51 protein-coding genes and 1 pseudogene (1 of these 52 running past the window's edge) are annotated in these 57,401 nt (G+C 71.2%); 10 read left to right on the forward strand and 42 right to left on the reverse strand.

The window, feature by feature from the left end; all coding sequences use genetic code 11:
• Window positions 1–7: 7 nt before the first annotated feature.
• Complete coding sequence (locus tag DEJ06_RS09360) at window positions 8–1,063, reverse strand: aminotransferase class V-fold PLP-dependent enzyme (protein WP_111039121.1); 1,056 nt, start codon at window positions 1,061–1,063, stop codon at window positions 8–10.
• Window positions 1,064–1,133: 70 nt separating this feature from the next.
• On the opposite strand from DEJ06_RS09360, the gene DEJ06_RS09365 reads away from it, so the two are divergent.
• Window positions 1,134–2,081: a LysR family transcriptional regulator gene (locus tag DEJ06_RS09365; protein ID WP_258372480.1), complete on the forward strand. Its 948-nt coding sequence runs from the start codon at window positions 1,134–1,136 to the stop codon at window positions 2,079–2,081.
• A 65-nt stretch (window positions 2,082–2,146) separates the two neighbouring features.
• Here DEJ06_RS09365 and DEJ06_RS09375 read toward each other — a convergent pair whose 3' ends face one another.
• The 15 genes from DEJ06_RS09375 to hrcA form a co-directional block, all read right to left on the reverse strand.
• A complete protein-coding gene (locus DEJ06_RS09375) occupies window positions 2,147–2,944 on the reverse strand; it encodes an isoprenyl transferase (protein WP_071251399.1) in 798 nt (265 codons plus the stop codon).
• Window positions 2,941–3,795 carry a DNA repair protein RecO gene (gene recO / locus DEJ06_RS09380; RefSeq protein WP_027465318.1) on the reverse strand — a complete coding sequence of 285 codons (855 nt, stop codon included), beginning with the start codon at window positions 3,793–3,795 and terminating at the stop codon, window positions 2,941–2,943. Before recO ends, DEJ06_RS09375 begins: the two co-directional genes overlap by 4 nt.
• Before the next feature lie 209 nt (window positions 3,796–4,004).
• Entirely contained in the window at window positions 4,005–5,780 is a 1,776-nt protein-coding gene (leuA, locus tag DEJ06_RS09385) for a 2-isopropylmalate synthase (RefSeq protein ID WP_071405366.1), read from the reverse strand.
• 431 nt (window positions 5,781–6,211) lie between these two features.
• Entirely contained in the window at window positions 6,212–7,612 is a 1,401-nt protein-coding gene (locus tag DEJ06_RS09390; protein WP_111039123.1) for an ABC transporter permease, read from the reverse strand.
• Window positions 7,609–8,361, reverse strand: a complete 753-nt coding sequence (locus tag DEJ06_RS09395) for an ABC transporter ATP-binding protein (RefSeq protein ID WP_111023148.1) — start codon at window positions 8,359–8,361, stop codon at window positions 7,609–7,611. The genes DEJ06_RS09390 and DEJ06_RS09395 overlap by 4 nt, the downstream gene beginning before the upstream one ends.
• Before the next feature lie 112 nt (window positions 8,362–8,473).
• The gene (locus tag DEJ06_RS09400) at window positions 8,474–9,163 is read right to left on the reverse strand and encodes a response regulator transcription factor (protein ID WP_035808237.1); all 690 of its coding nucleotides are present in this window, start codon (window positions 9,161–9,163) and stop codon (window positions 8,474–8,476) included.
• Complete coding sequence (locus tag DEJ06_RS09405) at window positions 9,160–10,398, reverse strand: sensor histidine kinase (RefSeq protein WP_146245822.1); 1,239 nt, start codon at window positions 10,396–10,398, stop codon at window positions 9,160–9,162. The genes DEJ06_RS09400 and DEJ06_RS09405 overlap by 4 nt, the downstream gene beginning before the upstream one ends.
• Before the next feature lie 73 nt (window positions 10,399–10,471).
• Window positions 10,472–11,410 (reverse strand): GTPase Era, encoded by a 939-nt coding sequence (era, locus tag DEJ06_RS09410; protein ID WP_111039125.1) that lies wholly within the window; start codon window positions 11,408–11,410, stop codon window positions 10,472–10,474.
• On the reverse strand, window positions 11,407–12,729 hold the full coding sequence (locus DEJ06_RS09415) for a hemolysin family protein (RefSeq protein WP_110864648.1): 1,323 nt from the start codon (window positions 12,727–12,729) through the stop codon (window positions 11,407–11,409). Before DEJ06_RS09415 ends, era begins: the two co-directional genes overlap by 4 nt.
• A gap of 3 nt (window positions 12,730–12,732) precedes the next feature.
• Window positions 12,733–13,194, reverse strand: coding sequence for an rRNA maturation RNase YbeY (gene ybeY, locus DEJ06_RS09420; RefSeq protein ID WP_017886675.1), 462 nt, complete (start codon window positions 13,192–13,194; stop codon window positions 12,733–12,735).
• Window positions 13,191–14,333, reverse strand: a complete 1,143-nt coding sequence (locus tag DEJ06_RS09425) for a PhoH family protein (RefSeq protein ID WP_111039126.1) — start codon at window positions 14,331–14,333, stop codon at window positions 13,191–13,193. The genes ybeY and DEJ06_RS09425 overlap by 4 nt, the downstream gene beginning before the upstream one ends.
• Window positions 14,323–14,676 carry a histidine triad nucleotide-binding protein gene (locus DEJ06_RS09430; RefSeq protein WP_027465310.1) on the reverse strand — a complete coding sequence of 118 codons (354 nt, stop codon included), beginning with the start codon at window positions 14,674–14,676 and terminating at the stop codon, window positions 14,323–14,325. Before DEJ06_RS09430 ends, DEJ06_RS09425 begins: the two co-directional genes overlap by 11 nt.
• A 38-nt stretch (window positions 14,677–14,714) precedes the next feature.
• Window positions 14,715–15,452 carry a 16S rRNA (uracil(1498)-N(3))-methyltransferase gene (locus DEJ06_RS09435; protein ID WP_111039127.1) on the reverse strand — a complete coding sequence of 246 codons (738 nt, stop codon included), beginning with the start codon at window positions 15,450–15,452 and terminating at the stop codon, window positions 14,715–14,717.
• Window positions 15,452–16,564, reverse strand: coding sequence for a molecular chaperone DnaJ (gene dnaJ, locus DEJ06_RS09440; protein WP_017886671.1), 1,113 nt, complete (start codon window positions 16,562–16,564; stop codon window positions 15,452–15,454). The genes DEJ06_RS09435 and dnaJ overlap by 1 nt, the downstream gene beginning before the upstream one ends.
• Before the next feature lie 33 nt (window positions 16,565–16,597).
• Window positions 16,598–17,617 carry a heat-inducible transcriptional repressor HrcA gene (gene hrcA, locus DEJ06_RS09445; protein WP_027465308.1) on the reverse strand — a complete coding sequence of 340 codons (1,020 nt, stop codon included), beginning with the start codon at window positions 17,615–17,617 and terminating at the stop codon, window positions 16,598–16,600.
• 110 nt (window positions 17,618–17,727) lie between these two features.
• Here hrcA and DEJ06_RS09450 point away from each other — a divergent pair, with 110 nt between their 5' ends.
• The gene (locus tag DEJ06_RS09450; RefSeq protein WP_309146906.1) at window positions 17,728–18,201 is read left to right on the forward strand and encodes a DUF4870 domain-containing protein; all 474 of its coding nucleotides are present in this window, start codon (window positions 17,728–17,730) and stop codon (window positions 18,199–18,201) included.
• Between the two features lie 42 nt (window positions 18,202–18,243).
• Here DEJ06_RS09450 and hemW read toward each other — a convergent pair whose 3' ends face one another.
• Window positions 18,244–19,497 (reverse strand): radical SAM family heme chaperone HemW, encoded by a 1,254-nt coding sequence (gene hemW / locus DEJ06_RS09455; RefSeq protein WP_111039167.1) that lies wholly within the window; start codon window positions 19,495–19,497, stop codon window positions 18,244–18,246.
• A gap of 29 nt (window positions 19,498–19,526) precedes the next feature.
• On the opposite strand from hemW, the gene DEJ06_RS09460 reads away from it, so the two are divergent.
• Complete coding sequence (locus DEJ06_RS09460) at window positions 19,527–20,219, forward strand: HAD family hydrolase (RefSeq protein ID WP_181436827.1); 693 nt, start codon at window positions 19,527–19,529, stop codon at window positions 20,217–20,219.
• Between the two features lie 99 nt (window positions 20,220–20,318).
• Here DEJ06_RS09460 and DEJ06_RS09470 read toward each other — a convergent pair whose 3' ends face one another.
• Window positions 20,319–20,966, reverse strand: coding sequence for a DUF1990 family protein (locus DEJ06_RS09470; protein ID WP_035808235.1), 648 nt, complete (start codon window positions 20,964–20,966; stop codon window positions 20,319–20,321).
• Between the two features lie 131 nt (window positions 20,967–21,097).
• On the opposite strand from DEJ06_RS09470, the gene DEJ06_RS09475 reads away from it, so the two are divergent.
• On the forward strand, window positions 21,098–21,595 hold the full coding sequence (locus DEJ06_RS09475; protein ID WP_111039129.1) for a hypothetical protein: 498 nt from the start codon (window positions 21,098–21,100) through the stop codon (window positions 21,593–21,595).
• 88 nt (window positions 21,596–21,683) lie between these two features.
• Here the strand turns inward: DEJ06_RS09475 and lepA are convergent, their stop codons facing one another.
• Together lepA and DEJ06_RS09485 are read right to left on the reverse strand one after the other, a co-directional pair.
• Window positions 21,684–23,531, reverse strand: coding sequence for a translation elongation factor 4 (lepA, locus tag DEJ06_RS09480; RefSeq protein WP_017886664.1), 1,848 nt, complete (start codon window positions 23,529–23,531; stop codon window positions 21,684–21,686).
• A 313-nt stretch (window positions 23,532–23,844) separates the two neighbouring features.
• A complete protein-coding gene (locus DEJ06_RS09485) occupies window positions 23,845–25,011 on the reverse strand; it encodes a pyridoxal phosphate-dependent aminotransferase (protein ID WP_111039169.1) in 1,167 nt (388 codons plus the stop codon).
• A 222-nt stretch (window positions 25,012–25,233) separates the two neighbouring features.
• Between DEJ06_RS09485 and rpsT the strand changes: the two genes are divergently transcribed.
• Together rpsT and DEJ06_RS18710 are read left to right on the forward strand one after the other, a co-directional pair.
• Complete coding sequence (gene rpsT, locus DEJ06_RS09490) at window positions 25,234–25,494, forward strand: 30S ribosomal protein S20 (RefSeq protein WP_017886662.1); 261 nt, start codon at window positions 25,234–25,236, stop codon at window positions 25,492–25,494.
• A gap of 133 nt (window positions 25,495–25,627) precedes the next feature.
• Window positions 25,628–25,759 carry a pentapeptide repeat-containing protein gene (locus tag DEJ06_RS18710; RefSeq protein ID WP_181436828.1) on the forward strand — a complete coding sequence of 44 codons (132 nt, stop codon included), beginning with the start codon at window positions 25,628–25,630 and terminating at the stop codon, window positions 25,757–25,759.
• Here the strand turns inward: DEJ06_RS18710 and holA are convergent.
• The 13 genes and pseudogenes from holA to DEJ06_RS09560 all read right to left on the reverse strand — a co-directional run bounded on the left by holA (window position 25,719) and on the right by DEJ06_RS09560 (window position 42,912).
• On the reverse strand, window positions 25,719–26,738 hold the full coding sequence (gene holA, locus DEJ06_RS18580) for a DNA polymerase III subunit delta (protein ID WP_027465301.1): 1,020 nt from the start codon (window positions 26,736–26,738) through the stop codon (window positions 25,719–25,721). The genes DEJ06_RS18710 and holA overlap by 41 nt on opposite strands.
• A gap of 625 nt (window positions 26,739–27,363) precedes the next feature.
• Window positions 27,364–28,596, reverse strand: a pseudogene (locus tag DEJ06_RS18585) (ComEC/Rec2 family competence protein); the annotation flags it as partial.
• Window positions 28,597–29,154: 558 nt separating this feature from the next.
• Window positions 29,155–29,910 (reverse strand): ComEA family DNA-binding protein, encoded by a 756-nt coding sequence (locus tag DEJ06_RS09510; RefSeq protein ID WP_111039132.1) that lies wholly within the window; start codon window positions 29,908–29,910, stop codon window positions 29,155–29,157.
• Between the two features lie 107 nt (window positions 29,911–30,017).
• Window positions 30,018–32,579, reverse strand: a complete 2,562-nt coding sequence (gene leuS, locus DEJ06_RS09515) for a leucine--tRNA ligase (protein ID WP_111023137.1) — start codon at window positions 32,577–32,579, stop codon at window positions 30,018–30,020.
• Between the two features lie 50 nt (window positions 32,580–32,629).
• Window positions 32,630–34,318, reverse strand: coding sequence for a thiol reductant ABC exporter subunit CydC (gene cydC, locus DEJ06_RS09520; RefSeq protein ID WP_111039133.1), 1,689 nt, complete (start codon window positions 34,316–34,318; stop codon window positions 32,630–32,632).
• The gene (cydD, locus tag DEJ06_RS09525) at window positions 34,315–36,033 is read right to left on the reverse strand and encodes a thiol reductant ABC exporter subunit CydD (protein WP_111039134.1); all 1,719 of its coding nucleotides are present in this window, start codon (window positions 36,031–36,033) and stop codon (window positions 34,315–34,317) included. Before cydD ends, cydC begins: the two co-directional genes overlap by 4 nt.
• A gap of 10 nt (window positions 36,034–36,043) precedes the next feature.
• Window positions 36,044–37,048 carry a cytochrome d ubiquinol oxidase subunit II gene (cydB, locus tag DEJ06_RS09530; RefSeq protein WP_110864636.1) on the reverse strand — a complete coding sequence of 335 codons (1,005 nt, stop codon included), beginning with the start codon at window positions 37,046–37,048 and terminating at the stop codon, window positions 36,044–36,046.
• A 16-nt stretch (window positions 37,049–37,064) separates the two neighbouring features.
• On the reverse strand, window positions 37,065–38,477 hold the full coding sequence (locus tag DEJ06_RS09535; RefSeq protein WP_071405716.1) for a cytochrome ubiquinol oxidase subunit I: 1,413 nt from the start codon (window positions 38,475–38,477) through the stop codon (window positions 37,065–37,067).
• 273 nt (window positions 38,478–38,750) lie between these two features.
• A complete protein-coding gene (locus DEJ06_RS09540; RefSeq protein ID WP_110864635.1) occupies window positions 38,751–39,674 on the reverse strand; it encodes an ABC transporter substrate-binding protein in 924 nt (307 codons plus the stop codon).
• Window positions 39,671–40,399 (reverse strand): ABC transporter permease, encoded by a 729-nt coding sequence (locus DEJ06_RS09545; RefSeq protein ID WP_071405717.1) that lies wholly within the window; start codon window positions 40,397–40,399, stop codon window positions 39,671–39,673. The genes DEJ06_RS09540 and DEJ06_RS09545 overlap by 4 nt, the downstream gene beginning before the upstream one ends.
• On the reverse strand, window positions 40,396–41,112 hold the full coding sequence (locus DEJ06_RS09550) for an ABC transporter permease (protein WP_110864634.1): 717 nt from the start codon (window positions 41,110–41,112) through the stop codon (window positions 40,396–40,398). Before DEJ06_RS09550 ends, DEJ06_RS09545 begins: the two co-directional genes overlap by 4 nt.
• Window positions 41,109–42,035: an ABC transporter ATP-binding protein gene (locus DEJ06_RS09555; protein WP_027465271.1), complete on the reverse strand. Its 927-nt coding sequence runs from the start codon at window positions 42,033–42,035 to the stop codon at window positions 41,109–41,111. Before DEJ06_RS09555 ends, DEJ06_RS09550 begins: the two co-directional genes overlap by 4 nt.
• A 229-nt stretch (window positions 42,036–42,264) precedes the next feature.
• Window positions 42,265–42,912: a TetR/AcrR family transcriptional regulator gene (locus tag DEJ06_RS09560; RefSeq protein ID WP_111039135.1), complete on the reverse strand. Its 648-nt coding sequence runs from the start codon at window positions 42,910–42,912 to the stop codon at window positions 42,265–42,267.
• A gap of 153 nt (window positions 42,913–43,065) precedes the next feature.
• Between DEJ06_RS09560 and DEJ06_RS09565 the strand changes: the two genes are divergently transcribed.
• A complete protein-coding gene (locus tag DEJ06_RS09565) occupies window positions 43,066–44,130 on the forward strand; it encodes an App1 family protein (RefSeq protein ID WP_110864632.1) in 1,065 nt (354 codons plus the stop codon).
• A gap of 78 nt (window positions 44,131–44,208) precedes the next feature.
• Complete coding sequence (locus tag DEJ06_RS09570; protein WP_111039136.1) at window positions 44,209–46,140, forward strand: glycoside hydrolase family 15 protein; 1,932 nt, start codon at window positions 44,209–44,211, stop codon at window positions 46,138–46,140.
• 114 nt (window positions 46,141–46,254) lie between these two features.
• On the opposite strand, the gene DEJ06_RS09575 is transcribed toward DEJ06_RS09570, so the two are convergent.
• The 6 genes from DEJ06_RS09575 to DEJ06_RS09600 all read right to left on the reverse strand — a co-directional run bounded on the left by DEJ06_RS09575 (window position 46,255) and on the right by DEJ06_RS09600 (window position 53,030).
• Entirely contained in the window at window positions 46,255–47,628 is a 1,374-nt protein-coding gene (locus tag DEJ06_RS09575) for a glucose-6-phosphate dehydrogenase (protein WP_111039137.1), read from the reverse strand.
• A 159-nt stretch (window positions 47,629–47,787) separates the two neighbouring features.
• Window positions 47,788–48,204, reverse strand: coding sequence for a cytochrome c oxidase subunit 4 (locus DEJ06_RS09580; protein ID WP_071245740.1), 417 nt, complete (start codon window positions 48,202–48,204; stop codon window positions 47,788–47,790).
• A 4-nt stretch (window positions 48,205–48,208) separates the two neighbouring features.
• Window positions 48,209–49,945, reverse strand: a complete 1,737-nt coding sequence (ctaD, locus tag DEJ06_RS09585; protein WP_027465266.1) for a cytochrome c oxidase subunit I — start codon at window positions 49,943–49,945, stop codon at window positions 48,209–48,211.
• An 11-nt stretch (window positions 49,946–49,956) separates the two neighbouring features.
• The gene (gene coxB, locus DEJ06_RS09590; RefSeq protein ID WP_111030351.1) at window positions 49,957–50,859 is read right to left on the reverse strand and encodes a cytochrome c oxidase subunit II; all 903 of its coding nucleotides are present in this window, start codon (window positions 50,857–50,859) and stop codon (window positions 49,957–49,959) included.
• Window positions 50,860–51,151: 292 nt separating this feature from the next.
• Window positions 51,152–51,520: an iron-sulfur cluster assembly accessory protein gene (locus DEJ06_RS09595; RefSeq protein ID WP_035808216.1), complete on the reverse strand. Its 369-nt coding sequence runs from the start codon at window positions 51,518–51,520 to the stop codon at window positions 51,152–51,154.
• A gap of 58 nt (window positions 51,521–51,578) precedes the next feature.
• Window positions 51,579–53,030: a dipeptidase gene (locus DEJ06_RS09600; protein ID WP_071405429.1), complete on the reverse strand. Its 1,452-nt coding sequence runs from the start codon at window positions 53,028–53,030 to the stop codon at window positions 51,579–51,581.
• 52 nt (window positions 53,031–53,082) lie between these two features.
• Here DEJ06_RS09600 and DEJ06_RS09605 point away from each other — a divergent pair, with 52 nt between their 5' ends.
• Window positions 53,083–53,658: a DUF3043 domain-containing protein gene (locus tag DEJ06_RS09605; RefSeq protein ID WP_111023129.1), complete on the forward strand. Its 576-nt coding sequence runs from the start codon at window positions 53,083–53,085 to the stop codon at window positions 53,656–53,658.
• A 233-nt stretch (window positions 53,659–53,891) separates the two neighbouring features.
• Here the strand turns inward: DEJ06_RS09605 and DEJ06_RS09610 are convergent, their stop codons facing one another.
• Genes DEJ06_RS09610 through hisD form a run of 3 tightly spaced genes read right to left on the reverse strand, consistent with a single transcriptional unit; the run spans window position 53,892 to window position 56,786 of the window.
• The gene (locus DEJ06_RS09610; protein WP_111039138.1) at window positions 53,892–54,968 is read right to left on the reverse strand and encodes a quinone-dependent dihydroorotate dehydrogenase; all 1,077 of its coding nucleotides are present in this window, start codon (window positions 54,966–54,968) and stop codon (window positions 53,892–53,894) included.
• Window positions 54,965–55,465, reverse strand: coding sequence for a transcriptional regulator NrdR (nrdR, locus tag DEJ06_RS09615; RefSeq protein WP_027465260.1), 501 nt, complete (start codon window positions 55,463–55,465; stop codon window positions 54,965–54,967). Before nrdR ends, DEJ06_RS09610 begins: the two co-directional genes overlap by 4 nt.
• A 13-nt stretch (window positions 55,466–55,478) precedes the next feature.
• A complete protein-coding gene (gene hisD, locus DEJ06_RS09620; RefSeq protein WP_111023126.1) occupies window positions 55,479–56,786 on the reverse strand; it encodes a histidinol dehydrogenase in 1,308 nt (435 codons plus the stop codon).
• Between the two features lie 53 nt (window positions 56,787–56,839).
• On the opposite strand from hisD, the gene DEJ06_RS09625 reads away from it, so the two are divergent.
• Window positions 56,840–57,401 carry the beginning of a hypothetical protein gene (locus DEJ06_RS09625; protein ID WP_111039139.1) on the forward strand. It continues 797 nt past the right edge of the window, so 562 of the gene's 1,359 nt are visible here — the first part of the coding sequence; the start codon lies at window positions 56,840–56,842; its stop codon lies off the right edge, out of view.

Consider the following 57,401-nt stretch of genomic DNA (forward strand, 5'->3'; position numbering starts at 1 on the left):
TCCCCGCTCACCTCGCCGACGTGGCCGGCCCCACCCCGCCCAGTGCGGCCACGACGTCGGTCACGTCGGACTCGTCGTTCCACAGGTGGAACGCGATGCGCAGTCGCCCGGCACGCCCCGAGGCGGTGAGCCCCGCGGCGGTGAGGGCCCGGAGGGCCGACCCGTCGGCGTCCGCGAACGTCACGATCGCCTGCCCGTCACCCTGCCGAGGCGACCCGAGGGCGTCGCACAGCCGATCCGCGAGACCGGTGGCGTGCCTCCAGACCGCCTGCTGGTCGAGCGCGACCGCGTGCTCGAGCGCGGCCACGGCACCGGGCCACGCCTGCCAGGCCGGCGAGACGTCGAAGCGCCGCGCGTCGTCGGCCAGGTGCATGGCGGGGCCGTAGCAGGAGGACCACACGTCCGCTCCCGCGTACCAGCCGGCCTGCACCGGGCGGAGCCGGCCGAGGGCGGTGTCGGAGAGCGTCATGAACGCGACGCCGCGCGGAGCGCAGAGCCACTTGTAGGTGTGCGTGAGCGTCACGTCGAACGGGGCGGCGTCGACGGGCAGGACGCCGGCGGCCTGCGTGAGGTCGCAGAGGGTCAGGGCTCCGACACGTCGGGCGGCGGCCACGACCGGGTCGGGGTCGGTGACCACGCCGGTGGCGGACTGCACCGCGGACCACGCGACGAGGGCGGTGTCGGGCCCGACCGAGGCGGCGAGCCGGTCCAGCGGGACGCTCCGGACCCGGACGCCGCGGTGTGCCTGGGCGAGGAACGGGAAGACGACCGAGCTGAAGTCGCCGTCGGGGACGACCACCTCGGCGCCGTCCGGCAGCGCGTCGGCGACGACCGCGGCCATCACCGAGGTCTGCGAGCCCGTCGCGACGCGCTCCGCCGGGACGCCGACCAGCGCGGCGAAGAGCGCACGTCCCTGCTCGACCAGCGCGCCGTACCGGGCGGGCGACGTCTCGGCCCGCGACCACGCGTCGAGGTCGGCGCGCTGGGCGGCGAGGGTGCCGCGGGTCGGCAGGCCCGCGGTGCACGCCGCCAGGTAGCCGCGGCCGGCGGGGAAGGAGTCCATGCGGACAGCGTCCCGGTTCCCGACCCATCACACCAGGGCCGATCCGTTGTGCCACCGATAACATCGGATGATGGACGAGATCGATCCCCAGTTGCTCCTGGTCCTGCGTGCCGTGGCCGACGGCGGGTCGATCACCCGCGCTGCCGCCGCACTCGGGTCGAGCCAGCCGGCCGTCAGCCAGCTGCTGGCCCGGGCCGAGCAGCGTCTCGGGCACGCGCTGGTGCTGCGCGGCGGACGCGGGGCCACGCTCACCCACGCCGGCCAGGTGCTCGCCGACCACGCCCTGCACGTGCAGGCCGCCCTGACCGCGGCGCGCGAGGACCTCGACGCCGTCGGCGGACTCAGCCGTGGCCGGGTGCGACTCGCCGGGTTCCCGAGCGCGTCCTCCGCCCTGGTGCCCGCCGTGCTCGCCCGGCTCGCCGCGACGGCGCCCGGCGTGACGACCTCGTACGTCGAGGTCGAGCCGCCCGAGGCACTCGACCTGCTGCGCGGTGGCGAGGTCGACGTCGCCCTCACCTTCACCTACGTCGGCGACGAGGTCGGGACCACCCCGGACCCGGGCCTCGTCACCCGGGCGCTCGGTCGCGACCCGCTCGCGCTGGTGACGCCGGTCGAGCCAGGAGGCTCTGAGCGACTCCGCACCGCCGGCTCCACCGTCGTGGACCTCGCGTCCCACCACGACGCCCGGTGGATCGGGGGCTGCCCGCGGTGCCGTGGGCACCTGCTCGCCTCGTGCGCGAGCGCGGGGTTCACGCCGGACATCGTGCTCGAGACGGACAACGCCGCCGCGGTGGTGGGACTCGTCGCCGCCGGGCTCGGGGTGGCGCTGCTCCCCCGGCTGGCTCTCGCGACGACGGTCATCCCCGCCGGTGTCGCGATCGACCCCGTGGACGACGAGCTGGCCCGGCGTGTCGAGGTCGTCGTCGCCCGCGGCGCCGAGCGGGTGCCGAGCGTCCGTGCGGCGCTCGACGCGGTGCGCTCCGCGGCCCACCTGCTCGAGGGCCCGCTGCCGGGCTGACGGGCCGGGCTCGGGGGCTTGGGCTCGGGCTCGGGCTTGGGCTTGGGCTTGGGCTTGGGCTCGGGCTAGGCCGTCGGGGTGTCGACCGCGCCGCCGTAGCGTCGGTCGCGGCTGGCGTACTCCTCGATCGCACCCCACAGGTCCGTGCGACGGAAGTCCGGCCAGAGCCGGTCGAGGAACACCATCTCGGCGTAGGCGGACTGCCACAGCAGGAAGTTGCTCGTGCGCTGCTCCCCCGAACTCCGGAGGAACAGGTCGACGTCGGGCATCTCGGGCACGTACAGCCGCTTCGCCAGGGCCTTCTCGGTGACCTGGCTCGGCTTCAGGCGACCGGCTGCGACGTCCTCGGCCATGCCCCGCACGGCGTCGACGATCTCGTTCCGGCCGCCGTAGTTCACGCACATCGTCAGCGTCAGGACGTCGTTGCCCGCGGTCATCCGCTCGGCGGTCTCGAGCTCGTCGATGACGCTCCGCCACAGCCGCGGACGCCGGCCTGCCCACCGCACCTTGACGCCCCACTGGTGCAGCTGGTCACGGCGACGGCGGATGACGTCGCGGTTGAAGCCCATCAGGAACCGGACCTCTTCCGGGGAGCGCTTCCAGTTCTCGGTCGAGAACGCGTACGCCGACACGTGCCCGACGCCGATCTGGATCGCCCCGGCGACGACGTCGAGCAGTGAGGCCTCGCCCGCCTTGTGCCCCTCGATCCGGGTCAGCCCGCGGCCGTTCGCCCACCGGCCGTTGCCGTCCATGACGATGGCCACGTGCTCCGGCACGAACCGGGCCGGGATCGCCGGGGGCGTCTCGCCGGTCCAGTCGATCGGGCGGAACGGTTCGACGTCGTCGGGGCGGCGGGGGCTCATGCGGTGGGGGCTCCTTCGACAGCGGGATCAGGGTCGGGCTCGGGCACGGCGGGTGCCGGGGTCGAGGCCACCGCACGTGCTGTCGCCTCGGGTCCGCCGTGGGTCTGCGGCACCGGCATCGGGTGCTCGGAGCGGTCGACGTGCGGCAGGGACCGGAGCGATCGTTCCAGGTGCCACTGGGCGTAGGCCGCGACCACGCCGGAGGCCCGCGAACGTGTCCGCTCGTCGGTGGCGTCGACCGTCGCCCAGTCGCCGGCGAGCAGGGAGCCGAGCACCCCGAGCGTCGCCGGGTCGAGCCGCGGGGTCCCCGGGGGTGCCGCACGGTCGGCGACGACACCACCGAGCTGCACCACGAACGCCGAGTGCGGGCCGGGCTCCCCCGTCACCGCACAGTCGCTGAACGAGGGGGCCCACCCCGCGATGCTCATCGCGCGGAGCAGGTACGAGTCGAGGGTCGCGCTGGACTGGTGCTCCCCGCGCGACAACGAGCGCAGCGCCCCGACGAGCAACAGGTACTGCTGCAGCCCGGCGTCGGCCTCGCTCAGTCGGTCGGCGGTCTCGACCATGGCGCTGGCCGCGGTGTACGCGCCGTAGTCGGCGACGATCTGGGCTCCGTACGCGCCGAGGGACTCCGCCTGGGTGACGATGTCGAGCGACCGGCCCTCGTAGAACTGGGCGTCCACGACCATGAACGGCTCGAGCCGGCTGCCGAACTTCGACGCCGTTCGTCGCACGCCCTTGGCCACGGCACGGATCTTGCCGTGCTGCCGCGAGAGCATCGTGACGATGCGGTCGGCTTCACCGAGCTTGTGGGTGCGCAACACGACGCACTCGTCCCGGTACAGCGGCATGCCCCCAGTATCCCCCGCCCCGCCGACAGCCGCGTGCGGTGCGGGCGGGGCCCGGGCGTACCGAGTGGAATCGGGCGTACCTGGTCGGAAGAAACGACCAGGTACGCCCGATTCGACCTGCCATCGCGCGTGACGGGGGAAAGACCGGGCACAGACAGGAGGCGCAGTGCGGGACGGACCCGCACCGCGCCTCCAGGCCTGGTTGCGTCTCAGGCGGAGACGAGCTCCGGCGCGTCGGCACCGGCCGCGGCGCCCGCGCGCACCGCGCGGTTCACCGCGGACACGATCGCCTTGAGCGACGCCGTCGAGATGTCGGCGTCGATGCCGACGCCCCACAGACGCACGCCGTCGACGTCGAGCTCGACGTAGGACGCGGCCTTCGCGTCACCGGAGGCGCTCATCGTGTGCTCCGAGTAGTCGTACAGCGTGACCTGGACGCCCTGCTCGGCGAGCACCTTCAGGAACGCGTCGATGGGACCGGTGCCGACGGCCTCGGCCGTGACCGCACCCTCGTCGACCCGGAGCGCCACGGACAGCGAGGTCGTTCCCTCGAAGTCGCTCGACGTCGCCGTCTTGGTGAGCTCGTACCGGCCCCACTTCTCGTCGTCGATCGACGCCGGCAGGTACTCGTCCTGGAACACGTCCCAGATGCGCTGCGACGAGAACTCGCCGCCCTCGGTGTCGGTGTGCCGCTGCACGACGCCGGAGAACTCGATCTGCAGCTTGCGGGGCAGGTCGAGGGCGTGGTCGGTCTTGAGCAGGTAGGCCACACCGCCCTTGCCGGACTGCGAGTTGACACGGATGACGGCCTCGTACGAGCGGCCGATGTCCTTCGGGTCGACGGGCAGGTACGGCACCGCCCACTCGATCTCGTCGATGTCCTTGCCCGCGGCGGCGGCCTTGGCCTTCATCGCCTCGAAGCCCTTGTTGATGGCGTCCTGGTGCGAGCCGCTGAACGCCGTGTACACGAGGTCGCCCGCCCACGGCTGGCGCTCGGGCACCGGCAGCTGGTTGCAGTACTCGACGGTGCGCTTCACCTGGTCGATGTCGGCGAACGAGATCTCCGGGTCGATCCCCTGGGTGAACAGGTTCATGCCGAGGGCGACCAGGTCCACGTTGCCGGTGCGCTCACCGTTGCCGAACAGGCAGCCCTCGATGCGGTCGGCGCCGGCCATGTAGCCGAGCTCGGCGGCCGCGACCGCGGTGCCGCGGTCGTTGTGCGGGTGGAGCGACAGGATGACGTCCTCGCGGTGGGCGAGGCGGCGGGACATCCACTCGATCGAATCGGCGTAGACGTTCGGCGTGGCCATCTCGACGGTGGCGGGCAGGTTGATGATGACCTTGCGCTCGGGCGTCGGCTCGAAGACCTCGAGGACGGCGTTGCAGATCTCCAGTGCGACCTCGAGTTCGGTGCCCGTGTAGGACTCCGGCGAGTACTCGTAGTAGATCGTCGTGTCGTGCTGCAGCGTCGCCTCGGCGGCCTTGCAGAGCTTCGCGCCGGTGACCGCGATGTCCACCACGCCCTGCACGTCGGTGCGGAAGACGACCTCGCGCTGCACGATGCTCGTCGAGTTGTACAGGTGGACGATGGCCTGCTTCGCGCCGTCGATCGCCTCGTAGGTGCGCTGGATGAGGTGCTCGCGCGCCTGGGTCAGCACCTGGATGGTGACGTCGTCGGGGATCGCGCCCTCGTCGATCAGCGACCGGACGAAGTCGAAGTCGGTCTGCGAGGCGCTCGGGAACCCGACCTCGATCTCCTTGTAGCCCATCCGGACGAGGAGGTCGAACATCGCCCGCTTGCGCTCGGCGTCCATCGGGTCGATGAGGGCCTGGTTGCCGTCACGCAGGTCGACCGCACACCAGCGCGGTGCCTTGTCGATGCGCTTCGTGGGCCAGGTGCGGTCCGGCAGGTCGACGCTGATCTGCTCGTGGAACGGGACGTACTTGTGGATCGGCATCCCGGAGGGCTGCTGGGTGTTCTGCATCGTTCTTCGCTTTCGTCGCGTGTTCGTGAGCTGTTGTGGTGCGGCCACGACGGACTCCGCGACGAGGTGGGCCGGAGTGTCAGGCCTCGTCGCGGCAGCGAAGGAGGAGGAGTGCCGAGTACATCGGGACCCACGGTAGCACCGGAGCAGCGGGCGGGCGCAAGCGTGTGACGTGGGACTGCCCGGCGCCGTCGAACGGGGCGCCGAGTGGGGTGCCGAGTGGTCGCGACATGCCGCGGGCCGGTCGCCCAGTGGTCACGTTGTGTCGCCCGGCCCGCGTCTGGACGACGGTTCGTGACACCTCGGCGGACGGGAGCGGCGTGGCCGGGCCGGGCAGGGCACGTCGGCGCGACCCCACGACGGACGGGAGGCCCGGTGCCAGCTGGCACCGGGCCTCCCGTGTCGTCGAGTGGTGCGACCAGGGCGACGGGTCAGTCGACCGCGAGGGCCTCGGTCGGCGGGACGCGCATCGCGCGCCGTACCGGGGCGATGGTGGCGACGACCGCCAGGACCAGTGCGCCGATCACGACGATGCCGATGGTCAGCGGCGGCAGCACCGGCGCCACGGGCGTCCCGAGCGAGCCGAGCAGGGTCTGCCCGCCGACCCAGCCGTACAGCGTGCCGAGTGCGAGCCCCGCGACGACGGCCGCGACGACCATCTGCACGGCCTCGGTCACGATCATCCGTCGGACCTGCGCACCGGTCAGGCCGAGCACCCGCAGCAGCCCGAGTTCGCGTCGACGCTGGAGCACCCCGAGCGCCAGGGCGTTGACGACCCCGACGGCGGCGATCACGGCGGAGAAGCCGACGATCACGCTGACGACGGCGTTGATCTGCACGAAGAGGTCGCGCTGCGCCTCGATCATCTCGGGGGTGGCGCTCCCCGCGCTCATGGCGCGCATCTCGGTCTCGAGCACGTGCTGCATGATGCCGAGCGCGACCGCGAAGGTGACGAGCAGGGTGACGCCGATGACGAGCCCGATGGTCGCCCGCGAGGACCGTCCCGGCGCCCGCATCGCGTTCCGTCCGGCGAGCAGGACGACGGGGTCGTGCGAGCCGATGCGGCCGATGAGCTGCAGCACGGGCGGCATCACGGTCGTCGCCCCCACGGCGACCCCCGCGAAGGACACGAACCCGCCGAGCGCCGCCGGCAGGACCGCGACCGGGGACAGCGAGCTCACCGCGAGCCCGAGCAGCATGAGCACCGCGCCGCCGGCCATGAGCACGATCGACCAGACCTTGCGGGCCGTGCCGGACCGGACGTCGTCGTGGCTCGGCTCGACGGACGACGACAGCGCTTCGAGCGGGGTGACGGTGAGCACGCGGCGCGACCCGGCAGCGAAGGCCCCCCAGGTGGCGAGGACGACGGCCACGACCGGCAGGACGAGCTCCCACGGCACGTACGTGTACTCGGCGTCGGGCAGGACCCCGTTGCCCCGCAGGACGATGACGAACAGGGCCGAGAGCGCGGTCCCCACGACGGCGCCGACGACGCCGCCGAGCACGCCGACCACCAGGCCGGTGCGGGTGATCCGCGCCCGCAGGGTCGCACCGGTCGCGCCGACCAGCCGCTGCAGGGCGATGATCCGGGTCTGCCCGGCGATCAGGGTGGCGCAGGTGTTCGCGGTGACGATCGCGCCGACGTAGAGCGCGATGCCGAGGAACAGCCACCCGACCACCGACAGGATCGCCTTGATCGGGCCGAGGTCGGCGACCCCGGCGGCTCGGAGCGCCTCGGTCACGATCCCCGGCGCGATGACGAGGGCTGAACCGAACGTGGTGCCGAGGGCGGCGACCAGGACGGTGGGGGCGAAGGAGCGGACGCCGTTCACGCTGCTGCCTCCATCCCGAGCATCGTCGTGGAGATCGCGCCGGCGTCCATCGCGGGGCGGTCGGCGACGATCCGGCCGTCGGCCAGGAACAGGATCCGGTCGGCGTTCGCGGCCGCCACCGGGTCGTGCGTGACCATGACGACGCTCTGGCCCCACTCCTGGACGGCACCGCGGAGGATCGCGAGCACGTCGCGCCCCGTGCGGGAGTCGAGCGCGCCGGTCGGTTCGTCGGCGACGACCACCGCCGGCCGCGAAGCGAGCGCCCGTGCGATGGCGACGCGCTGCTGCTGCCCGCCGGAGAGCTGGTGCGGACGGTGGGTCAGCCGGTTGCCGAGCCCGAGCATCTCGACCAGCCGGTCGATCCAGGCGGTCTCCTCACGCGAGGGCTTGTGCCCACCGAGCAGGAACGGCAGCCGGATGTTCTCGCTGACGTCCAGCGTCGGGACGAGGTTGAACGACTGGAACACGAAGCCCAGCCGACGACGACGCAGCTCGGTGAGGTCCTTGTCGCCCAGGGCCGTGATGTCGACGCCGTCGATCTGGATCCGACCGGTGGACACGGCGTCGAGGCCGGCCGCGACGTGCATGAGCGTCGACTTGCCGGACCCGGACGGGCCCATCACCGCGGTGAACTCCCCCGCGCCGATGTCGACGCTGACGTCGTCGAGCGCGGTCACACGTCGGGCGTCGTCGCCGTAGTGCTTGGACACGTGGTCGAGGCGGATGATCGGGGCGTGGCTCGTGGTCATGCATCCACGATGACGGTCAGCGGTCCTGTCCCGCGTCGCCCGGTCGGCTCCTGTGGATCGTCCGCTCGGCTCGGTTGCCTGTGGAGGGGTCATCCCCGCGGATGACCCGGCCTCAGTCGGCCTTGGTGACGAGCCCGTGTTCGTGGGCGAAGACGACGAGCCGCACCCGGTCGCGGAGTTCGAGCTTCGTCAGGACCCGCGAGATGTGCGTCTTCACGGTCGCCTCACTGACGTACTCGTGCTGGGCGATCTCGCTGTTGCTGAACCCCCGGGCGGCCAGGTCGAAGATCTCGCGCTCACGCGGGGTGAGGTCGGCGAAGGCCGCGGGGACGGCGGCGGCGCGGCCGACCGAGTCGTCGTACCGGCGCAGGAGCTCCCGCGTGGCCGACGCGGCGAACACCGCGGTGCCGGCGTGCACGGTCCGGACCGCCGCGAGCAGGAACTCGGGGTCGGCGTCCTTGAGCACGAAGCCGCTCGCACCGGCGCGGATGGCCTTGGCAGCGGCCTCGTCGAAGTCGAACGTGGTCAGCACGAGGACCTTCGCGCCGTCGGTGCCGGACTGCTCGACGATGTGACCGGTCGCCGTGATGCCGTCCATCACGGGCATCCGGACGTCCATGAGCACCACGTCGGGACGGGTCCGCCGGACGAGTTCGACCCCCTCGGCACCGTCGCCCGCCTCGCCCACGAACCGCAGGTCGGGCTGCGAGTCGATGAGCATCCGGATGCCGGTGCGGAACAGCGCCTGGTCGTCGACGAGGGCGACGCGGATCGAGTGCTCGTCGGTCGGGATCGTGGTCATCGGGTGCTGCGCTCCTGCTCGGTCGGGGTGATCCGGCCGCGGGGCATCTGCCCGCTGGCCGGGACGGTCGGCATCCGGACGGCGACCGCGAAGTCGTCCCCTCGGGCCCCGGCGGTCATGGTGCCGCCGGTCATCACGGCGCGCTCGCGCATGCCGACCAGACCGTGGCCCGTGCCGGGGCCGCGGACGCCGTCGTCGGCACGGCGGTTCACGACGGCGATCTCGACGGTGTCCGGCCGGTAGGTCAGGGCGGCACGCACCGGGCTGCCGGGCTCTCCGTGCTTGTACGCGTTCGTCAGGCTCTCCTGGACGATCCGGTAGACCGCGAGTTGCGTGGTGGTGGGCAGCCCGGCGGGGTCGCCCTCGCGTTCCACGCGCACGTCGAGCCCGAGCTGCCGCATCTCGTCGACGAGCCGGTCGATGTCGTCGATCTCGGGCGTCGGCGCCGTCCCCTGCTCGTGCCGGAGCGCGCCGAGGAGTTCCCGCACGTCGCCGAGGGCTCGGCGGGCCGTGGCCGAGATGGTGCTCAGGGCCTGGTCGGCGACGGCGGGGTCGGCCTTCAGGGCGTACCGGGCACCGTCGGACTGCGCGATGACCACCGCGAGCGAGTGCGCGACGATGTCGTGCATGTCGCGGGCGATCCGCACGCGCTCCTGCTCGACCGCGACGGCCCGGTCGGCCCGCGCGGCGTCACGTTCGGCGAGCAGCTGGGCCTCGCGACTCATGCTCGCCGAACGACGGGTCCGGACCACGAGTCCGGCGAGCCACGGCAGCAGCAGCAGGAGCAGGACGACGGCGAAGAACGAGAGCGTGACCTGCAGGGACTCCTGCAGCGGCGTGGAGGCGGTCTCGTAGGTGAGCCGGTTCTGGTAGTCGTCGAAGCCCATGTACGCGGCCGCGGCCACGGACCCGACGATCGCCGACACGAGCCCGGCCAGCCGAACACGGCGGCTGCCGTACGCACTCGTCGTGTACATGACGCCGGCGATGAACGCGTTCGACACGTCCGGTACCTGCAGGGTGACCATCTCGAAGACCGCGAACACCCACGCCACGGCCAGGGCGAGCCCGGGTGACAGGCGCCGGAGTGCCAGGGCGGCGGTCATCCCGACGACGGTGACCACGGACGACGGCCCGTCGATCCCGCGCCCGCTGGCGACCAGCACGAGGCCGCCGAGCAGCACGGCGATCAGCAGGTCGGTGATGACCTGCGCGCGCAGCATGGGACGGAACACCCGTCCACGGTACGGCGGGCCGCTCGTCCCCGCGTCCCTCGCCCGGATGACCCGGGGTGCGAACGGCGGACGGTCAGAAGCCGAGGCGTCCGAGCTGCTTCGGGTCACGCTGCCACTCCTTGGCCACCTTCACGCGGATGTTCAGGTAGACGTGCCGGCCCCCGAGCAGCGACTCGATCTCGACGCGGGCCCGCGAACCGACGTCCTTCAGGCGCTCGCCCTTGTGTCCGATGACGATCGCCTTCTGGCTGTCCCGCTCGACGAACAGGTTCGCGAAGATGCGCAGGGGGCCGTCGGGGTCCTCGTCGGCGTCGGGCTCGACGATGTCCTCGATGACCACGGCGAGCGAGTGCGGCAGCTCGTCGCGGACGCCCTCGAGCGCGGCCTCGCGGATGAGCTCGCCGATGCGCTCCTCGTCGGTCTCCTCGGTCACCGCGCTCGAGTCGTACAGCTGCGGCGACTCGGGCAGCAGGCTCGTGACGACGCCGAGCAGGTCTTCGAGCTGCATGCCCCGGGTGCCCGAGGTCGGCACCACGGCGTCCCAGTCGCGGAGCTTCGAGACGGCCAGCAGCTGCTCGCCGACGCGGTCCTTGGAGGCGCTGTCGATCTTGGTGACGATCGCGATCTTCTTGGCGCGCGGGTACTGGTCGAGCGTGTCGTTGATGAACCGGTCACCGGGACCGACGGGCTCGTTCGCCGGCACGCAGAACCCGATCACGTCGACGTCGCCGAGGGTGGACTGCACGAGGTCGTTGAGCCGTTCGCCGAGCAGGGTGCGCGGACGGTGCACGCCCGGGGTGTCGACGATGATCACCTGGCCGTCGGGCCGGTGCACGATCCCGCGGATGGCGCGCCGGGTGGTCTGCGGCTTCGACGAGGTGATGGCGACCTTCTCACCCACCAGGGCGTTGGTCAGCGTCGACTTGCCGACGTTCGGACGGCCGACGAACGAGACGAAGCCCGCGCGGTAGGGCTTCTCCGAGCCGGCCTGGGTGGTGTCGGTGTCGGTCATGCGTGCGTGGTTCCCGTCGTGGTGGGTTCGGCGTCGTCGAAGGCGTCCTCGACGTCGGCCAGGGCGTGGGTGCGCTCGGCGAGCACGGTGATGAGGTGGCGGCGCTTGCCCTCGACCCGGTCGGCGGTCAGGACGACCCCGGACACGGTGACGGTGTCGCCGGAGACGGCCAGGTGTCCGAGCTCCTTGGTGAGCAGGCCACCGGCGGTGTCGACGTCGTCGTCGTCGAGCTCGATGCCGAACAGGTCGCCGAGCTCGTCGATCGGCAGTCGGGCGGAGATCCGCCAGATGCCCGGTTCGACCTCGGTCCGGTCGACGACGGCGCGGTCGTACTCGTCGGAGATGTCCCCGACGAGCTCTTCGATGAGGTCCTCCATGGTCACGAGCCCGGCGACTCCGCCGTACTCGTCGACCACCAGCACCAGGTGGTTCTTGGCGACCTGCATGTGCCGCAGGGTGTCGTCGGCGTGCTTCGACTCCGGCACGAACTCGGCGGGCCGCAGCAGCCGGCTGACCCGCTCGCTGCGGGACGCTGGTCGTTCGTACAGCGACCGTGCGACGTCGCGCAGGTAGAGCACGCCCCGCACGTCGTCGCTGTCCTTGCCGGTCACCGGCATCCGGGACACCCCGGCGGCCAGGAACTGCTCCATGGCCGCGGCGAGCGTCTCGGCTCCGTCGACGGTGAGCATGTCCGTGCGGGGCACCATGACCTCGCGCACCAGGGTGTCGCTGAACTCGAACACCGAGTGGATGAGCTCGCGGTCCTCGTCCTCGAGCACGTTGCTCTCGGTGGCCTCGTCGACGAGCGAGAGCAGCTGCTCCTCGCTCGACACGGTGGAGGCGCTCCGGCCGCGGCCGGGGGTGACCCGGTCGCCGATCCGGACGAGCAGCCCGGCCAGCGGACCGAGCACGATGCGGACCCCACGGACGATGCCGCCGGTCGCACCGATCAACCGCTCGGCGTGGGCGCGTCCGACGCTGCGCGGGCTCGACCCGACCAGCACGAACGACACCGCGGTCATGATCGCGGCCGAGAGCACGAGTGCGAGCCACCAGCTGTCGAAGGCGCGCACGAGGGCGATCGTCACGAGCACCGCGGCCGCGGTCTCGGCGAGGACGCGGAAGAAGTTCAGCGCGTTGACGTGCGCCCCGACGTCGTCCGCGATCGCCTCGATGGCGCGGCGGCGCTTGTTGCCCCTGGCGATCTCCTCGAGGTCGGCACGGGAGACCACCGAGAGCGCGGCGTCGCTCGCGGCGAGGAGTCCGCCGAGCACGACGAGCCCCAGCGCCACCGCGAGGAGTCCGGCGACGACGACCACCGGCTACCGCCCTCGGTGCTGGGCGGCGAAGGCGGTCAGGATCTCGCCCTGGATGCCGAACATCTCGGCCTTCTCGTCGGGCTCGGCGTGGTCGAAGCCGAGCAGGTGCAGGATGCCGTGGCAGGTGAGCAGCAGCATCTCGTCGGTGCTCGAGTGCCCGGCGGTCTTCGCCTGCTCCTCGGCCACCTGCGGGCAGAGCACGATGTCGCCCAGCAGCCCGGCCGGCGTGGGGTCGTCCTCGGTGCCGGGACGCAGTTCGTCCATCGGGAAGCTCAGGACGTCCGTCGGACCGGGCTCGTCCATCCACCGCACGTGCAGCTGCTCCATCGCGCCCTCGTCGACCAGCACGATCGCGAGCTCCGCATCGGCGTGGACGTGCATCGCGTCCAGGGCGAAGGCGGCGAGCCGCTGGATCGCGGCCTCGTCCACCTCGACGCCGGACTCGTTGTTGAGCTCGATGCTCACCGGGTGCCTCCTCGGGCGTCGTTCTGGGGGTACGGGGGTCGTGCGCGGTCCTGCGGCGGGCGCCCACGGCGTTCGGCGCGGTTGGCGCCGTCGGGGTTGCCGACCGGGGCGGTGCCACGGCCACCGGGGCGCTGCCCGGCCTGCTCGGCGAGGCGCTCCTCGTCGTAGACCGTGTAGGCGTCGACGATCCGGCCGACGAGGGTGTGGCGGACCACGTCCTCGCTGCCGAGACGGGCGAAGTGGATGTCCTCGACCTCGTCGAGGATGCGGGTCACGAGCCGGAGACCGGAGACGTTGCCCGGCAGGTCGACCTGGGTGATGTCGCCCGTGATGACCATCTTCGAACCGAACCCGAGGCGGGTCAGGAACATCTTCATCTGCTCGGGCGTGGTGTTCTGCGCCTCGTCGAGCACCACGAAGGAGTCGTTGAGCGTCCGGCCGCGCATGTACGCCAACGGGGCGACCTCGACGGTGCCGGCCGCCAGGAGCTTCGGGACCAGCTCCGGGTCCATCATCTCGTTCAGGGCGTCGTACAGCGGGCGCAGGTACGGGTCGATCTTGTCGGTCAGCGTGCCCGGCAGGAAGCCGAGCCGCTCGCCGGCCTCGACCGCGGGACGGGTGAGGATGATCCGGGTGACCTCGCGCCGCTGCAGCGCCTGCACGGCCTTGGCCATCGCCAGGTACGTCTTGCCGGTACCGGCCGGACCGATGCCGAACGTGATGGTGTGCTCGTCGATGGCGTCGACGTAGGCACGCTGCCCGTCCGTCTTCGGCCGCACGGACTTGCCGCGGCTCGACACGATCGGGGTGCCGAAGGTGTCGGACGGCTTGCGGTCGTCGTCGAGGATCCGTGCCGACATCGGGATGTCGGCCGGGCCGATCTCCTGCCCACGCCTGACCATGCCGACGAGCTCGTCGACGAGCGCCTTCGCGCGGGCGACGTCGCGCTCGGGCCCGGTCAGCGTGACCTCGTTGCCACGGACGACGACCCGGACGCCCGGGTACTGGCGCTCGACCGTCTTGAGCAGACGGTCCTGGGGGCCGAGCAGCTGCACCATGGCGATGCCGTCGACCTGGAGCGAGACCGAGACGGGTTCGTCGTCGGCGGCGGTGGGCTGTACTGGTTCGTTAACCGGCAAGGGTGCCTTCCTGCAGTTCACCTGCGAGTACGTGCGCGTGCACGTGGAACACGGTCTGACCGGCGGCTTCGCCGGTGTTGAAGACGAGTCGGAACTGGCCGTCGGCGCGCTCGTCGGCGATGCGCTGCGCGGTGGCGACGACGTGGGCCAGCAGGTCGGGGTCGCCCGCTGCGAGTTCGCCGACGTTCGCGTACTGCTCGGTCTTGGGGACGACGAGCACGTGGACGGGAGCCTTCGGGGCGATGTCCTCGATCGCGATCACACGGTCGTCCTCGGCGACGATGGTCGCCGGGATCTCGCGCGCGATGATCTTGGAGAAGACGCTGGGCGTGCTGCTGCTCATGGCTCCATCGTAGGACGCGCCCGACGGCGTGGTCCGGCTCACCAGCGGCCCAGTCGCGCCTGCAGGACAGCGAGTGCCGCCGGTCCGGCGGTGGACGTGCGGAGCACGCTGTCACCGAGTCGGACCCGCACGGCACCCGCGGCCTCGAGCCGGTCGAGCTCGGCGCCGTCGATGCCGCCTTCGGGGCCGACCACGAGTGCGATGTCCTCGGCGTCCGTCGGGGGTGCCCAGGTGGCGAGTCGCACGGTCGCGGTCGGGTCGAGCAGGACGAGGGCGGTCCCCTCCCCGAGCGCGGACACGAGCTGTCCGGTCGTCACCAGCGGCGCGACGACGGGCACGCGCGGACGGATCGCCTGCTTCGCGGCCTCGTGCGCGATCGCTGCCCACCGGGCACGGCCCTTCTCGACCTTCGCGCCGTCCCACCGGGACACGCTGCGCGCGGCCGACCACGGCACGACCCGGTCGACGCCGATCTCGGTCGCCGCCTGCACCGCCATCTCGTCGCGGCCGCCCTTCGCCAGGGCCTGCACGAGGGTCAGCGACGGGCGCGGTGCATCCTGGTGCTCGACGGTCTCGACCGCGAGCTCCAGCGTGTCCTTGCCGAGCGTGGTGACGGGACCGGACACCACGGTGCCCCGACCGTCGGCGATCCGCAGGACCTCGCCGACCCGGACGCGCGCGACGGAGACCGCGTGCCGGCCCTCGGCGCCGTCGAGCGACACCGGGTCACCGACGGCGACGCCGTCCAGCGAGTCGACGAGGTACAGCGACGCCATCAGTGGTTGAAGAACCGGTCGCGGAGCTTGCCGAACATGCCCTGCTGGAACCGGGCGAGCTGCGGGGCGGTGGTCTTGTGCGACTTCGCGAGCTGCTCGACCAGCTGTCGTTCCTTGTGGGACAGCTTGGTCGGGGTGACGACCTGCACGCCGACCCGCAGGTCACCGCGGCCGTTCCCGCGCAGCTTCGTGATGCCGCGGTCCTTGATGACGAGGACGTCGGCGCTCTGCACGCCGGGACGGATCTCGAGCTCGACCGGACCGTCGAGGCCGTCGATCGTGGTGGTCGTGCCGAGGACGGCGTCGGTCATGCCGACCTCGAGCGTCGCCAGCAGGTCGTCGCCGTCACGGCTGAAGACGTCGTCGTGGCGTACACGGATCTCGAGGTACAGGTCGCCGGACGGACCGCCCGCCGGACCGACCTCGCCCTGGCCGGGCATCTGGAGGCGCAGGCCGGAGTCGACGCCCGCGGGGACGTCCACCGGCACGGTGCGACGTGCGCGGACGCGGCCCTGACCCTGGCAGGTCGGGCAGGGGCTCGGGATGACGGTGCCGTAGCCGCGGCACGTGCCGCACGGGGCGCTCGTCACCACGTTGCCCAGGAGCGAACGGACCTGGCGCTGGATGTGCCCGGAGCCGCCGCAGATGTCGCACGTGCGCGGGCTGGTGCCCGGTGCGCAGCAGGAACCGTGGCAGGTCTCGCACAGCACCGCCGTGTCGACCTCGACGTCCTTGTGGGTGCCGAAGACGACCTCGTCGAGGTCGACCTCGATGCGGAGCAGGGCGTCCTGACCGCGCTCGGCACGGCTGCGCGGGCCCGAGCCACGGCCGCCGCCACCGCCGCCGCCGAAGAAGGCGTCGAAGATGTCGCTGAAGCCGCCGGCGCCACCGCCGAAGGGGCTGTCGGCCTGCGGGCCGGCGTCGTACCGGCGTCGCTGCTCGGGGTCGCTCAGCACGTCGTACGCGTGCGTCACGTCCTTGAAGCGCTCGGCGGCGTCGGGTGCCGGGTTCACGTCCGGGTGGAGCTCACGCGCCAGGCGGCGGTAGGCCTTCTTGATGTCGGCATCGGAGGCGTCTCGCTGGACGCCGAGGACGTCGTAGTGGTCTGCCACGTATCCCTCAGTCGGTTGGGTTCGGTCGGTTGGTCAGTGTTCGCCCAGGAGCTTGGACAGGTAGCGGGCGACGGCGCGGACGGCGGCCATGTTCGTGCCGTAGTCCATGCGGGTCGGTCCGAGGACGCCCAGTCGGGCCACCTCGCCACCGGCCAGGTAGCCGCCGGCGACGATGCTCGTGGCGTCGAGTCCGTACTCGGCGTTCTCGACGCCGATGCTGGCCGCCACCGCGATGTCGTCCACCTGCATCTCCCCGAACAAGCGGAGCAGGGTGACTTGTTCCTCGATCGCTTCGAGCACCGGGAAGAGGCCGCCGGAGAAGTCCTGCTCGCTCTTCGCCAGGTTGGCCGCACCGGCCATCAGCAGGCGGTCCTGCCGGTTCGCCGCGACCTGCTCGATGAGCGTGGCGACGACGACCCCGCCGAGCGTCTGGGCGTCGGGGCGGAGCTGCTGCGGCACGGCTCGGAGCGCGGTCGGGACGTCCTGCAGCAGGAGCCCCACCGTCGCGCCGTTCACCACGGTGCGGAGTTCGCCCAACGAGTCCTCGTCGAGCGGGACGTCGGTCTCGACCACGCGCTGTTCGACGCGGGCGGTGTCGGTGATGAGCACCACCATCAACCGGGCGTCACCGAGCCGGACGAGCTCGACGTGCTGCACCCGGGCGCGCACCATCGAGGGGTACTGCACCAGGGCGACCTGGTTGGTGAGCTGGCTGAGCAGCCGGACGGTGCGCCCGAGGACCTCGTCGAGGTCGTTCGGGGCGCCGAGGAAGGTCTCGATGGCGTGCCGCTGCGCGCTGGAGAGCGGACGGGCACCCGCCAGGTGGTCCACGAAGACGCGGTACCCCTTGTCGGTCGGCACGCGCCCGGACGAGGTGTGCGGTGCGGCGATCAGCTGCTCGTCCTCGAGCAGGGCCATGTCGTTGCGGATCGTGGCGGCACTGACCCCGAAGGCGTGTCGCTCGACGATGGTCTTCGACCCGACGGGTTCACGCGACGCCACGTAGTCGCGCACGATGGCCTTGAGGACCTCGAGGCTGCGTTCACTGACCACGAGCGCCTCCTTTCCCGATCGACCTGGCACTCGGACGTGTCGACTGCTGATCCTACGCCCGACCGCTGACGGCCCGGGACTTCCGGGCGGTCGGCCGATACGCTTCCGCCATGACCTACGGACAGCAGCCCGACGGCCCCGGACCCGAGCAGCCCGGCGGCCCGTACGGCCACGGCCCCGGTGGCCCCCAGCAGCCCGGCGGGACCCAGTACCCTGGCGGGCCGCAGTACCCCGCCGGCTACACCCCGCCCCAGCCGATGAGCCCGGAGGACCAGCGCCTGTGGGCCACGCTGACGCACATCGGTGGCATCTTCTTCACCGTCGTCGCGCCGCTCGTCGCCTACCTGGTCCTCCGCGATCGAGGCGGCTTCATCCGGGAGCACACCCGGGTCGCCCTGAACTTCCACATCACGATGGCGATCGCGTACTTCGTCGGTTCGCTCACCTCGGTGTTCGGCGTCGGGTTCCTGATCATCCTCGCCGCTGCGATCGTGTCGCTGATCTTCAGCATCATGGCGGCGGTCGCCGCGAACCAGGGCCAGTTCTACCGCTACCCGCTCTCGATCGAGTTCATCAAGCAGTAGCGGCAGCGGCACGCAGTGCGCACCAAGCAGTGCGCACTCCCCTCAGTCGAGCAGCTCCCGCACCACCGCGTCGGCGAGCAGGCGACCCTGCAGGGTCAGGTCGATCCGTCCCCGCACCGCGGCCGACCCGTCCACGAGTCCGCGTGCGATGAGGCCGGCGACCCGGCCACGGGCCTCCTGGCGGATCTCGCTCGTCGCGAGCTCCCCGCGGACCCGCGCCGCCAGCAGCAGTCGCTCGACGTACCGCGTCTCGTCGTCGATGGTCTCGCGGCCGGCGGCCGGCGACTCCCCCGACAGCACCCGGTTCGCGTACGCGGCCGGGTGCTTGACGTTCCACCAGCGCGTGCCGGCGACGGCGGAGTGGGCTCCGGGTCCGACGCCCCACCAGTCGTGGCCCTTCCAGTAGGACAGGTTGTGGCGACTCGCGTGCGCGTCGCCGCGCGCCCAGTTCGACACCTCGTACCAGGAGTAGCCCGCGTCGCCGAGCACCTCGTCGGCGAGCTCGTACATGTCGGCGGCCAGGTCGTCGTCGGGGGCGGGGAGCTCACCGCGGGCGACCATGCGGCCCATCGCGGTGCCGTCCTCGACGATGAGCGAGTACGCCGACACGTGGTCGGGCTCGCAGGCGATCGCGGCGTCGAGCGAGGTCCGCCAGTCGGCGAGAGACTCCCCCGGCGTCGAGTAGATGAGGTCGAGCGAGACGTCGAGTCCCTGCTGCTTCGCGAGGTCGACGACGACGGGGACCCGGAGCGGGTCGTGCGTGCGGTCGAGCGTGGCGAGCACGTGCGGCACGGCGGACTGCATGCCGTAGCTGATCCGGTTGAAGCCGCCGGCCCGCAGGGTCTCGAGCGACGCCGCGTCGACCGAGTCCGGGTTCGCCTCGGTGGTGACCTCGGCCCCGGGCAGGATGCCCCAGGTGTCGTCGATCGCACGGAGGATCATCGCCAGGTCGGACGCCGGCAGCATGGTCGGGGTGCCGCCGCCGAAGAAGACGGTCGACACCGGCCGCCGCGGCACACCAGAACGATCGAGCACGGTCGCGGCCCACTCGATCTCGCGCACGGCGTGGCCGGCGTAGTCGTCGCGACGGACGCCGCGGAGCTCCGACGCCGTGTAGGTGTTGAAGTCGCAGTAGCCGCAGCGCACGCGGCAGAACGGCACGTGCACGTACACGCCGAAGGGCACGTCACCGGCGGTGGGAGCAGCCCCCGGCCCGGCAGCGGAGCCCGCTGCCGCCCACGGGGTGATCAGGCCGTCTGCTGGTGCTGGATCGGCGATCGGGAGAGCACTCGGCATGGAGTCCATTGTCCGTCATGATGGGAGCCATGGAGCACCATCCCGTCCCCACCACGGTCCTGTGGGACATCGACGGCACCCTCGTGATGAACGCGTCGTCCCCGGGCAACCTCTACCACCTCGCCCTCGAGCGGGCGGTTGGCCGCGACCTCACCCTGCGGGTCGGGCACCAGCACGGTCGGACCGACGCCGGGCTCATCGCCGAGCACGTGCGCGCCCACGCGTTCGAGGACACCCTGATCCCCTCGGTCAGCCGGCACCTGCACGACCTGACCGCCGAACGGCACGCCTCCGGCGACCACCGCAGCCCCGTCCCCGGGGCGAAGGCGCTCCTGACCCGCTTCGCCGAGCTCGGGTGGCGCAACGGCCTGCTCACCGGCAACTCCGAGTACCGCGCCCGGGTGAAGCTCACCGGTGCCGGGTTCGACGCCGACGTCTTTGACTGGGAGCACTCGTACTTCGGGGACACCGAGGTCGAGCGGGCCGGGGTCACCCTGCGCGCCGCCGCGGAACTGGTCGGCACCCGGGCGGTCATCGTCGGCGACACCCCGCGCGACGGCGAGGCCGCGGACGCCGCGGGCATCCCCTTCCTGGCCGTGGCGACGGGTGTCTACGACGTCGATGCGCTGCGGCACACGAACGCCGTGACCGTCGCGCGCGACTGCCAGCAGGACGCCGCCCTCATCGAGGACGCGATCGCCGCACTCCCACCGCTCCGCTGAGGAGCAGGAGCGGGAGCGGGAGCGGGAGCGGGAGCGGGAGCGGGAGCGGGAGCGGGAGCGGGAGCGGGAGCGGGAGACCGCGACCGAGCGACCAGACGCCTAGTCGCCCCGCAGCGCCGCCAGGTACTTCTCCGCCATGACCTTCTGCTGCCGCCGCACGAACGGCGCCACGAAGCGCCACTTCCGGCTCGCCGGCTGCGAGAACTGCCGGACCTGCAGCCACACCGAGCCGTCCGGGGTGCGCTCGACGACGAACGACTCCTCGCCGGAGAGCGGGTGCCCCTCGAGCGTGCCGTAGGCGAACCCCTTGCGGTCGTGCTCGTCGATGATCGACACGACGCGCACCGGCGCCAGCACGGTCTGCCCGAACGCGTGGATCGTCAGCGTCGCGCTGGTGCCCGCCGTCAGCAGCGGGGTGCCGTCGGGGGCGAACTTCTCGACCCGGGGCGTCCCGATGGACGCCGGGGCGATCGGCACACCGTCGTCGTCGAAGGTCACCGGGTTGTACCGGACCTCGTCGTCGTCGGGCTGCTCCTCGACGCGCACGCGGACACCGCTGCGCTCCTGGATCTGCCACGTCAGTGCCTGCACGACGGCGGTCTCGAACCGCTGGTCGCCGTGTCCGATCCGCGCGCGCGACTCGGCCGGCGTGAAGCCGTCCGGCGGGTAGGTCATGAGGTCCGACGCCTGGGTCGCCCCCACCGCGCCGTACGTCAGGGCGGTCCGGTAGCTCCCGCGGATGCTCATGCCGCCATGGTACTTGGACGGGCCGCCCCGGATCGAACCGATGCCCGCTCACCTCCGCCTGATCGGCCCGTCCGCCGTGCACCCCGAACTGGAGGCCCGACAACCGTCCGCCCCGCGGGTATCGTCAGCAGGTGCCCCGCCACACCCCCGCCCGCCCGCGGTCCGTCGACCGCCGGACCGCCGTCCTCGCCGCGCTCACGCTCCTCGCGTTCGGCGTGGCGGCGACCGCCCGGGTGCTGGTGGACGTGACGACCTCGGCCGCAGCGTCGCCCGCCCGGTACGCCACCGCCGCGATCGCCCCCGAGGCCTGGAACGGCTTCGACACCGCGAACGTCATCGCCGCTGTGGGGGCGAGCTGCGCCGGCGCGGGGGTGCTGCTGTTCGGTGCTGTGCTGGTGTCGGCGGTGCGGCGTGATCGCGGCCGCCGGCTGCCGCTGGTCCTCGCGGTCCTGACACTCGCGATGGTCGTCGGCGCCGTGGTCGCCGGGGTGGCCTCCGGCGATCAGACCGACTTCGACGCGGCTGCCCACTGGGCCATCCTGCGGACCGCACTGGCGGGACTGGCCGCAGCGAGCCTCCCGGCCCTCTGCCTGGCCGCCCTGCGGGCTCGCGCCCGCCGGACCGGCTGACCGCGCACCGGGCTTTCGCGCTCACCGACAGATCACGGCGGTCGCCGTGCGTGAGGTGTCGCTCAGCGCGAAACCGGCTGACGCGGCGCTACTTCTTCTTCTCTTCGACGTCGCCGGAGAGCGCCGCGATGAAGGCCTCCTGCGGGACCTCGACCCGACCGATGGTCTTCATGCGCTTCTTGCCCTCCTTCTGCTTCTCGAGGAGCTTGCGCTTGCGGGTGATGTCACCGCCGTAGCACTTCGCCAGGACGTCCTTGCGCATCGCGCGGATGCTCTCGCGGGCGATGATGCGGGCGCCGATGGCAGCCTGGATCGGGACCTCGAACTGCTGGCGCGGGATGAGCTTGCGCAGCCGCTCCGTCATGAGCGTGCCGTAGGCGTACGCCTTGTCGCGGTGCACGATCGCGCTGAAGGCGTCGACCTGGTCGCCCTGCAGCAGGATGTCGACCTTGACGAGGTCGGCGGCCTGGTCGCCGGTGGGCTCGTAGTCGAGCGACGCGTAGCCCTGGGTCTTGCTCTTCAGCTGGTCGAAGAAGTCGAAGACGATCTCGCCGAGGGGCATCTCGTAGCGGATCTCGACGCGGTCCTCGCCGAGGTACTCCATGCCGAGCAGGGAGCCGCGGCGCTGCTGGCAGAGCTCCATGATCGCGCCGACGTAGTCCTTCGGGGCCAGGATCGCGGCGCGGACCATCGGCTCGCGGACCTCGACGATGCGCCCGGTCGGGAACTCCGAGGGGTTCGTGACCTCGGTCACGGCGTTGTCCTCGGTCGTGACCTCGTAGATGACGCTCGGGGCCGTGGTGATGAGGTCGAGGCCGAACTCGCGGGACAGCCGCTCGGTGATGATCTCGAGGTGCAGCAGTCCGAGGAACCCGCAGCGGAACCCGAAGCCGAGCGCGACCGAGGTCTCCGGCTCGTAGACCAGTGCGGCGTCGGAGAGCTTGAGCTTGTCGAGCGCCTCGCGGAGCACCGGGTAGTCGCTGCCGTCGATCGGGTACAGGCCCGAGAACACCATCGGCTTCGGGTCCGTGTAGCCGGGCAGCGCCTGGGTCGCGGGCTTCTGCGCGCTCGTGACGGTGTCGCCGACCTTGGACTGGCGGACGTCCTTCACACCGGTGATCAGGTAGCCCACCTCGCCGACGGACAGCCCCTTCGTGGGCTTCGGCTCCGGGCTCGAGACCCCGATCTCCAGGATCTCGTGCGTCGACTTGGTCGACATCATCTGGACCTTCTCGCGGGGCGAGATGGTGCCGTCGATCATGCGGACGTAGGTGACGACGCCGCGGTAGCTGTCGTAGACCGAGTCGAAGATCATCGCGCGGGGCGCCGCCTCGGCGTCGCCGACGGGGGCCGGAACACGACGGACGACCAGGTCGAGGAGCTCCGGCACGCCGACGCCGGTCTTGCCGGACACCCGGAGGACGTCCTCGGGCTTGCCACCGATGAGCTGTGCGAGCTCGGCGGCGTACTTGTCCGGTTCGGCCGCCGGGAGGTCGATCTTGTTGAGGACCGGGATGATCTCGAGGTCGTTCTCGAGCGCCAGGTACAGGTTCGCGAGCGTCTGCGCCTCGATGCCCTGGGCGGCGTCGACGAGCAGGATCGCGCCCTCGCAGGCGGCCAGGGAGCGCGAGACCTCGTACGAGAAGTCGACGTGCCCGGGGGTGTCGATCATGTTCAGCGCGAAGGTCTCACCGTCGAGTTCCCACGGCATGCGCACGGCCTGCGACTTGATCGTGATGCCGCGCTCGCGCTCGATGTCCATGCGGTCGAGGTACTGCGCACGCATCGCGCGGTCCTCGACGATGCCGGTGATCGACAGCATGCGGTCGGCCAGCGTCGACTTGCCGTGGTCGATGTGCGCGATGATGCAGAAGTTGCGGATCGCGTCGGCCGGGGTCGCTGCGGGCTCCAGCGGTGCGGATGCTTGTGGGCTCACGGTTCCTCAGGTGGGTCGGACGGTCGCAACAGTCTCCCACGCTTCACCCGACCTGGAGGCACGGCGCGCGTCCGCCACGCACGGTGCGGGTTCGGTGCGCGTTCGGTGCGCGTTCGGTGCTTGTTCGGTGCGCCCTCGCGCCGGCGTGCTGGACCCCGCACGGTGCGAGGGCGGCGGGGCCGTGCGCAGTCGACCGCCCGGTGACCGGATGCTGCGCGGCACGGGGCGAGCAGCCTCGCACCAGGTGGAGGACCACGCACCGTGCGCCGTCCTGCCGACCGGCACCGGGCCTCCTGGCCGTGTGGACCGCGCGTCAGACGGTCGCGTGCGCCGGAGCCGGCAGGGCACCGAGGCCGCGCCGGAGGTCCTCCGCGGTGGCTGCGAGGCAGACGCGGATCCAGCCCTCGCCGGTGCGTCCGAAGGCGCTGCCCGGTGCGACGGCGACCCGCTCGCGCTGCAGGAACCCGAGCGCCCACTCGGCGATGTCCCCGTCGGAGGAGTGCGACATGTCGACCCACAGGTAGAACGCCCCGCGCGGGTCGAGGTACCGGATGCCGGCGGCGTCGAGCGTCTCCTTCGCGACCTCGAGGTTCGCGCGGTAGTGCTCCCGAGCGTCGCGCACCGCGGAGTGGTCCCCCACGATCGCCGCGAGGGCCGCGTACTGGTCGGGTTCGGCGACGCAGCTGATCATGGCCTCCTGCGTGGTCCGCATCGTCGCGCCGAGTCCCTTCGGCGTGACGAGGTAGCCGACGCGGACGCCGGTCATCGCGTACGTCTTGCTGAGCGAGAACGCCGAGAACACGCGGTCGTCCTCGTCGAGCGCGGCCAGGCTGACGTGCCGGGTGCCGTAGGTGAAGTACTCGTAGACCTCGTCGCTGATGACCCAGAGGTCGTGCCGCTTCGCGAAGGCCAGCAGCGCGCGCAGGGTCTCCTCGCCGAAGACCGAGCCGAGCGGGTTCGACGGCGAGTTGACGATCAGGACCCGGGTGCGCTCGGTGACGCTCGCCTCGAGGGCCTGCAGGTCGGGTTCGAACCCGTGCTGCGGCTCCAGCCGGTACGGCACCGGGGTCGCGCCGATGATGTGGGCGTTCATCGTGAAGGTCGTGTAGCCGGGGTCCGGCACGAGGACCTCGTCGCCCGGGCTCAGCGTCAGCGTCATCGCCTGGAACAACGCCTGCGTCGCGCCGATCGTCATCCAGATCTGCTCGAGGTCGGCCTCGATCCGGTTCTCACGGCGGAGCTTGTCGCGGACGGCTTCACGGAGGGGCGCGATCCCGCCGTTCGGGGTGTACCCGGTGCGGTCCTCGGTCCAGGCACGACGGGCTGCCTCACCGATGTGCGGCGCCACCGGGACGTCCGGCTCGCCGATCACGAGCATCGTGACGTCGGTGCCGCTCGACTGCAGCAGGGCTGCCTGCTCGAAGACCCTCCGGATGCCGGAGGCGGGCACGGTGTCGATGCGCGGTGCGAGGGAGGGCATGTCCGTCACGGTATCCGGTGCGTGTTGCCGTGGGGTTTCGGCGCGGTCGGCCGCGGGCTTCCGCCGATCCGGCGGTGTTTCGTGCTTTGGTGGCAGCCCGCTTGCCTGGTAGTGTTGGTGGCTGGCTTCCGCGTTCCCCGCCCACGGGTGGAACGCGATGCGACCAAGGGCCCCTCTACCCTGCGGTCGCGCCCACCCGTACGAGACGAGCAGGAGCAATTCATGGCGAACATCAAGTCGCAGATCAAGCGCATCAAGACCAACCTCAAGGCCACCGAGCGCAACAAGGCGTACAAGTCGGAGCTCAAGACGCACATCCGTCGTGCCAACGACGCCGTCGCCGCCGGTGACAAGGACAAGGCCGTTGCCGCCCTGGCCCTCGCGTCGAAGAAGCTCGACAAGGCCGTGAGCAAGGGTGTCATCCACAAGAACCAGGCCGCGAACCGCAAGTCGGCCATCGCGAAGAAGGTCTCGTCGCTCTGACGTCCTGACCCTTCTGGTCCGAAGGCCCCGCACCGTTGGTGCGGGGCCTTCGTCGTGTGTGGGGCTTCTGGTTCGCTTCGTGAGCAGGAACGGTCGGGTCGCGAGGGCGCACTCGCCCGTTTCTGCTCACGAAGTGCCGGCCGACCGGCGCGAGGGACGGCCGGGAGTCCCGACTCGCCTCAGCGGGGCTCGCCTCAGCGGGGCTCGCCTCAGCGGGGCTCGCCTCAGCGGGGCTCGCCGCGTCGGGCGATGGTGCGGACCATGACCTCGAGCGCGTAGTGCGCGTCGCGCGAGCCACCCTTCACCGCGGTGTCCGCCTCGGCGATGCTGATGATCGCGTTCGCCAGCCCGGACTCGCTCCAGCCGGCGACGTCACGCTGCGCGCGCTGCACCTGCCACGGCGCCATGCCGAGCGCCGAGGCCGCCTGCCCGCTCGGACCCCGGAAGGCGCTGACCTTCGCCATCGTGCGGATCTTGCTCGCGAACGCGGCGACGATCGGCACGGGTGCCTCCCCGGTGGCCAGGGCGTGCCGCAGCTCGACGATCGCCGGTGCCGACCGTCCCGCGAGGGCGATGTCGGCGACCTTGAACGCGTTCGTCTCGACGCGACCGCCGTAGTACTTGTCAACGACCTTGTCGGTGATCTCCTCGGCCTCGTCCGCCAGGAGCTGTCGGCACGCGGCGGCGAGTTCGGCGAGGTCGTCGGCGAACGCGGTCACCAGGGTCCGGACGGCGGAGGGCGCGATCCGGCGGCGTGCGGCGCGGAACTCGGCGTTCACGAAGTCGATGCGGTCGGTCTCGCGCTTGAGTTCGTCGCACAGCACCTCGACCCCGCCGCCGACACCGCTGCGGATCGTGTCGAGGAGCTTCTTGCCGCGGACACCACCCCCGTGCCGGAGCACCAGGGTGACGTCGTCGGCGGGGGCCTGCAGGTACGAGATCGTCTCGGTGATGAAGGCGTCGGTGCACTTCTCGACGTTCGTGACCTGCACGAGTCGCGGCTCGCCGAACAGCGACGGGCTGGCGAGGGTCGCGAGGAGCCCGGGGGCGTACTGGTCGGCTTCGAGGTCGTGCACCTCGAGCGCGGGGTCCTCGCCCTGCAGCAGGTCCTTCAGCACACCGCGGGCGCGGTCGGCGAGGAACGCTTCGGGTCCGGTGATGAGCACGACGGGCGCCGGACGGATCCCCGACCAGGGCACCTGGTCGATCTTCGCTGCGGCGCGCGCGGGCTTCTTGGCGGCCATGTGGTCCTTCCGGTGGTGCCGGCCCGGACGGTGCCGGGTCGAGTGGTGCACCGTCGATCCTACGGGCGGCCGCCGACGACGAGCGCTCCGTCCACACACGCACCTCGTCGCTGCCGGACCGGGCGAGCACCACGGTGCCGAGCTCGTCGGTGCGGAGCGGCAGCGTGCCCACGGCCTCGAGCATGCCGAGGGCCGATGCCGTCGGGTGTCCGTAGGTGTTGTCCGCGCCGACCCCGACGAGCCCGACCCGCGCCGTGAGCCCCCGGTAGAGCTGCGGGTCCTGGTCCGCCGAGCCGTGGTGCGCCACCTTCACGACGTCGATCGGCCCCACCGGCAGCTCCCCGGCGTTCCGGAGCCGACGCTGCGACGACTCCCCCAGGTCGCCGAGGAAGACCCCGGTCAGGCACGCCGGACAGGAGTCTCCGTCGGCCGGCCCCGTGGCCAGCACGATGCTCGCGTCGTTGCCGGCGGCACGGTCGCCGACCAGCGGCCACACCACACGCCAGGCGAGCGGCCCGAGGGTTCCGGAGACACGGTCGTCGGCCGTCCGCACGTCGACACCGGCACGTCGGAGGTCGTCGACCACCCGTTCGTCCGACGCACGTCCGACGGGTCCGACCAGGGCGGTCTCGACGGTGCCGGCCACCGCGCCCACCGCGCCCACGTGGTCGCGGTCGAAGTGCGTCAGGACGAGCAGGTCGATCCGGGTGACCCCGAGCAGGTCCAGGCACGCCCGGAGCCGTTCCTCGTCGTCGCCGGTGTCCACGAGCGCGACGGCGTCGTCACCGCGGAGGAGCACGGCGTCCCCCTGCCCGACGTCGCACGCGGCGACCGACCAGTCGCCGGGTACCGAGCCCCGGACGACGAGCACCGGCACGGTGACCGCTGCGACACCGACCACGACCACCACCCCCGCCGCGAGCAGCAGCCGGGAGCCGAGCTGCCCCCGGACCAGCACGGCGACCGCGATGCAGCCGCACACGAGCACGGCGGCGGCCACACCGAGCACACCGGCCGGCCAGGGTGCCGAGGCGTACGGCAGGGCGGCTGCCCCGTGAGCAATGCCTCCGACGGCGGCGGCCGGGACCCACGCGACGGCCGCGAGCCCCTGCGCACCCACCGGCCACACCGGAGCGAGGCCACACGCGGCGAGTCCGACCACCGTGACGACCGGCGCGAACGGCTCCGCCAGCAGGTTCGCCGGCACCGCGTAGGTCGGGAGCGCCGCCGACAGCGGGATCGTCACCGGCCAGCACGCCACCTGCGCCGCGACGGGGATCGCGAGTGCCGCGGCGAGCGGCGGCCACACACGACGCGCCAGGAGCTCGGTGAGCGGCGGGCCGAGCACCACGATCCCGCTCGTGGCGAGCACGGACAGGGCGAACGCGAACGACCGGGCGAACCAGGGGTCGACGACGAGCATGCCGACCGCGGCGAGGGCGATGAGCGGGACGCCCCGTACCGGTCGACCGGCCAGGTGCACGACGAGCACCACGATCGCCATCACCGTCGCCCGGACGATCGAGGGGTCGGGCCGCACGAGCACGACGAACACCAGGAGCACGCCGACGGCCGCCGCCGCTCGGGGTCCTCTCGGCAGCCCCCAGGCGCGGCCGAGGACCACGACCAGCCCAACCACCACCGCGCAGTTCGCCCCGGACACCGCCGTCAGGTGCGTCAGCGCCGAGGTCTCCATCGCCGCCTCGGTCGTCGGGTCGAGGCCGGAGCGGTCCCCGATCGCGAGTCCGCGCAGCAGTGCTGCTCCGGGCTGCGGCAGGTCGGCAGTGGCCCGCACGAAGGCCTGTCGCGCGGTGTCGGTGGCGCCGAGCAGTCCGTCGGGCGGCACCGACGACGGCATGCCACGGAGGAACGCCACGAACGCGGTCGCCGATCCGGGTTCGTCCGGCTGCACGGCGGCGGTCACGGCGACCCGGGCACCGGCTGCCAGCACGGCACCCGGTGCACCGCCGTGCTGGTCGGGGACGAGTCGGATCGGCACGCGGAGCCCGTCGAGCTCGTCGGCGCGCACGAGCGTCGCGGTGACGGAGCGGTCACCCGGCACGAGGTCGCGGGTCAGCACCGCCTCGACGTTGACGCGCCCCGCCCCCGGACCCGCGACGAGCGCACGGAGCGGTTCCGGGGCCCGCCGGGACTCCCCCACGGTGACCGACACCGCGAGCAGCGTCGTCAGGGCCCCCGCGACGAGCAGCAGCCCGGCGACGACCACCACGATCCCGGTGCCCCACCGCCACCGGAGCACGATCCCGCTGACGCCGGTCAGGAGCGCCGCAGCCCCACCGACCACGGGTGCCACGTCGGGCACGCCGATGAGCACGGCGGTCGCGATCCAGGCGACGGCCACCGGCACCGCGACCCGCAGGTCGATCGCACTGGGCGCGAGCTGCACCGTCGCCCCTCAGACCCGCACGCGATCGCGGAGCTCGGCGAAGCGCACGTCGCCGATGCCGCTGACGTCGAGCAGGTCCTCGACCGCGGTGAACCGGCCGTGCTCGTCACGCCAGGCGATGATCCGCCCGGCCAGCCCCGGTCCGATGCCGGGCAGGGTCTCGAGCGCGGTCTGGTCGGCGGTGTTCAGGTCGACGACGGCGGACTCCTCGCCCCCGGTGCCCGCCGAGCCACCGCCGCTCCCGGCTCCGGCGGTGGCAGTCGGCCCGGCGGCAGCACCGTCTGCCATCGGCCCGAGCGCCTCGGGCACCTCCTGTTGCCCGACCCGCGGCACGTACAACCGCTCGCCGTCCGTCAGCACCCGGGCCAGGTTCAGCCGGTCGAGGTCGGCGTCGTCGGTGGCCCCACCGGCACGTTCGAGCGCGTCACCGACCCGGCTCGATGCCGGCAGCTCGACGACACCGCTCCGCCGCACCGCCCCGAGCACGTGCACCACGACGCGCCCGGCACCAGGAGCGGACGGAGCAGCACCGGCAGACGCACCAGCCGACGGCGACGGGCCGCCCGACGCCGCACCGGCCGTCGGCGCCCCACGCACGACGACCCCGCCCGTTCCTCCAGCGCCCTCGCCACCACCCGACACCAGCGCCCCGACGAGCACCACGACGACGGCGACCACCACCACGACCGCCGCCAGCACCACGGCGGCCCGCGGTGACAGCGCGAGACGGGACCACCAGGGCCCGGGAGACGACGGGGACGACATGTCCCGAACGCTACGGAGCCCGGACGATCGGCCGGGCTCCGGAGGTCACACCCGTGGACGGGTGCCGCGAACGCCCCTGCTGTGAGGGACGACGCCAGCGACGGTCGCTACCCCTTGATGGCGATGTTCACGAGCTTCGGCGCCCGGACGATCACCTTCACGATCTCGCGGTCACCGATGTACCGCTGCACGTTCGCCGACGACCGTGCGAGCTGCTCGAGCTCGTCCGCCTCGATCGACTTCGACACCTCGAACGAGTCACGCACCTTGCCGTTGACCTGTACGACGGCGGTCAGGGTCTCCTGCACGAGCAGCGTCGGGTCGGCCTTCCGCCAGCCGTACGTGGCGACGGTGGCCTCGTAGCCCAGCCGCTCCCACATCTCTTCGCCGGTGTACGGCGCGAAGACGCTCAGCCCGAGCGCGATGGTCTCGACGGCCTCGCGCACGGCGGGGTCACCGGCACCGGGGCCGCTGTCGATCGCCTTGCGGGTGACGTTTACCAGGTCCATCAGTCGCGCGATCACGACGTTGAACTTGAACGACTCCATCATCCCGGGGGCGTCGGCGAGGAACCGGTGCGTGACCTGGCGGAGAGCCCGGTCGCCGTCGGCCCACACGACGTCGCGTGCGGACGTGACGTCGAGCGCCAGGCGGTACGCCCGCGCCAGGAAGCGAGCCGAGGCGGACGGGGAGACGTCCTCCCAGTTGATGTCGTCCTCCGGCGGGCCGGCGAAGCCCATCACCAGTCGGATGGCGTCGACGCCGTTCGCGTCGAGCTCGTCGCCGAGCGAGACGCCGCCCTTCGACTTCGACATCTTCGAGCCACCGGACAGCACCATGCCCTGGTTGAGCAGCGCCGAGAACGGCTCGGTGAAGTCGAGGTACCCGAGGTCGAACAGGACCTTCGTGACGAAGCGGGCGTAGAGCAGGTGCAGGATCGCGTGCTCGATGCCGCCGATGTACTGGTCGACCGGAGCCCAGCGGCGCGCGGCTGCCGGATCGAACGCCTGGGTGTCGTCGTTCGCCGACAGGAACCGCAGGAAGTACCACGACGAGTCGACGAAGGTGTCCATCGTGTCGGTGTCGCGGAGCGCGGGCGTGCCGTCGACGGGGTTCGGGACGTTCACCCAGTCGGTCGCGCCACCGAGCGGGGACGTGCCCTTGGGCTTGAGGTCGAGCCCCTCGGTGTCGGGCAGCACGATCGGCAGCTGGTCCTCGGGCACCGGGTGCTCGGTGCCGTCGGCGCCGTGGATGATCGGGATCGGGGTGCCCCAGAAGCGCTGGCGCGAGATGAGCCAGTCGCGCAGGCGGTAGGTCTTGGCGGCACGGCCGGTGCCGCGCTCCTCGAGCAGCGCGATGGCAGCGGTGATGGCGTGCTGCTTCGACATGCCGTCGAGCGGCCCGGAGTTGATCATCCGGCCCTGACCGGTCAGCGCTTCGCCGGTGGCGACCGGGTCGAGGGTCGGCACGTCGAAGTCGTCGAGCGTCGCCCCCTCGGGGATGACCGGGATCGCCCCGGTGACGGCGGCGTTCGTGTCGACGACCACCTTGACGGGCAGGTCGAACGCCCGCGCGAAGTCGAGGTCGCGCTGGTCATGCGCGGGCACGGCCATCACGGCGCCGTGGCCGTAGTCGGCGAGCACGTAGTCGGCGGCCCAGATGGGCAGGCGCTCCCCCGTGAGCGGATGGATCGCGGACCGGCCGAGCGGCACGCCGGTCTTCGGACGGTCGGCGTTCTGCCGGTCGATCTCGGACGTCTTCTGCGTCGCCGTCAGGTAGGCGTCGAAGTCGTCACGGACCGAGGCCGGCACCGACGGGTCGGCGACCAGCTCAGCCGCCAGGTCGGAGTCCGGCGCGACGACCAGGAACGTCGCCCCGTGGATCGTGTCCGGACGGGTGGTGAAGACCGTGACGGGCTCGTCGCGGCCCTCGATCACGAAGTCGACGTCGGCACCGACCGAGCGGCCGATCCAGTTGCGCTGCTGCGCGATGACCTTCGCCGGCCACCGCCCCTCGAGCTGGTTCAGGTCGTCGAGCAGCCGGTCGGCGTACTCGGTGATCTTGAAGTACCACTGCGTGAGCTTCTTCTTCACGACGACGGCGCCGGAGCGGTCCGAGGTGCCGTCGGGCAGGACCTGCTCGTTCGCGAGCACGGTCTGGTCCACCGGGTCCCAGTTGACCCAGCTGTCCTTGCGGTACGCCAGGCCCTTCTCGTACATCTTCAGGAACAGCCACTGGTTCCACTTGTAGTACTCGGGGTCCGAGGTGTGGATCTCGGTGGTCCAGTCGAACGACGGCGCGTAGCGCTTGAAGGACGCCTTCTGCTGCTCGATGTTCGCGTAGGTCCAGTCCTTCGGGTCCACCCCGCGCTTGATCGCCGCGTTCTCGGCGGGCAGCCCGAACGAGTCCCAGCCGATCGGGTGCAGCACGTTGAAGCCCTGCTGACGCCAGTAGCGCGCGACGAAGTCCCCGAGCGCCCAGTTCTCGGCGTGCCCCATGTGCAGGTCGCCGGACGGGTACGGGAACATCTCGAGGATGTACTTGCGCGGACGGGTGTCGTCGAGGTCGGTGGTGAAGAGCCCGAGCTCTTCCCAGCGGGGCTGCCACTTCTCCTGGATACGACGGAAGTCGTAGGCGTTCGGGTCCTCGGCGTGCTGCTCGGTGGTCACGGTCGTCAACGATACAAGCCGGGAGGCCCGTCCCGCGTCCGCCTGTCGGCTCACCCGGCGAGCAGGCGTCCGTCCCGCATCCGCAGGGTGCGGTCGACCAGGTCCGGCGCCACCGGGACGTGCGAGACGATGACGACTGTCCGGCCCGCTGCGCGGGCCGTGGTGACGAGGTCACGCAGCACGGTGTCACCGAGGTCCGGGTCGACGTCTGCGGTCGGTTCGTCGAGCACCAGCACCGGGAACGCGTGCAGCAGTGCGCGGGCGAGCGCGAGCCGGTGCGCCTGGCCGCCGGACACGAGCACGCCGCGCTCCCCGACCGAGGCGTCCAGCCCGCCTCGCCGGACGACCCACTCCCCCAGGCCGACCCGGTCGAGCACGGCGAGCAGTTCGTCGTCGGTCGCGGTCTCACGGGCGAAGAGCAGGTTCTGCCGCACCGACTGGTCGAACACGAACGGGTCCTGTTCGATCAGGCCGACCCGGGCTCGCACCGCGTCGGGGTGCATCGCCCTCGCCTCGACGCCGTCGAGCGTGTAGGAACCCTCGTGCTCCACGAACCGGACGAGCGCGTCGACCAGGGTCGACTTGCCGGCACCGCTCGGCCCCTCGAGCACGACGACCTCGCCGGGGGCGAGCGTGAACGAGACCCCGTCGACTGCACGCTCGGCAGCACCGGGCCAGCGGACGGTCAGGTCCTGCACGGCGAGCGTGACCGGCCCCTCGACCACGAGCGACGCCGGGTCGGCGTCCTCGTCGGGCTCGGGGACGATGCCGACGGGCACCTCGGCGGGCACGACCTGCTCGACCCGTTCGGCCGCAGCACGCACCCGGCGGAGCGTCAGGACGGCGAGCGGGACGGTCCCGACGACCTCGAAGAGCGCCAGCGGCACGAAGACAGCCAGTGCCCAGAGCGGACCGTCGAGCGCACCGGACACCACGGCGGGGGCACCGACGGCGAGGATCCCGATCACCGCACCGCCACCGACCAGGCCGACCAGGGCACCGACGAGCGACTCGACCGTGCCACGGCGCCGGACGGCCCGGGTGACACCCGCGTCGAGCCGGGCGATGTGCGCGAGCCGCTCGTCGAGGGTGCCGTACGCGGCGAAGACGTCGAGCGTCCGGACGGTGTCGAGCACCAGGTCCGCGACGCGACCCCGGTCGGCGGCGGTCTCGCGGTCCGAGCGCTCGGCGATGGCCCGGGTGACGATCGTGCCGACCAGGGCCGCGACCGCCAGCGCGAGGACGAGTACGAGCGCCGCCGGCACCGACACGAGCGCCACGGCGACGACCGACAGCACCGCGACGACCCCGGCGGAGACGAGCGGCCCGACGACGCGGATCGGCAGGTCCTGCAGCCGGTCGGTGTCGGTCACCAGGCGCGTCATGAGGTCGCCGCGTCCGGTCCGCCCGAGTCCGGCGGGAGCGATCGACGCCAGCCGCCGGTACATCTCCGTCCGCACCACGGCCAGTTGCCGGAAGGACGCGTCGTGCCCGGCGAGCCGGTCGACGTACCGGAGCACGGCACGCCCCAGCGCGAAGGCACGCACGCCGACCATCACGAGCGTCAGGTACAGGATCGGCGGGTGCTCGGCGGCACGGGTGATCAGGTAGCCGCTCGCGGCGAGGAGCGCGACGGCGCAGACCGCGCTGAACGACCCGGCGGCGACCGCCTTCGCCCAACCCGACCCGTGCGGCATCGCGAGCCGCAGGACGGAGCCGCCACGGGCCTCCCGGCTCATGCGCGCACCCCCCTGCGGACCGTCACGGACCCGCCGGCGCCGACGTCCACGCGGACGTCCGCCGCGGCGACGACCGCGGGTCGGTGGCTGGCGACCACGACGACGACGCCGTCGGCCGCCAGGGCACGGGCGGCCGCGATGACGCGTTCCTCGGCCTCGGCGTCCAGCGCGGACGTCGGCTCGTCGAGCAGCACGAGGGGCGTGGCGGCGCGGCGTGCGCGGTACAGCGCGCGGGCGACGGCGACACGCTGTGCCTGGCCGCCGGACAGTCCGCTGCCACCGGCGCCGACCGGGAGGCCCGGGTCGAGTCCCAGCCCCGCGTCGCCCAGGGCGGTGCGCACGTCGGCGTCGTCGGGGGTCGCGCTGAGCGCGACGTTCTCGGCGATCGTCCCGCGGACGAGACGCGGCCGCTGGTCGGCCCAGGTGGTGCGCTCGGCGACGGAGGCACCGGCCGGGCCGGGCACGGTGACGACGCCGTCGTGCGGAAGGACACCGCGGAGTGCGGCGATGATGCTCGACTTGCCGGAACCGCTCGGGCCGGCCAGCACGACGACGGTGCCGGGCTCGGCGTGCAGGTCGAACGGTCCGATCACGACGTCGGGTCGGCGGACGGTGAGTCCGCGGACGTCGAGTCCTCGGACGTCCACGGTGGTGGCGGGCGTGACGGCGTCCGTGTCGGCGCCGTCGGTCCCGGTCCCGCTCCCGCCGCTTTGGCTTCGGCTGCTGCGGTCGGGGGCCGGGGCGTCACCGTCGTCGTCGGCCAGCACGTCGAGCACCGCGGCCGAGGCCTCGACGCCGTCCTGGGCGGCGTGGAAGTCGGCGCCGACCTGGCGGATCGGGGCGAAGGCCTCCGGTGCCAGCACGAGCACGAACATCGCGGCACCGAGGCCGAGCGAGCCGTCCACCAGGCGGATGCCGATCGAGACGGCGACCAGTGCGACGGACAGACTCGCGGCGAGCTCGAGCGCGAAGCCGCTCACGAACGACAGCCGGAGGACGCCGATCGTGCCGCGGCGGTACTCGTCGGTGACCGCCCCGATGCGACCGACCTGGCGGCGCGCACGGCCGAAGACCTTGAGCGTGGCGAGCCCCTCGACGGCCTCGGTGAAGGCACCACCCAGCTTCGCGAGGGCGTCCGACTGCTTCCGCTGCAGCGACTGCGTGGCCAGGCCGATCAGGATCATGAAGACCGGGATCACGGGCAGGGCGAAGAGGATGATCAGCCCGCTCGTCAGGTCGCCCAGGCCGATCGCGACCAGGAGCATCGGCGTCGCGATCGCGGTGAGCGCGAGCTGCGGCAGGTACCGGCCGAAGTAGGCGTCGAGTGCGTCGAGCCCGGGGCCGAGCGTGGTGGCGAAGCCGGCGCTCGACCGGCCCGCGAGCCACGACGGACCGCGCTCGGCGGCGCGGGCGAGCACCGTCGTGCGCATCTCGCTCTTCACCTTCGCCGCTGCGCGCGCCGCCAGGTCGTCGGTCGCCCACGCGGCCACCGCACGCAGGACGAACGCCCCGCCGAGCAGCGCGAGCGCCTGCCCGAACGCCGCCGGCACCGTGCCGTCGCCGACGGCGTCGACCCCGAGGGTGACGGCCGCGGCGATCCCCCACGCGATCGCGATTGTCGCGAGCGTGCGGAGGACACCCGTGCCGGCGGCGGCGACGATGAAGCCGCGCGCCGTCCGGGACAACCGCAGGAGTCGGGGGTCGAGGGGCTTCATCGTCGTCTGCCTAGTGCGCGGCCGCGGTGACGTGGGCGCGGGAGACGCGCTTGCGGAACACCCAGTAGGTCCAGGCCTGGTACGCGAAGACCAGGGGCACGAAGATCAGCGCGACCCAGCTCATCACGGTCAGCGTGTACGACCCGGACGAGGCGTTGTACACGTTCAGGCTGTTCGCGACGTCGTTCGAGGCCGGCATCACGTCGGGGAAGATCGCCGTGAACATCGCGAGCACGATCGCGGCGATGGTGACCGCCATCAGGGTGAAGGCACGCCCCTCCTTGCCCCAGGCGTTGCAGAGCACGGCGAGCACCAGGGCCAGGGCGGCGACCACGGAGAGCACCAGCGAGGCCGGGGTGGCCCGGACGAAGGCCATCGACACCAGGAACGCGGCGCCGACGACGATCGTGACGATGCCGGCCCGGGTCGCCAGGCGCTTGGCGCGGACGCGGATGTCGCCCTCGGTCTTCAGCGCGACGAAGACGACCCCGTGGGTGAAGAACACCAGCAGCGTCGCGGCACCGGTCAGCAGCGCGAACGGGTTGAGCAGGTCGAAGATCGTGCCGGTGTAGTTGTGCCCGGCGTCCATCGGGATGCCACGGACGACGTTGCCGAACGCGACGCCCCACAGGAACGACGGCACGGCACTGCCGACGATGATCATCAGGTCGAAGCGGCGCTTCCACTCGAGGTGCTTGTTCTGGTGCCGGTACTCGAACGACACCCCTCGCAGGATGAGTGCAGCGAGGATGAGCAGCAGCGCCAGGTAGAACCCGGAGAACATCGTGGCGTACCACTCCGGGAACGCCGCGAACAGGCACGCCCCGGCGACGATGACCCAGGTCTCGTTGAGGTCCCAGACCGGGCCGATGGTGTTGATGAGGACCCGACGGTCGGTGTCGTCCTTGCCGAGGAACGGCAGGGACATGCCGACACCGAAGTCGAATCCGTCGAGGACGAAGTAGCCGACGAAGAAGACGCCGACGATCGCGAACCAGAGAACGGGGAGATCCATCAGGCAGCGTCCATTTCTAGTAGACCGTCACTTCGTGCTTGACCTCGCCGGTCTCCTCGTCGACCTCGTCCGGGTCGGCGGGCCCCTCTTGCGCGACCTTCTTGATGAGCTTGAACTCGACGACGGCCAGCGAGCCGTAGATCAGGGTGAAGACCAGCAGCGAGATGAGGACCTCGAGTCCGGTCACGTTCGGCGACACACCGTCCTTCGTCTGGAGCAGCCCGAACACGAGCCACGGCTGGCGGCCCATCTCGGTGAAGACCCAGCCGACGATCATCGCGGCCATCGGCAGCGGCACCGTCCAGGTGGCGATGCGCCACACCCAGCGCTGCGTCGGGAACCGGCCCTTGCGGGTCAGCCACAGCCCGACCAGCGAGACCATGACCGCGCCGACGCCGAGGGCGATCATCCAGCGGAACGACCAGTAGGTGACCCAGATGATCGGCTTGTAGTCGCCGGGGCCGTACACCTGCGTGTACTGCGCCTGCAGGTCGTTGATGCCCTCGACCGTGCCGTTGAACGTGTGCGTCGACAGGAACGACAGCAGGTACGGCACCCGGATCGAGAACAGCTCGTGCACGCCGTCGGGCGTGCCGAGCGTGAAGATCGAGAACGAGGCGTCCTTGCCGGTCGCGGTGTTGTACAGCGCCTCGGCCGCCGCCATCTTCATCGGCTGCGTGTCGACCATCGTCAGGCCGAGCTGGTCGCCGGTCAGGACGGTCAGCGCGCCGGCAGCGAGCATGGTCCACATGCCGAACTTGAGCGCCGGCAGCATCGTCTCGAGGTTCTGGTTGCGGGCCAGGTGGTAGGCCGCGACCGAGATGATGACCGCCGCGGCGACCATGAAGCAGGCGAAGAGCGTGTGCGGGAACGCGGCCAGGGCGACCTTGTTGCCGAGCACCGCCCAGATGTCGGTGAGCTCCGCACGGCCCTTGGCCTCGTTCATCGCGAAGCCAACCGGGTGCTGCATGAACGCGTTCGCGGCGATGATGAAGTACGCCGACATGATCGTGCCGGCGCTCACGCACCAGATGCTCGCCAGGTGCAGGCCCTTGGGCAGGCGGTCCCAGCCGAAGATCCAGATGCCGATGAAGGCCGCTTCGAAGAAGAACGCCAGGATCCCCTCGAGCGCGAGCGGTGCGCCGAAGACGTCACCGACGAAGCGCGAGTAGTTCGACCAGTTCATGCCGAACTGGAACTCCTGCACGATGCCCGTCACGACACCCATCGCGAAGTTGATCAGGAAGATCCGCCCGAAGAACCGCGTCAGCTGCAGGTAGTGCGCGCGGCCGGTCCGGTACCAGGCGGTCTGGAACACGGCCACCACGGCTGCCATGCCGATCGTCAGCGGGACGAAGAGGAAGTGGTAGATGGTCGTCAGACCGAACTGCCACCGCGACAGGAGGAGCGGATCGAGGAGGTCGTTCATGCGGCGATTCCGAGACGGGTGGCCGCGCGCTGTTCGTGCACGTCAGTTGCTTCCTGTGGAACGGATACATCAGGTGTCACAGCCCTTGGGACACCCCAACGCTATCGCGCTGGACTCCACTTCGACAACTTGTAGAACCAGTCTCTGCACAAACGTGCACGGCCCCTGCACGGCACAACCGTGCGGCACGGATGTTCGCGCTGCCTGCTCCACGAACGACGACAGGCGCCGGGTGGACACCCGACGCCTGTCGTTTTGTTCGTGAACCTCTGGCTACAGCAGACCCTCGGCCTTGAGCCAGTCCTCGGCGATGGTGGACGCCTTCTCCTTGTCGGCCGTGCTCTTGGTGTTGAGCTCGATCAGGGCCTCGGTCGTGAGCTTCTCGTTGACCGAGTCGATCGCGTCCGCAGCCTTCTCGTTGACCTTCTTCGAGACGACCGGCACGACGTTCTGCGGCAGGATCAGGTTCTCCGGGTCCTTCAGCGTGACGAAGCCGTTCGCCTTGATGCTCGGGTCGGCGGTGTAGATGTCGGCCAGCTGGACGGTGTCGTCCTTGAGCGCCTTGACGGTCAGGGCCCCGCCGCCGTCCTCGATCGCCTTGAAGTCGACGTCGACGCCGTAGACCGACTTGAGCCCCTTCGGGCCGTACGGCCGCGTCTGGTTCTCGGAGTTGGCCCCCACGGTGAGCTTCTCGTCGACGTTCTTCAGGTCGGCCAGGCTCGTGACGTCGTTGTCCTCGGAGAACTTCTTCGTGACGGTGTAGCTGTCCTGGTCGGTCGCGTCGGCCTCGTCGAGGACCCGGAGGCCCTTCGGCAGGGCCGTGTCGAGCCCGTCGTCGATCTGGTCGGCGGTCTTGGCGTCCGAGTCCTTGTCGAAGTACTGCAGCAGGTTGCCGCTGTACTCGGGCATGACGTCGATGGCGCCCTTCTCGAGCTGCGGGATGTAGACCTCACGCTGCCCGATGTTGAAGTTGCGCTTCACGTCGAAGCCGTCCTTCTCGAGGACCTGGGCGTACAGCTCGGCGATGATCTCGTTCGAGTAGTACTGCTGCGAACCGACGACGATGGTCTTCGAGTCGGACGAGTCGCTGGAACCGCTGTCGAGCGGGTCGCTCGACGCGCAGCCGGCGAGGGCGGCGACGACGCCGACCGCCATCGCGGCGGCGACACCGGCGCGGATCTTGGGTGCTGTGATCACGAGGGATTTCCTTCCGGGAGTGGATTGCGGGCTCGCTCACGCGACCCCTGACGCTGTCGGGCCGACGGGTCCGCGGTGCCCTTCGGCACCGCCGCCCGCTGCAGCACGGCGAACACGATCTCGAACGCGATCGCGAGGGCGATCACGAGGATGGAGGCGCCGAGCATCTCGGCGTAGTCCTGGGTCTTCAGGCCGAGGAAGAAGTACCCGCCGAGGCCACCGGCCCCGACGTACGCGGCGAGCGTGGCCGTCGCGACGACCTGCAGCACCGCGGCGCGGATGCCACCGATCAGGAGCGGGAGCCCGAGCGGGATCTCGACCTTCCACAGGATCTGCCAGCCGGTCATGCCCTGGGCCTTCGCGGCGTCGACGACCCCCGGGTCGACGGACTCGATGCCGGAGTACGCACCGGCGAGCACCGACGGGATCGCCAGGATGACGAGGGCGAGCAAGGGAGCCTGCAGCCCGATGCCGAGCAGCAGCCCGAACAGCGAGAGCACGCCGAGCGTCGGGAGCGCCCGCACCCCGCCGGACACCGCGATCGAGAAGCCACGAGCGCGGCGGGTGTGGCCGATCGCGTACCCGACCGGCACGGCGATGACCGCGGCGATGAGCACCGCGAGCAGGGTGATCCAGACGTGCTCCCAGAGTCGTGTGGGGATGCCGTTGTACCCGCCGTAGTTCGTGGGGTCGAACACCCACGCGAAGGCCTGACCGATGATCACGAGGAGACCTCCGCTGCTTGCAGGACTCGGCGAGCCTGTCGGCGTGACACCGAGTTCGTCCGGGTCCACGGCATGACCAGGCGCCCGAGCAGCACGAGGAGGCCGTCGAGGGCGAAGGCGAGCACGAGCACCATCACGATGCCGGAGAGGATCTCCTCGTAGATCCCGCGCCCCAGGCCGTCGGTGAAGAGCAGGCCGAGACTCGGGATGCCGAGGACCGCGCCGACCGTGGTCAGCGAGATCGTGGAGACCGAGACCACCCGGAGGCCGGCCAGCAGGACCGGACCGGCGAGCGGGAGCTCAACACGGAAGAACCGCTGCGCCGGCGAGTAGCCCATGGCGGTCGACGCGGACTTGGTCTCGGAGTCGACCGAGGTCAGCCCGTCGACCGTGGAACGGACCATCAGGGCGAGGCCGTACAAGGTCAGACCGATGACGACGTTGATCGGGCTCTGCAGGCCGGTGCCGATGATGCTCGGCAGGGCGACGAACAGGGCGAGCGACGGGATGGCGTAGAGCAGACCGGCGAGGGTCACGATGCTGCTGCCCACACCCGAGGCGAAGCGCGAGCCACCGGGGCGCTGCAGCCGGACCACCAGCCACCCGATCGGGATCGACAGCAGGAACGCGACGATGATCGGCGGGATCGCGATCGCGAGGTGGGAGACCGTGTTGTCCCAGATCGTGTCGAGGTTCGCCAGCACCCACTTCACCGGGTGCCCCCACCCTGCGCCGGGGCACCCGGTGCGTCGTGGGACGCTCCGGCCTCTGCTGCTCGGGAGTCGGACTGCGGAACGGCCTCGGCGGCGTCGACGACCCCGACGGGGCCCGTCAGCACGCCCGCTGCACGGCCTTCACCGTCGACGACGATCGGACCGGTCGGGGTCTGCTCGACGCGGAGCGCGCGGCGCCCGCGGCCGGCGCCGATGAACGTGGCGACGAAGTCGTCGGCGGGTGCGGCGAGGATCTCGGCCGGCGTCCCCTGCTGGGCGATCTCGCCGCCCTTCTTGAGGATGACGACCTGGTCGCCGAGCTTGAACGCCTCGTCGATGTCGTGCGTCACGAACACGACGGTCTTGCCGAGTTCGCGCTGCAGGCGGATGAGCTCGTCCTGCAGGTCGTTGCGCACCAGCGGGTCCACCGCACCGAACGGCTCGTCCATGAGCAGGATGTTCGGGTCGACGGCCAGCCCGCGGGCCACACCGACGCGCTGCTGCTGGCCGCCGGAGAGCTGTGACGGGTAGCGGTCGGCGAAGGCACGGTCGAGTCCGACGGTGTCCATGAGCTCGAGGGCGCGCTTGCGGGCGTCGGCCTTGGAGACGCCGGTCAGCAGCGGGACGGTCGCGATGTTGTCGACGACCTTGCGGTGCGGCAGCAGCCCGGAGTTCTGCATGACGTAGCCGATGTGGCGACGGAGCTCGACGGGGTTGATCCCGGCGACGTCCGAGCCGTCGATCTCGACGGTTCCGGAAGTGGGGTCGACCATGCGGTTGATCATGCGGAGCAGCGTGGTCTTGCCACAGCCGCTGGATCCGACGAAGACGGTGGTGGTCCGGGACGGGATGACCAGATCGAAGTGCTCGACCGCAGTCGTGCCGTCCGGGTAGGTCTTGCGCACCGAGCGGAACTCGATCATGGGGTGCCCTTCTGTTCGGAGGTAGCCCGACTCCGGATGAGAGTACCCGGGGGTGCCGACATCGGTTCGCTGTGACGATCCGTGACGGACCCGCGGCGGTGCACAGGTCGGTGGGGATGCCGACGGGAACCACGGGATCGGCGGGGACGACGACGCCCGCGCCTCGGTGTTCGGAGGCGCGGGCGGGTCGGTTCGGTCTCCGGCGTGTCGCGCCGGTTCGACGGGACGGTCAGGAAGCGGCGATCACCGATTCCAGGTGCGCACGGTTCATCCGGCGGTACTCCTCGATCAGCTCCGTGTCGGGGTGCTCGCGGTCGCGGTGTGCCCGTGCCAGCACCGCGTGACCGGACTCGGCGAGGACGACCCAGGCGCGGGTGATGCGCTCGTCGTCCGGCAGGCCGAAGCGGTCGCGCATGATCTGGCCGACGGCCGCGCCGAGCGCACCCATGCGGTCCTCCGCGTCGCCCGTTCCGGTGTCCGCCGGGTCGCCGAAGCGGATGGCCCGGAAGCCGGGCTCGGTGCGGTACATCTCTGCGGTCATGTCGATGAGCGCGTCGTTGGCGTCCTGCCAGGTCACGGCGCCACTGGCGTCGAGCGCCTCGACGAAGCGGGCGGCGAGCCGCTGGGTGCAGCGGATCGCGAGTGCCTCGACCACGGCGATGCGGTCCGGGAAGTACCGGTAGACGGTGCCGATCGACGCCCCCGCGCGCTCGGCGACCATGGCGGTCGTGAGCCGTTCGAACCCGATCTCGTCGATCACCGCGGCTGCGGCGTCGAGGAGGCCGGCGAGGCGCGCCGAACTGCGGGCTTGGACCGGCTCGTTCCTGAGCAGTGATGATCCCCCCGGCAGAGCGTTCGTTACCTCGGTGACGAGCACGTGTTCTCCTCTTGCGCTCCAGCGCGGTTGGTTGGTGTGACGGGGACAACTTTCGCAGAACGCACCTGGAACGTGGCTGCGACTCACCAGTTGCGACGCACCAGTTCTGTACAGCGCGCGGGTTTCGTCAGCCGCCCGTGGGAGGATGACGCCATGCCCGACCCGACGCCCCACGAGCCGTCGTTGGCCGAGCCGCTCCTGCACCGCGCGGCCCGCATCGAGGACGCCGTCCAGGAGTTCCGCGAGCACCGTGCACGCCGTCGCGGACTCGTCCCGACGGTGGTCCCGTACACCGGCTACGGCGCGCCCGGTTGGGTGCGCATCCTCTGCCGTGTGCTCCTCACCCGCCGGGGTCTCGCCTCGGACGTCTCCTACGCCGGAGTCCGCGGCTGGAAGAGCTTCACGAGCGTCGCCGTCGACCACGCCGAGGTCACCGTCACCGCCGGCGGCGTCTCCCACGTGGTGCAGACCGACCGTGGCGGTGTCGTCGACACCATCGTCCCGATCGACCTCGAGCCCGGCTGGCGCACGGTGCGGCTGTCGGCAGGTGGCGGGCGCGACGTCGAGGCCGACGTGTTCGTCGTGCACCCGGACACCCGCTTCGGGCTGCTGTCCGACATCGACGACACCGTGATGGTGACCTCGCTCCCCCGCCCCATGCTCGCCGCCTGGAACTCGTTCGTCCTGACCGAGCACGCCCGCCGCCCCGTGCCCGGCATGTCCGTGCTCTACGAGCGGATCCTCGCGCAGCACCCCGGTTCCCCGACGGTCTACCTGTCGACCGGAGCGTGGAACGTCGCCCCGACGCTGCAGCGCTTCCTGTCGCGCAACATGTACCCGTCCGGCACGCTCCTGCTCACCGACTGGGGTCCCACGCACGACCGGTTCTTCCGCAGCGGGCAACTGCACAAGCAGGAGAACCTGCGCCGGCTCGCGAAGGACTTCCCGGACATCCGCTGGCTCCTGGTCGGCGACGACGGACAGCACGACGAGAGCCTCTACGGCGACTTCTCGCGGGAGCACCCGGACAACGTCGCGGGCGTCGCCATCCGGCAGCTGTCCACGAGCGAAGCGGTCCTCGCCGGTGGACGCTCGCGGGCGCAGGAACGCTCCCGTGACTCGTCGGCACCCTGGGTGTACGCACCGGACGGCGCCGGTCTGTGGAGCGAGCTCGCGCGGGTCGGCATCATCGAGTCCGACGCCTCCGACCCGGCCTGAGCGACCCCTCATCACGATCTCGGCCCGGAGCCCCCGTCGCCGACCGCGGCGCTCGGGCACCGGGTGTTCGATCGGTCCATGAGCACCGAGCCGGCCGCGCCGCACCAAGCTGCACCCAACCAAGCCGCACCGCACACACCGCCGAACCGCATCGAGGACCACGCCCTGATCGGCGACACCGGCACCGCTGCCCTGGTCGGCCGCGACGGGACCATCGACTGGGCGTGCCTGCCGCGCTTCGACAGCTCGTCCACCTTCGCCTCACTGCTCGGCACGGAGGACCACGGCCACTGGACCCTGCGACCCGTCGACGTCGAGGCCACGGCCGAGTGGCGGTACCACGGCGACACCCTGGTGCTCTCGACCGTCTGGACCACCCGTGACGGTGTGGTCGAGGTCACCGAGTTCATGCCCGTCGGCGCGCACCGCCCCTCGATCGTCCGCCGGGTGCGCGGGCTCCGTGGCACCGTCGAGCTCCGGCAGACGCTCCGGATCCGGTTCGACTACGCGCGGGCCCTGCCGTGGATCCGGCAGATCGGGGACGACGACGAACCGGCGCTGCTCGCGACGGCCGGTCCGGGCTCGGTGATCGTGCGGGGACCGCAGTTCCGCGCCGACGACCACCGGCACACCGCCGTCACGACGATCCACGACGGCGACGTGCTCGACACGGTGCTCACCTGGTACCCGTCGCACCGCGAGCCGCCGGAGCCATTCGACGTCGACGCGGCCCTCGCCCACACGGTGCAGTGGTGGACGGCGTGGACCGCCCCGGCGCAGACCACCGGTCGGTACGCAGACGCCGCACGACGGTCGCTGGTGTTCCTCCGCGCGATGACCCACGGCGAGACCGGTGGCGTCGTCGCCGCGGCGACCACGGGCCTGCCGGAGGACCCGGGTGGCGAACGCAACTGGGACTACCGCTACGTGTGGCTGCGCGACGCGTCCCTCGCGCTCGCGTCGCTCATCGCCCACGGGTACCGCGACGAGGCCACGCACTGGCGCGGCTGGCTGCTGCGCGCGATCGCGGGTGACCCCGCCGACGTGCAGATCATGTACGGCATCGCCGGCGAACGCGAGCTGCCCGAACGAGAGCTGCCCGAGCTGCCCGGGTACCTCGGCTCGACACCCGTGCGCGTCGGCAACGGCGCCTCGACGCAGTACCAGGGCGACGTCTTCGGCGAGGTGCTCGCGGCACTGCACGACGCCCGCGAGCTCGGGGTCGAGGAGAACGCCGACTCGTGGGCGCTGCAGCGGGCACTGCTCGGCTACGTCGAGGAGCACTGGCAGGAGCCGGACAACGGCATCTGGGAGATGCGCGGCCCGCGGCGCAGCTTCACGCACTCGCGGGTGATGATCTGGGCCGCGTTCGACCGCGGGGTCGCCGCTGTCGAGGAGTTCGGCCTCGAGGGCCCCGTCGACCGATGGCGCACCCTGCGCGACACCGTCCGCGCCGAGATCGAGGAGCACGGCTGGAACGCCGAGCGCGGTTCGTTCCGCCAGCACTACGACACCGACGAGGTCGACGCGAGCCTGCTCGTCCTGCCGCAGGTCGGGTTCTGCCGCGCCGACGACCCCCGGATGACGGGCACCGTGCGCGCCATCGAGGAGGACCTGCGGGTCGGCGACGACGGCCTCGTGCTCCGCTACCGCACGACGGCCGGCTTCGACGGGCTGTCCGGCGCCGAGCACCCGTTCCTGGCGTGCTCGTTCTGGCTGGTGGAGCAGTACGCCGCCTCCGGCCGGGTCGACGACGCCGAGCGCCTGATGGACGTGCTCGTCGGGTACGCCAACGACGTCGGCATGCTCTCCGAGGAGATCGACGTCGCCACCGGGCACCACATCGGCAACACCCCGCAGGTGCTGTCGCACCTGACGCTCGTGTCGGCAGCGGACGCCATCGAGCGCGCCCGTGGCGGGACCGTCGGGCACCGCACGCGGTTGCCCGTCCACGACGGCGGCACCCGGTCGTGGACGGGCGAGGGTGAGCGCGCCGGCTCCCCCGCCTGATGCGTCTCGCCATGCCCTGATGGCGACTCCACGACGGACGGGAGGCCCGGTGCCAGCTGGCACCGGGCCTCCCGTCCGTCAGGGCGTCCGTTCAGGACGTCGGCAGCGCGTCCGTCAGGACGACGACTCCCAGTCCGCCGGACCGCGCGAACCGGCGCGGTACTCCTCGAGCGGGACCTCGTCGGCCTTCCAGGCGGCGACGACCGGCTCCACGATCTCCCAGCAGCGCTCGGCCACGTCGCCGCGGATGGAGAGCAGCGGGTCGTCGTGGAAGATGCCGTTCAGGACCTCACCGTACGGGGTCAGCTCGCCGTCGCTGAACGACGACGACAGGGTGACCTGGCCCATCTCGAACGGGTTGCCACCGCCGTTGGCCGAGACGGTCAGCTCGATCTCGTCCGGGTTCAGGACGATGCGGAGCGTGTCCGCCTTCGGGCGACCGCTCAGACCGGAGGGCAGACGCGTGACCGGCTTGAAGGTGATCAGCACCTCCTTCCGGCTGTTGCCGAGTGCCTTGCCGGACCGCAGCGTGAACGGAACGCCCTTCCAGCGAGCCGTGTCGACCTCGACAGAGATCTCGGCGAGCGTCTCGGTGCTCCGCGACTTGTCGACGCCGTCCTCGTCCTGGTACGACGGCAGTTCCTTGCCGTCGATCGTGCCGGCCGTGTAGACGGCGCGACGCGACGCGATCTTCGGGTCGCCGCCCTTGAGCTGGGTCGAACGGAGCACCCGGGCCAGGGACGAGCGGAACTCGACCGCGTCGATGTCCGCCGGGGCGTCCATCGTCACGATGCCGAGGATCTGCAGCAGGTGCGACTGGATCATGTCGACCATCGCGCCGGCCTCGTCGTAGTACTGGGCGCGGTTCTCGAGACCGAGGGTCTCGTCGTAGAAGACGTCGACCTTCTCGATGTTCTCGGCGTTCCAGATGGGCTCGAACAGGCGGTTCGCGAAGCGCAGACCGATGATGTTCAGCACCGTGGTGCGGCCGAGGAAGTGGTCGGTGCGGTGCACGCGCTCTTCCGGGACCAGCTTCAGCACCGTCTCGTTGAGGGCCTGGGCGCTGGCGACGTCGGTGCCGAAGGGCTTCTCGAAGGCGAGGGTCGTGCCCTCGGGGAGCTCGACGTGCTCGAGCGCCTCACAGATGTCGGAGGCGATCTGCGGCGGGAGGGCGAAGTACAGGATCGGCTCGGAGTCGGCCGCGGCCAGGAGCGCCTCGAGGTGCTTCGGGTCGGTGGGGTCGCCCTGGATGAACTGCGTCGACTCGATGGTCGCGTCGACCTCCGGCCCCTTGACGTCCTGCGACGCGAAGGACTGCGTGACGATGTCCTTCCACTTCTCGGGGCTGCGCTCGCTGCGGCCCGTGCCGATCAGCTGCACGGGGACGGCACGGCCGCTCTGCAGGAACGTGCCGAGGCCCGGCAGGAGCAGGCGGGAGGCGAGGTCGCCCGTCGCGCCGAAGATGATGAGGGTGCGCTTGTCGGTCACCTGAGGTGACTCCTTTCGCTGTGGTGGGAGGTCCGCTCCAGTCAAGTCGCGGGCGGGCCCGTTTGTTCCGGATCGGGACCGGAGATCGTCTCCTGGACGCACTTCGGGCGGCACCGTACTGGTGCCGCCCGAAAGTGTCAGGTGCGCTGCAGCGCCGGGTCAGTGCCCGAAGTTGCCGCGGTAGTACTCGTAGACCCAGCCGACCAGGGTGATCGCCACGAGGACGAGCCCGATCGGGACGATCCACAGGCCGGCGGCCACGCCGAGGAAGCACACGGCGACCGCCGCGGCCAGCAGGATGGGCCACCAGGACCACGGGCTGAAGTGCCCGAGCTCGGCGTCGCCGTCCTCGATGTTGGCGTCGGGACGGTCCTCGGGCAGGACCCCGCCCTGGGACGACATGACCTTGCCGAGGTAGAAGGCGATGAACGCCGACATCAGGCCGGTCAGGCCGATCGCGACGGTGCCCACCCACTCGGGCTCGCCGTAGTAGATCAGCGCCCAGATCGTGTAGGCGGCGTCCGCCAGGATGAAGAACCCGAAGAGGATCCAGAACAGGTTGGTGTTCGCGCGCATGGCGTTACTTCACCTCGCCCTTCGCGGCGTCGTAGGTCGGGGCATCGGGCGCGTCCTTCGCGGGACCCACACCGATCGGCACACCGGCCTCGGGGTGGTTCAGGTCGAAGGCCGGGGACTCCGAACGGATGCGCGGGATCGACGTGAAGTTGTGGCGCGGCGGCGGGCAGGAGGTCGCCCACTCGAGCGAGCGGCCGTAGCCCCACGGGTCGTTCACGGCGACCTTCGGTGCGTTCCGGGCGGTCACGTAGACGTTGAAGATGAACGGCAGGAACGAGATCGCGAGGATCATCGAGCCGATCGTCGACAGCTGGTTCATCCAGGTGAAGCCGTCGTTCGGCAGGTAGGTCGCGTAGCGACGCGGCATGCCGATGACGCCCAGCCAGTGCTGGATGAGGAACGTGGTGTGGAACCCGATGAACAGGAGCCAGAAGTGGATCTTGCCGAGACGCTCGTTGAGCATCTTGCCGGTCCACTTCGGCCACCAGAAGTAGAAGCCGGAGAACATCGCGAACACGACGGTGCCGAAGACCACGTAGTGGAAGTGCGCGACGACGAAGTACGAGTCGGACACGTGGAAGTCGAGCGGCGGCGACGCCAGGATGACACCGGTCAGACCACCGAACGTGAAGGTGATCAGGAAGCCGAGGGCCCAGAGCAGCGGGGTCTCGAACGTGACCGAACCGCGCCACATCGTGCCGACCCAGTTGAAGATCTTCACGCCGGTCGGGACCGCGATGAGCATCGTCATGAGCGAGAACCACGGGAGCAGGACTCCGCCGGTGACGTACATGTGGTGCGCCCACACCGTGACCGAGAGGGCCGCGATGGAGATGGTCGCGTAGACCAGGGTCTTGTACCCGAAGATCGGCTTGCGGCTGAACACCGGGAAGACCTCGGAGACGATGCCGAAGAACGGCAGCGCGATGATGTAGACCTCGGGGTGCCCGAAGAACCAGAACAGGTGCTGCCAGAGCAGGGCCCCGCCGTTGGCCGGGTTGAAGATCTGCGCGTCGAACACGCGGTCGAGCCCGAGGCCGAAGAGTGCCGTCGCGAGGACCGGGAAGGCCATCAGGACGAGGAGCGCCGTCACGAGGGTGTTCCACGTGAAGATCGACATGCGGAACATGGTCAGACCCGGGGCACGCATCGTGATGATCGTGGTGATGAAGTTCACCGCGCCGAGGATCGTCGAGAAGCCGGTCATGCCGAGCCCGAAGACCCAGAGTGTGCCGCCAAGCCCTGGTGTGAACGTCGTGTCACTCAGTGGCGCGTAGGCGAACCACCCGAACGAGGCAGCGCCCTGCGGGGTGAGGAAGCCGCCGACCGCGATGAGCGAGCCGAACAGGTAGAGCCAGAAGGCGAAGCCGTTCAGTCGCGGGAAGGCGACGTCGGGCGCACCGATCTGGAGCGGCATGATCGCGTTCGCGAAGCCGGAGAACAGTGGCGTCGCGAACATCAGCAGCATGATCGTGCCGTGCATCGTGAACAGCTGGTTGTACTGCTCCTTCGTCGCGACCACGTGCAGGCCGGGTTCGAAGAGCTGGGCGCGGATCACGAGGGCCATCACACCTGCGAGCAGGAAGAAGATGAACGACGCGATCAGGTACATGTACCCGATGGTCTTGTGGTCGGTGGAGGTGATCCACCGAACGACGATGTTGCCCTTCCGACCCACCTTCGACGCCTGGAAGTCCGGCGACGAGGTCTGGGTCGGTTGGCCGACGAGTGACGTTGTCATCTGACGAGCCCCTACTTGTTCTCGCTGGACGCCTCGACCGGCGCCTTGTTGTTCGGTTCGTTGGTGTTGGTGTTGTACTCGTCACCGAGCAGACCGACCTTGCCCTGGTCCTTCAGGGTGTCGAGGTAGTCCTGGTACTGCGCCGGCGTGACGACCTTCACCTGGAAGAGCATCAGCGAGTGGTACTCACCGCAGAGCTCCGCGCACTTGCCCTGGTACGTGCCGAGCTTCTCCGGGATGAAGTACTCCCAGTTGGTCTTGCCCGGGAGCATGTCCTTCTTGTACAGGAAGTCGATGACCCAGAAGGAGTGGTCGACGTCGCGCGAGGAGAGCTCGATCGCGACCTTCTTGCCCTTCGGCAGGTAGAGGGTCGGCAGCTGCGACTCGTCGATCGCCCCGTTGGCGTTCTCTTCTTCCTGGGCCTGGATGCCCTGGTAGTAGACGCTCTCTTCGGGGTTGTCCTTGTTGATGTAGTTGAAGTCCCACGCCCAGCGCTTGCCGTACACGTGCACGGTGGCGTCCGGGTCGGCGAAGGGCTTCTCGATCGCGGCCTGATCCTTCGCGGTGAAGGCGAAGAAGCCCAGCACCAGGATCAGCGGCACGATCGTGTAGAAGATCTCGAGTGGCATGTTGTACCGCATCTGCACGGGCAGGCCGGTCTGGCCCTTCCGGCGGCGGTAGACGATCGCGGCCCAGATGATCAGGCCCCAGACGATGAGACCGACGGCGAGGAGAACGACCCAGCTGGTGGTCCACAGGCCGACGATGCGGCTCGTGTGGTTGGTGACGTCCTTCGTCTCCTCCGTGCCGGGGAGCCATCCGTTCATCTGCTGCTGCGTGCAGCCAGCCAGTGCGATGACCAGACCGACGGCCACCGGGACGGCCGCCCAACGTATACGGCGATTCGAACGCACTGTTACCTCTCGCAAAAGACGTGAGCTTCGGAGGTCAGCCCGTCGAGTCCGACGGCGTGCCGCACGAAGGCGGCGCATGGCTGGCTCCCAGCTTGATTGGAACACTCCTAGCTTACTCGCAGCTCGGTACCGCTCGCGCACACACGACACGGTTCTGGCCTCGATCCGCACGTCTGCGGGCACGATTTCGCCCGGTCACACCGCGCCCCACCGGGCTACGTCCGGTCACACGAACGCGAGCGGGGAGCGACCCTTCCGGTCGCTCCCCGCTCGCGTGTCGGATCGCTGGCGATCAGTGGAAGCTGTCACCACAGGCGCAGCTGCCCTGCGCGTTCGGGTTGTCGATCGTGAAGCCCTGCTTCTGGATCGTGTCCTCGAAGTCGATCGTCGCGCCGTCGAGGTACGGGACGCTCATCTTGTCGACGACGACCTCGACCCCGTCGAACTCGGCGGTGACGTCACCGTCGAGCAGGCGCTCGTCGAAGTACAGCTGGTAGATCAGGCCCGAGCAGCCACCGGGCTGGACGGCGAGGCGCAGGCGCAGGTCGTCGCGGCCCTCCTGCTCGAGCAGGCTCGCCACCTTGCCGGCAGCGGCGTCGCTCAGGAGGACGCCGTGCGACTGCGTTTCGGTCGCCGGTGCTTCGGTGATGGTGTCGCTCATCGCGCGTCTCCCTCCGGGCGGTGCTGGTCACCGCGCCTGGCGTCGATTGTAAGCACCCTCAGCTGCGCGTCGCGAGCCTGGCGAGCAGGATCGTCTCCGACGCGATGGCACGGTGCAGGACGCCGAGGTGCTGCGACTCGTTCGGGCTGTGGGCGCGGGTGTCCGGGTCCTCGACGCCGGTGACCAGGATCTGCGCGTCCGGGAACTCCGCGGCGAGGTCGGACACGAACGGGATCGACCCTCCGATGCCCTGCTCGACCGCCTCGGCGCCCCACCCCTCGCGCATGGCCGTGCGGGCCTCCTGGACGGCCCAGCCGGCGGTGTCGACGAGGAACCCGTCGCCGCTGTCCGGCTCGGTGATCTCCATCCGTGCGCCGAACGGGACGTGCTCGCGCAGGTGCCGCTCGACGGCCGCGGACGCCTGCCTGGCGTCCTGGCCGGGGGCGACGCGGACCGAGACCCGTGCCGAGACCGTGGGCAGCAGGGTGTTCGAGGCGTTCGCGACGCTCGGCACGTCCATGCCGGTCACCGTGATCGACGGCTGGAACCACATGCGGGACAGCACGGCGCCGGTGCCGATCGGGCGGACACCGGGCACGAGCGCGGCGTCGACGGCGAGTTCGTCCTCGGTGCGCTCCGGCACGTCGGCCTCGTACGAGGACAGCCCCTCGACGGCGACCGAACCGTCGGCGTCGTGCAGCGAGGCGAGCAGCCGCACCATGGGGATCATCGCATCCGGGGCCGCTCCCCCGAACATGCCGCTGTGGCTGGCGTGCTCGAGCGTGGTGAGGGTGAGCTTGAAGGTGACGTTGCCGCGCAGGGAGACCGTGATCGACGGGACCTCGGTGGACCAGTTGTCGCTGTCCGCCACGACGATGACGTCGGCGGCGAGGTGCTCCTTCTGCTCGCGCAGGAACGTGCGGAACGAGCGGGAGCCGAACTCCTCCTCGCCCTCGACGAAGAGCACGATCCCGAGGTCGAGGTCGTCACCGAACTGGGCGTGCACCGCGCGGAGCGACGCGATGTGCGTCATCACGCCGGCCTTGTCGTCCGAGGCACCGCGGCCGTACAGGCGGTCGCCGCGGAGGGTCGGCTCGAACGGCGGCGTCTCCCACAGGGCCTCGTCGCCCTGCGGCTGCACGTCGTGGTGGGCGTAGAGCATCACCGTCGGCTTGCCGTTCCGCGCCGGGCGCACCGCGAGCACCGCGGGCTGGCCGAGCTCGGTCTCCGCGTCGGCCTCGGCGACGTCGGCGGTCGACCCGGACACCGCGGACCGCACGATCCGGACGTCGTCCGCGCCGAAGACCCCGGTCGACCGGGCGAGGTCCGCGACGGCCTCGGCACTCGCGCGCACGTTCGCCGGGTCGAAGGCCGACCAGGACACCGACGGCAGGCGCACCAGCGCGGACAGGTCGGCGATCGTCGTGGGCAGTGCACCCTGCACGTGTTCGCGCAGGGCGTCGAGGAGCGCGGGGTCGGTCGCGGGGCTGTGCTGTTCGCTGTCGGTCATGCCCGGTAATCTAGAGGAGATCCCGCACGCACACCGCCGTTAGGAACGCACCGTGGCGAAGGCAGCCCCCAAGACCAACACGACCGTCAACCCGACCGAGGCCGAGCTCCTCGAGCAGGGCAAGGGCCGCCCCACGCCGTCCCGCCGCGAGCGAGAGGCAGCGAACCGCCGCCCCCTCGTCGGCAACACGCCGGTCGACAAGAAGGCCGCCCGTGCCCGCCTCAACTCGGAGCGCGAGCGTGCCCGGGTCGGCATGGCCAACGGCGAGGAGCGCTACCTGCCGGCGAAGGACCGCGGTGAGCAGCGACGCTTCGTCCGCGACTGGATCGACGCCCGCTGGAACGTCGGCGAGGTCATGATGCCCGTGCTCGTGCTGTTCCTCATCGTCGGGTTCGCGGCCGCGCAGACCGTCATCGCCTCCTACTCGCTCCTGCTCGTGTGGGCGTTCGTGGCGCTGTTCATCATCGACTGCGTGGTGCTGTGGCTGTCGCTCCGCCGGAAGCTCACCAACAAGTTCGGCGAGTTCCAGCGCGGCACGTTCCTCTACATCCTCACGCGGGCGTGGCAGCTGCGCTTCCTGCGGCTGCCGAAGCCCCAGGTCCGGCGTGGGCAGTACCCCACGCTCTAGCTCTACGCACACGACGAAGCGCCGCCCGGCCTGCCGGGCGGCGCTTCGTCGTTCCCACTCCCCTGTTCCCCGCTCCCACGCTCCGCATCGGCGATCGAGTGAGCAGAACACGACGGGTCGACTGGCGAGCCACGGCGTGTTCTGCTCACCCGATGGCGCAGGCGCGCCCCCACGACGGACTGGAGGCCCGTGGCGGTGTCGCCACGGGCCTCCAGTCCGTCAGGTGGTCGCGTCTACCGCGCGGCGCGACGCAGCCGCCGACGGCGCAGCCGGTTGATGCGCGCGGCCCAGGTCGGTCCCTCGTAGAGGAACGCCGTGTAGCCCTGCACGAGCGTGGCTCCCGCGTCGATGCGGTCCTGCACGTCCTGCTCGGTGGTCACGCCACCGACGGCGATGACGCAGAAGTCGGCGGGCACCGCGGCGCGGACGCGACGCAGCACCTCGAGCGAGCGGGCGGCGACCGGCGCACCGGAGAGTCCCCCGGCACCCATCGCCTCGACGTCGGACGGATCGGCCGTCAGGCCCTCGCGGGAGATCGTCGTGTTGTTCGCGATCACCCCGGACAGCTCGAGCTCGACCGCGAGGCTCGCGATCGCGTCGATCTGCTCGTCGGTCAGGTCCGGTGCGATCTTGACGAGCACCGGCGTCCGGCCGGCGGCGTCGCGCACCGCGGACAGCAGCGGTCGGAGCTGGTCGAGTTCCTGCAGTCCTCGCAGACCGGGCGTGTTCGGCGAGCTGACGTTGACCGCCAGGTAGTCCGCGAACGTCGCGAGCCGACGGGTGGACTCGAGGTAGTCGTCGATGGCGTCCTCGACGGAGACGACCCGGCTCTTGCCGATGTTCACGCCGATGACGGGGCGACCGGGGTTGCGGCGGGCGCGCTCGAGGCGCCGGGCGGCCGCTGCGGCGCCGTGGTTGTTGAAGCCCATGCGGTTGATCAGGGCGCGGTCGCCGATCAGCCGGAACAGGCGCGGGCGCTCGTTGCCGGGCTGCGGCTTGGCGGTGATGGTGCCGACCTCGACGTGGCCGAAGCCGAGCAGGCCGAGACCGGCGATGCCGCGGGCGTCCTTGTCGAACCCGGCCGCGAGACCGAAGCGCGACGGGAAGTGGATGCCCATCGTGGTGATGCCGTCGGCCGCCGCGGGACGGCAGTACCGCTCGACGACGCCGCTCAGGAACGGCACGCGGGGCAGCCCCGCGATGACGGCGAACGCCAGGTGGTGGGCACGTTCCGGGTCCATGTTCGCGAACACGGAGCGGAACACGACGCGGTAGCCGCCGCGCACGATCCGTTCGGCGATGCCGCTCACGCGCGCGTGCCGGACGGTGCGGACGACCCGGCGGCCGTGTCGGATGCCCCGTGGTGGTCGCGGCGGAGCTGGCCGATGGCGTCCTCGAAGTCCTCGAGCGAGTCGAACGCCTGGTAGACGCTCGCGAACCGCAGGTAGGCGACCTCGTCGAGCTCCCGCAGGGGCGCGAGGATCGCGAGGCCGATGTCGTTCGCGTCGATCTGGCTGGATCCGGAGGACCGCACGGTCTCCTCGACGCGCTGCGCGAGCACGGCCAGGTCACCGTCGGTGACCGGGCGCCCCTGGCACGCCTTGCGGACGCCGGAGACGATCTTGTCGCGGCTGAACGGCTCGGTGACACCGTTGCGCTTCACGACGTTGAGCGATGCGGTCTCGGTGGTCGAGAACCGTCGACCGCAGTTGGGGCACTGTCGACGGCGGCGGATGGAGGTTCCGTCGTCGCTCGTCCGTGAGTCGACGACGCGGGAGTCCGGGTGGCGGCAGAAGGGGCAGAACATGTCGTTCCCCAGGCTATCGGTTCGTGCGCTCCGTCACGGCGGCCCCGTGCGCGGGGAGCTGCTCCTCGGTGGACAGGGCGACGATGTGCGGCGCGACCTCGGCCAGGGCCTCGGGCGTGTACCGGACGATCTGCTGGGGTCGCAGGAACGTCGACGCGGACAGCCCGGACCCGAACCGGGCCTGGCCGCCGGTCGGCAGCACGTGGTTCGACCCGGCCAGGTAGTCCCCCAGGCTCACCGGCGTGCTCGGCCCGACGAACACCGCACCGGCGGCGTCGATGTCGGCCAGCACGGCGTCGTCGTCGACCGTCTGGATCTCGAGGTGCTCCGGACCGTAGGCGTTGCTCACGGTCGCGGCGTCGGTCAGCGAGTCCACCAGGACGATCGCGGACTGCGGTCCGTCCAGGGCGGTCTGGAGGCGCGCAGCCGTCCCGAGCACCGCCGTGCGTTCCGGGATGGCGGCTTCCACCGCGTCGGCGAACGCCGCGGACGTCGTCACCAGCACGCTGCCGGCCTGCTCGTCGTGCTCGGCCTGGCTGATCAGGTCGGCGGCCACGAACCCGGCGTCGGCGGTGTCGTCCGCGATCACGAGGATCTCGGTCGCCCCGGCCTCGGAGTCGATGCCCACCACCCCGCGCACCAGACGCTTGGCGGCGGCGACGTAGTTGTTCCCAGGCCCCGTGACCAGGTCGACCGGCTCGAGGTCGATCTCGGCGACGCCGTACGCCAGCGCGCCGACGGCTCCGGCGCCGCCCATCGCGTAGACCTCGTCGATGCCGAGCAGCCCCGCCGCGGCGAGGATCGTCGGGTGCACCGCGCCGCCGTGGTCACGCTGCGGCGGCGACACGAGGGCGATCGAGGGCACGCCCGCGACCTGGGCCGCGACGACGTTCATCACGACGCTGGACGGGTAGACGGCCTTGCCACCGGGCACGTAGAGCCCCACGCGGCGCATCGGCTGCCAGCGCTGGTGGACCTCGGCGCCGTCGGCCAGGGTGGTCACGGACGGGGCGGGGATCTGCGCGGCACTCGCGGCCCGGACCCGGCGGATGGCCTCGTCGAGGGCTGCCCGGACCTCGGGCGTGAGCCCGGCCACGGCGGCGGTGATCTCGGCAGCGGGCACCCGGACGTTCGCGGGAGCCCCGCCGTCGAAGCGCTCGGCCTGGTCGTGCAGGGCAGCGGCCCCACGGTGTCGGACGTCCTCGATCAACTCGCGCGCGGCGTCGACCGCGTGCGACACGTCACCCGCGGCGCGGGGCATGAGTCGGAGGAGTTCGGCACGGGCGGGGAGGCCGCCGCGGAGGTCGATTCGCTGCATCATGAGGGGTCCGATCCTACCGAGCCGAACGCCGACGCCCAGTAACGTGAGGGCTGATGAACTTCGAGAAGGCACGGCGCCTCGTGAGCGACCTCGTCCGGGTGAACGAGCGGTACGCCCGCGACGGCCACTACCGCAACGACGTCCGTGAGCGACTCGGCCGGACGGTGTCCCGGGTCGACGTCGGTGTGGCTCGGCGGGAACGCGATCGTGCGCCGCTGGCCGCGCGCCCGTTCGACGGCCTGGTGGAGACGAGCCTGTCGCTCGCCGGCATCCGCACCGTGGACCGCGATCCCGAGGTGGTGCTCGTGGTCGACGAACTCCGCGAGGGTGCCGCCTTCGCCGGGGTGCAGACCGCCCTCGCCGTCGCCCTCGCGCTCGGCGACCGGCTCGGCCGGCGGGTCCGGGTCGTCATGGTCCGGTGGACGACGCCCGGCAACAGTGCCGCCGCAGCCGAGGCGCTCGTCGCCGACCGGTTCCCGGAGTCGCGGGTCGACGGACGTCCCGGCGTCCGCGTGGTCCGGCGCGAGGACGTCCTGGACACCGAGTTCGGCCGCGACGACGTCTGGGTCGCCACGCACTGGAAGACCGCGCACCCGATCGACGTCGCCGTCACCG

The sequence above is a fragment of the Curtobacterium sp. MCLR17_051 genome (assembly GCF_003234395.1).
GTDB lineage: Bacteria > Actinomycetota > Actinomycetes > Actinomycetales > Microbacteriaceae > Curtobacterium > Curtobacterium flaccumfaciens.

What these genes read in the sequence shown, in the direction of transcription:
- DEJ06_RS09360 (WP_111039121.1), bottom strand. Translation starts at nt 1,063, where the DNA reads ATGGACTCCTTCCCCGCCGGCCGCGGCTACCTGGCGGCGTGCACCGCG.
- DEJ06_RS09365 (WP_258372480.1), top strand. Translation starts at nt 1,134, where the DNA reads ATGGACGAGATCGATCCCCAGTTGCTCCTGGTCCTGCGTGCCGTGGCC.
- DEJ06_RS09375 (WP_071251399.1), bottom strand. Translation starts at nt 2,944, where the DNA reads ATGAGCCCCCGCCGCCCCGACGACGTCGAACCGTTCCGCCCGATCGAC.
- recO (WP_027465318.1), bottom strand. Translation starts at nt 3,795, where the DNA reads ATGCCGCTGTACCGGGACGAGTGCGTCGTGTTGCGCACCCACAAGCTC.
- leuA (WP_071405366.1), bottom strand. Translation starts at nt 5,780, where the DNA reads ATGCAGAACACCCAGCAGCCCTCCGGGATGCCGATCCACAAGTACGTC.
- DEJ06_RS09395 (WP_111023148.1), bottom strand. Translation starts at nt 8,361, where the DNA reads ATGACCACGAGCCACGCCCCGATCATCCGCCTCGACCACGTGTCCAAG.
- DEJ06_RS09400 (WP_035808237.1), bottom strand. Translation starts at nt 9,163, where the DNA reads ATGACCACGATCCCGACCGACGAGCACTCGATCCGCGTCGCCCTCGTC.
- era (WP_111039125.1), bottom strand. Translation starts at nt 11,410, where the DNA reads ATGACCGACACCGACACCACCCAGGCCGGCTCGGAGAAGCCCTACCGC.
- DEJ06_RS09430 (WP_027465310.1), bottom strand. Translation starts at nt 14,676, where the DNA reads ATGAGCAGCAGCACGCCCAGCGTCTTCTCCAAGATCATCGCGCGCGAG.
- DEJ06_RS09435 (WP_111039127.1), bottom strand. Translation starts at nt 15,452, where the DNA reads ATGGCGTCGCTGTACCTCGTCGACTCGCTGGACGGCGTCGCCGTCGGT.
- DEJ06_RS09450 (WP_309146906.1), top strand. Translation starts at nt 17,728, where the DNA reads ATGACCTACGGACAGCAGCCCGACGGCCCCGGACCCGAGCAGCCCGGC.
- hemW (WP_111039167.1), bottom strand. Translation starts at nt 19,497, where the DNA reads ATGCCGAGTGCTCTCCCGATCGCCGATCCAGCACCAGCAGACGGCCTG.
- DEJ06_RS09460 (WP_181436827.1), top strand. Translation starts at nt 19,527, where the DNA reads ATGGAGCACCATCCCGTCCCCACCACGGTCCTGTGGGACATCGACGGC.
- DEJ06_RS09470 (WP_035808235.1), bottom strand. Translation starts at nt 20,966, where the DNA reads ATGAGCATCCGCGGGAGCTACCGGACCGCCCTGACGTACGGCGCGGTG.
- DEJ06_RS09485 (WP_111039169.1), bottom strand. Translation starts at nt 25,011, where the DNA reads ATGCCCTCCCTCGCACCGCGCATCGACACCGTGCCCGCCTCCGGCATC.
- rpsT (WP_017886662.1), top strand. Translation starts at nt 25,234, where the DNA reads ATGGCGAACATCAAGTCGCAGATCAAGCGCATCAAGACCAACCTCAAG.
- holA (WP_027465301.1), bottom strand. Translation starts at nt 26,738, where the DNA reads ATGGCCGCCAAGAAGCCCGCGCGCGCCGCAGCGAAGATCGACCAGGTG.
- DEJ06_RS09510 (WP_111039132.1), bottom strand. Translation starts at nt 29,910, where the DNA reads ATGTCGTCCCCGTCGTCTCCCGGGCCCTGGTGGTCCCGTCTCGCGCTG.
- cydC (WP_111039133.1), bottom strand. Translation starts at nt 34,318, where the DNA reads ATGAGCCGGGAGGCCCGTGGCGGCTCCGTCCTGCGGCTCGCGATGCCG.
- cydD (WP_111039134.1), bottom strand. Translation starts at nt 36,033, where the DNA reads ATGAAGCCCCTCGACCCCCGACTCCTGCGGTTGTCCCGGACGGCGCGC.
- cydB (WP_110864636.1), bottom strand. Translation starts at nt 37,048, where the DNA reads ATGGATCTCCCCGTTCTCTGGTTCGCGATCGTCGGCGTCTTCTTCGTC.
- DEJ06_RS09535 (WP_071405716.1), bottom strand. Translation starts at nt 38,477, where the DNA reads ATGAACGACCTCCTCGATCCGCTCCTCCTGTCGCGGTGGCAGTTCGGT.
- DEJ06_RS09555 (WP_027465271.1), bottom strand. Translation starts at nt 42,035, where the DNA reads ATGATCGAGTTCCGCTCGGTGCGCAAGACCTACCCGGACGGCACGACT.
- DEJ06_RS09565 (WP_110864632.1), top strand. Translation starts at nt 43,066, where the DNA reads ATGCCCGACCCGACGCCCCACGAGCCGTCGTTGGCCGAGCCGCTCCTG.
- DEJ06_RS09570 (WP_111039136.1), top strand. Translation starts at nt 44,209, where the DNA reads ATGAGCACCGAGCCGGCCGCGCCGCACCAAGCTGCACCCAACCAAGCC.
- DEJ06_RS09580 (WP_071245740.1), bottom strand. Translation starts at nt 48,204, where the DNA reads ATGCGCGCGAACACCAACCTGTTCTGGATCCTCTTCGGGTTCTTCATC.
- ctaD (WP_027465266.1), bottom strand. Translation starts at nt 49,945, where the DNA reads ATGACAACGTCACTCGTCGGCCAACCGACCCAGACCTCGTCGCCGGAC.
- DEJ06_RS09595 (WP_035808216.1), bottom strand. Translation starts at nt 51,520, where the DNA reads ATGAGCGACACCATCACCGAAGCACCGGCGACCGAAACGCAGTCGCAC.
- DEJ06_RS09600 (WP_071405429.1), bottom strand. Translation starts at nt 53,030, where the DNA reads ATGACCGACAGCGAACAGCACAGCCCCGCGACCGACCCCGCGCTCCTC.
- nrdR (WP_027465260.1), bottom strand. Translation starts at nt 55,465, where the DNA reads ATGTTCTGCCCCTTCTGCCGCCACCCGGACTCCCGCGTCGTCGACTCA.
- hisD (WP_111023126.1), bottom strand. Translation starts at nt 56,786, where the DNA reads ATGATGCAGCGAATCGACCTCCGCGGCGGCCTCCCCGCCCGTGCCGAA.